General features: G+C 64.8%; 50 protein-coding genes, 1 tRNA gene, 1 pseudogene and 1 riboswitch (1 of these 53 running past the window's edge). Of the genes and pseudogenes, 29 read left to right on the top strand and 23 right to left on the bottom strand.

Translation table 11 applies throughout. The features are described from left to right. From acs to QRN45_RS06185, 3 genes are all read right to left on the bottom strand, one after another. Nucleotides 1-1803 carry the 5' portion of an acetate--CoA ligase gene (gene acs / locus QRN45_RS06195; protein ID WP_284762700.1) on the bottom strand. Its footprint begins 177 nt before the window's first position, so the window shows 1803 of its 1980 coding nt (coding positions 1-1803); the start codon lies at nt 1801-1803; its stop codon lies off the left edge, out of view. 6 nt (nt 1804-1809) lie between these two features. After that, on the bottom strand, nt 1810-2484 hold the full coding sequence (locus tag QRN45_RS06190; protein ID WP_078105473.1) for an acetate uptake transporter: 675 nt from the start codon (nt 2482-2484) through the stop codon (nt 1810-1812). A gap of 141 nt (nt 2485-2625) precedes the next feature. After that, nucleotides 2626-3774, bottom strand: coding sequence for a GGDEF domain-containing protein (locus tag QRN45_RS06185; RefSeq protein ID WP_264637758.1), 1149 nt, complete (start codon nt 3772-3774; stop codon nt 2626-2628). A 175-nt stretch (nt 3775-3949) separates the two neighbouring features. On the opposite strand from QRN45_RS06185, the gene QRN45_RS06180 reads away from it, so the two are divergent. The 14 genes from QRN45_RS06180 (at nt 3950) to hisF (ending at nt 15596) form a co-directional block, all read left to right on the top strand. Then, nucleotides 3950-4831, top strand: a complete 882-nt coding sequence (locus QRN45_RS06180; protein ID WP_284762699.1) for a cytochrome — start codon at nt 3950-3952, stop codon at nt 4829-4831. A gap of 50 nt (nt 4832-4881) precedes the next feature. After that, nucleotides 4882-5448 carry a peptide deformylase gene (gene def / locus QRN45_RS06175; protein ID WP_078105470.1) on the top strand — a complete coding sequence of 189 codons (567 nt, stop codon included), beginning with the start codon at nt 4882-4884 and terminating at the stop codon, nt 5446-5448. Further along, a complete protein-coding gene (gene fmt / locus QRN45_RS06170) occupies nt 5445-6365 on the top strand; it encodes a methionyl-tRNA formyltransferase (RefSeq protein ID WP_284762698.1) in 921 nt (306 codons plus the stop codon). The genes def and fmt overlap by 4 nt, the downstream gene beginning before the upstream one ends. After that, nucleotides 6362-7912 (top strand): RsmB/NOP family class I SAM-dependent RNA methyltransferase, encoded by a 1551-nt coding sequence (locus QRN45_RS06165; protein ID WP_284762697.1) that lies wholly within the window; start codon nt 6362-6364, stop codon nt 7910-7912. The genes fmt and QRN45_RS06165 overlap by 4 nt, the downstream gene beginning before the upstream one ends. Before the next feature lie 93 nt (nt 7913-8005). Continuing rightward, entirely contained in the window at nt 8006-8668 is a 663-nt protein-coding gene (gene rpe / locus QRN45_RS06160) for a ribulose-phosphate 3-epimerase (protein ID WP_284762696.1), read from the top strand. Between the two features lie 79 nt (nt 8669-8747). Continuing rightward, a riboswitch (FMN riboswitch) is annotated at nt 8748-8902 on the top strand. Nucleotides 8903-8986: 84 nt separating this feature from the next. Next, nucleotides 8987-9685, top strand: coding sequence for a nicotinamide riboside transporter PnuC (pnuC, locus tag QRN45_RS06155; RefSeq protein ID WP_284762695.1), 699 nt, complete (start codon nt 8987-8989; stop codon nt 9683-9685). After that, on the top strand, nt 9682-10833 hold the full coding sequence (gene ribD / locus QRN45_RS06150; RefSeq protein ID WP_284762694.1) for a bifunctional diaminohydroxyphosphoribosylaminopyrimidine deaminase/5-amino-6-(5-phosphoribosylamino)uracil reductase RibD: 1152 nt from the start codon (nt 9682-9684) through the stop codon (nt 10831-10833). Before pnuC ends, ribD begins: the two co-directional genes overlap by 4 nt. Beyond that, a complete protein-coding gene (locus QRN45_RS06145) occupies nt 10833-11468 on the top strand; it encodes a riboflavin synthase (RefSeq protein WP_284762693.1) in 636 nt (211 codons plus the stop codon). Before ribD ends, QRN45_RS06145 begins: the two co-directional genes overlap by 1 nt. Then, nucleotides 11465-12160: a 3,4-dihydroxy-2-butanone-4-phosphate synthase gene (ribB, locus tag QRN45_RS06140; RefSeq protein WP_139359513.1), complete on the top strand. Its 696-nt coding sequence runs from the start codon at nt 11465-11467 to the stop codon at nt 12158-12160. Before QRN45_RS06145 ends, ribB begins: the two co-directional genes overlap by 4 nt. Continuing rightward, nucleotides 12157-12858: a GTP cyclohydrolase II gene (gene ribA / locus QRN45_RS06135; protein WP_241708275.1), complete on the top strand. Its 702-nt coding sequence runs from the start codon at nt 12157-12159 to the stop codon at nt 12856-12858. The genes ribB and ribA overlap by 4 nt, the downstream gene beginning before the upstream one ends. 37 nt (nt 12859-12895) lie before the next feature. Then, a complete protein-coding gene (gene ribH, locus QRN45_RS06130; RefSeq protein ID WP_078105461.1) occupies nt 12896-13381 on the top strand; it encodes a 6,7-dimethyl-8-ribityllumazine synthase in 486 nt (161 codons plus the stop codon). Between the two features lie 115 nt (nt 13382-13496). Beyond that, entirely contained in the window at nt 13497-13760 is a 264-nt protein-coding gene (locus QRN45_RS06125; protein WP_078105460.1) for a phosphoribosyl-ATP diphosphatase, read from the top strand. A gap of 175 nt (nt 13761-13935) precedes the next feature. Beyond that, nucleotides 13936-14796, top strand: a complete 861-nt coding sequence (hisG, locus tag QRN45_RS06120; RefSeq protein WP_078105459.1) for an ATP phosphoribosyltransferase — start codon at nt 13936-13938, stop codon at nt 14794-14796. Nucleotides 14797-14819: 23 nt separating this feature from the next. Continuing rightward, nucleotides 14820-15596 (top strand): imidazole glycerol phosphate synthase subunit HisF, encoded by a 777-nt coding sequence (hisF, locus tag QRN45_RS06115; protein ID WP_078105458.1) that lies wholly within the window; start codon nt 14820-14822, stop codon nt 15594-15596. 86 nt (nt 15597-15682) lie between these two features. Here hisF and QRN45_RS06110 read toward each other — a convergent pair whose 3' ends face one another. Continuing rightward, nucleotides 15683-16327: a TIGR03085 family metal-binding protein gene (locus tag QRN45_RS06110; protein WP_078105457.1), complete on the bottom strand. Its 645-nt coding sequence runs from the start codon at nt 16325-16327 to the stop codon at nt 15683-15685. Between the two features lie 89 nt (nt 16328-16416). Between QRN45_RS06110 and hisI the strand changes: the two genes are divergently transcribed. From hisI to pyk, 11 genes are all read left to right on the top strand, one after another. Continuing rightward, complete coding sequence (hisI, locus tag QRN45_RS06105; RefSeq protein WP_284762692.1) at nt 16417-16845, top strand: phosphoribosyl-AMP cyclohydrolase; 429 nt, start codon at nt 16417-16419, stop codon at nt 16843-16845. A 57-nt stretch (nt 16846-16902) separates the two neighbouring features. Beyond that, nucleotides 16903-18483, top strand: a complete 1581-nt coding sequence (locus QRN45_RS06100; RefSeq protein ID WP_078105455.1) for an anthranilate synthase component I — start codon at nt 16903-16905, stop codon at nt 18481-18483. After that, nucleotides 18480-19085, top strand: a complete 606-nt coding sequence (locus QRN45_RS06095) for a Trp biosynthesis-associated membrane protein (protein ID WP_264637770.1) — start codon at nt 18480-18482, stop codon at nt 19083-19085. Before QRN45_RS06100 ends, QRN45_RS06095 begins: the two co-directional genes overlap by 4 nt. Before the next feature lie 88 nt (nt 19086-19173). Continuing rightward, the gene (locus QRN45_RS06090) at nt 19174-19446 is read left to right on the top strand and encodes an HGxxPAAW family protein (RefSeq protein WP_078105454.1); all 273 of its coding nucleotides are present in this window, start codon (nt 19174-19176) and stop codon (nt 19444-19446) included. A gap of 2 nt (nt 19447-19448) precedes the next feature. Next, complete coding sequence (gene trpC / locus QRN45_RS06085) at nt 19449-20267, top strand: indole-3-glycerol phosphate synthase TrpC (RefSeq protein ID WP_284762691.1); 819 nt, start codon at nt 19449-19451, stop codon at nt 20265-20267. Nucleotides 20268-20378: 111 nt separating this feature from the next. Continuing rightward, nucleotides 20379-21761: a tryptophan synthase subunit beta gene (gene trpB / locus QRN45_RS06080; RefSeq protein ID WP_241708271.1), complete on the top strand. Its 1383-nt coding sequence runs from the start codon at nt 20379-20381 to the stop codon at nt 21759-21761. Beyond that, nucleotides 21761-22573: a tryptophan synthase subunit alpha gene (gene trpA / locus QRN45_RS06075; RefSeq protein ID WP_284762690.1), complete on the top strand. Its 813-nt coding sequence runs from the start codon at nt 21761-21763 to the stop codon at nt 22571-22573. The genes trpB and trpA overlap by 1 nt, the downstream gene beginning before the upstream one ends. A 19-nt stretch (nt 22574-22592) precedes the next feature. Then, entirely contained in the window at nt 22593-23831 is a 1239-nt protein-coding gene (gene lgt / locus QRN45_RS06070; protein WP_284762689.1) for a prolipoprotein diacylglyceryl transferase, read from the top strand. A gap of 262 nt (nt 23832-24093) precedes the next feature. Further along, nucleotides 24094-28707, top strand: coding sequence for a glutamate synthase large subunit (gltB, locus tag QRN45_RS06065; RefSeq protein ID WP_284762688.1), 4614 nt, complete (start codon nt 24094-24096; stop codon nt 28705-28707). Beyond that, nucleotides 28700-30157, top strand: a complete 1458-nt coding sequence (locus tag QRN45_RS06060) for a glutamate synthase subunit beta (RefSeq protein WP_078105449.1) — start codon at nt 28700-28702, stop codon at nt 30155-30157. The genes gltB and QRN45_RS06060 overlap by 8 nt, the downstream gene beginning before the upstream one ends. A 57-nt stretch (nt 30158-30214) precedes the next feature. Further along, nucleotides 30215-31714, top strand: coding sequence for a pyruvate kinase (pyk, locus tag QRN45_RS06055; RefSeq protein WP_078105448.1), 1500 nt, complete (start codon nt 30215-30217; stop codon nt 31712-31714). 185 nt (nt 31715-31899) lie between these two features. On the opposite strand, the gene QRN45_RS06050 is transcribed toward pyk, so the two are convergent. Next, the gene (locus QRN45_RS06050; RefSeq protein ID WP_028266834.1) at nt 31900-32505 is read right to left on the bottom strand and encodes an ANTAR domain-containing response regulator; all 606 of its coding nucleotides are present in this window, start codon (nt 32503-32505) and stop codon (nt 31900-31902) included. Between the two features lie 196 nt (nt 32506-32701). Between QRN45_RS06050 and QRN45_RS06045 the strand changes: the two genes are divergently transcribed. Continuing rightward, nucleotides 32702-32783 (top strand) — tRNA-Leu (locus QRN45_RS06045). A gap of 684 nt (nt 32784-33467) precedes the next feature. Here QRN45_RS06045 and QRN45_RS06040 read toward each other — a convergent pair. Together QRN45_RS06040 and QRN45_RS06035 are read right to left on the bottom strand one after the other, a co-directional pair. Further along, on the bottom strand, nt 33468-34364 hold the full coding sequence (locus QRN45_RS06040; RefSeq protein WP_284762687.1) for an SDR family oxidoreductase: 897 nt from the start codon (nt 34362-34364) through the stop codon (nt 33468-33470). Next, the gene (locus tag QRN45_RS06035; protein WP_284762686.1) at nt 34361-35389 is read right to left on the bottom strand and encodes a helix-turn-helix transcriptional regulator; all 1029 of its coding nucleotides are present in this window, start codon (nt 35387-35389) and stop codon (nt 34361-34363) included. Before QRN45_RS06035 ends, QRN45_RS06040 begins: the two co-directional genes overlap by 4 nt. Before the next feature lie 252 nt (nt 35390-35641). On the opposite strand from QRN45_RS06035, the gene QRN45_RS06030 reads away from it, so the two are divergent. Further along, complete coding sequence (locus QRN45_RS06030) at nt 35642-36472, top strand: oxidoreductase (RefSeq protein WP_502870698.1); 831 nt, start codon at nt 35642-35644, stop codon at nt 36470-36472. Nucleotides 36473-37437: 965 nt separating this feature from the next. Here QRN45_RS06030 and QRN45_RS06025 read toward each other — a convergent pair. The 9 genes from QRN45_RS06025 to QRN45_RS05990 all read right to left on the bottom strand — a co-directional run bounded on the left by QRN45_RS06025 (nt 37438) and on the right by QRN45_RS05990 (nt 48966). After that, the gene (locus QRN45_RS06025; RefSeq protein WP_284762685.1) at nt 37438-38262 is read right to left on the bottom strand and encodes a nuclease-related domain-containing protein; all 825 of its coding nucleotides are present in this window, start codon (nt 38260-38262) and stop codon (nt 37438-37440) included. Nucleotides 38263-38372: 110 nt separating this feature from the next. After that, nucleotides 38373-38750, bottom strand: coding sequence for a hypothetical protein (locus tag QRN45_RS20890; RefSeq protein ID WP_502870700.1), 378 nt, complete (start codon nt 38748-38750; stop codon nt 38373-38375). A gap of 81 nt (nt 38751-38831) precedes the next feature. Continuing rightward, the gene (locus tag QRN45_RS06020) at nt 38832-39554 is read right to left on the bottom strand and encodes a nucleotidyl transferase AbiEii/AbiGii toxin family protein (RefSeq protein ID WP_284762684.1); all 723 of its coding nucleotides are present in this window, start codon (nt 39552-39554) and stop codon (nt 38832-38834) included. Then, a complete protein-coding gene (locus QRN45_RS06015) occupies nt 39533-40030 on the bottom strand; it encodes a hypothetical protein (RefSeq protein WP_284762683.1) in 498 nt (165 codons plus the stop codon). The genes QRN45_RS06020 and QRN45_RS06015 overlap by 22 nt, the downstream gene beginning before the upstream one ends. Before the next feature lie 737 nt (nt 40031-40767). Continuing rightward, nucleotides 40768-43071 carry an exo-beta-d-1,3/1,6-glucosidase gene (locus tag QRN45_RS06010; protein ID WP_284762682.1) on the bottom strand — a complete coding sequence of 768 codons (2304 nt, stop codon included), beginning with the start codon at nt 43069-43071 and terminating at the stop codon, nt 40768-40770. A 17-nt stretch (nt 43072-43088) separates the two neighbouring features. Then, nucleotides 43089-45716 carry a family 78 glycoside hydrolase catalytic domain gene (locus QRN45_RS06005; RefSeq protein ID WP_284762681.1) on the bottom strand — a complete coding sequence of 876 codons (2628 nt, stop codon included), beginning with the start codon at nt 45714-45716 and terminating at the stop codon, nt 43089-43091. 114 nt (nt 45717-45830) lie between these two features. Continuing rightward, complete coding sequence (locus tag QRN45_RS06000; RefSeq protein WP_284762680.1) at nt 45831-46661, bottom strand: carbohydrate ABC transporter permease; 831 nt, start codon at nt 46659-46661, stop codon at nt 45831-45833. After that, nucleotides 46658-47587 carry a carbohydrate ABC transporter permease gene (locus tag QRN45_RS05995; RefSeq protein ID WP_284762679.1) on the bottom strand — a complete coding sequence of 310 codons (930 nt, stop codon included), beginning with the start codon at nt 47585-47587 and terminating at the stop codon, nt 46658-46660. The genes QRN45_RS06000 and QRN45_RS05995 overlap by 4 nt, the downstream gene beginning before the upstream one ends. A 62-nt stretch (nt 47588-47649) precedes the next feature. After that, nucleotides 47650-48966, bottom strand: coding sequence for an ABC transporter substrate-binding protein (locus tag QRN45_RS05990; RefSeq protein ID WP_284762678.1), 1317 nt, complete (start codon nt 48964-48966; stop codon nt 47650-47652). Nucleotides 48967-49177: 211 nt separating this feature from the next. Between QRN45_RS05990 and QRN45_RS05985 the strand changes: the two genes are divergently transcribed. Then, a complete protein-coding gene (locus QRN45_RS05985; RefSeq protein WP_284762677.1) occupies nt 49178-50254 on the top strand; it encodes a LacI family DNA-binding transcriptional regulator in 1077 nt (358 codons plus the stop codon). A gap of 96 nt (nt 50255-50350) precedes the next feature. Here QRN45_RS05985 and QRN45_RS05980 read toward each other — a convergent pair whose 3' ends face one another. From QRN45_RS05980 to QRN45_RS05950, 7 genes are all read right to left on the bottom strand, one after another. Further along, nucleotides 50351-50752 carry a (R)-mandelonitrile lyase gene (locus QRN45_RS05980; protein ID WP_284762676.1) on the bottom strand — a complete coding sequence of 134 codons (402 nt, stop codon included), beginning with the start codon at nt 50750-50752 and terminating at the stop codon, nt 50351-50353. An 8-nt stretch (nt 50753-50760) separates the two neighbouring features. Further along, a complete protein-coding gene (locus tag QRN45_RS05975) occupies nt 50761-51093 on the bottom strand; it encodes a carboxymuconolactone decarboxylase family protein (protein WP_284762675.1) in 333 nt (110 codons plus the stop codon). Between the two features lie 142 nt (nt 51094-51235). Next, complete coding sequence (locus tag QRN45_RS05970; protein ID WP_284762674.1) at nt 51236-52273, bottom strand: zinc-dependent alcohol dehydrogenase family protein; 1038 nt, start codon at nt 52271-52273, stop codon at nt 51236-51238. 136 nt (nt 52274-52409) lie between these two features. Then, nucleotides 52410-52751 (bottom strand): nuclear transport factor 2 family protein, encoded by a 342-nt coding sequence (locus tag QRN45_RS05965; protein WP_284762673.1) that lies wholly within the window; start codon nt 52749-52751, stop codon nt 52410-52412. 29 nt (nt 52752-52780) lie between these two features. Further along, nucleotides 52781-53800, bottom strand: a complete 1020-nt coding sequence (locus QRN45_RS05960; protein ID WP_284762672.1) for an aldo/keto reductase — start codon at nt 53798-53800, stop codon at nt 52781-52783. A gap of 159 nt (nt 53801-53959) precedes the next feature. Then, a complete protein-coding gene (locus QRN45_RS05955; RefSeq protein ID WP_284762671.1) occupies nt 53960-54991 on the bottom strand; it encodes a zinc-dependent alcohol dehydrogenase family protein in 1032 nt (343 codons plus the stop codon). Nucleotides 54992-55094: 103 nt separating this feature from the next. Then, a complete protein-coding gene (locus QRN45_RS05950) occupies nt 55095-56546 on the bottom strand; it encodes an MFS transporter (RefSeq protein ID WP_284762670.1) in 1452 nt (483 codons plus the stop codon). 102 nt (nt 56547-56648) lie between these two features. On the opposite strand from QRN45_RS05950, the pseudogene QRN45_RS05945 reads away from it, so the two are divergent. Then, nucleotides 56649-56846 (top strand): annotated as a pseudogene (locus QRN45_RS05945) (helix-turn-helix domain-containing protein); the annotation flags it as partial.

Genomic DNA, 56846 nt, shown 5'->3' with positions numbered 1-56846 from the left:
GGGCCGGGCGATTTTGCCGATTTCCCTGGCAACATGCTCACGCAGCTCCTGCACCACTTCCGGGCCGCCGTCGCCCGCCTCGCTGCGGAGGATGACGAAGGCGACGATCGCTTGCCCCGTGGTTTCGTCGGTGGCGCCGACGACGGCGGCTTCCGCGACTTTCGCATGCGACACCAGTGCCGATTCGATTTCCGTCGTCGAGAGCCGGTGCCCTGCCACGTTCATCACATCGTCGACCCGGCCCAGAAGCCAGATATCTCCGTCTTCGTCCTTCTTCGAACCGTCTCCTGTGAAGTAGAGACCCGGGAACCGTGACCAGTAGGTCTCCACGTACCGCTCGTCGTCGCCCCAGATGGTGCGCAGCATGGAGGGCCACGGCGCCTTCAGCACCAGATAGCCGCCGGAACCGTTGGCAACCGGCGCCCCCGCGTCATCCACGACGTCGGCCACGATCCCGGGCAGGGCTTTCATGGCGGCACCCGGCTTGCCCGCCGTAACTCCAGGGAGCGGACTGATCATGATGGACCCGGTCTCGGTCTGCCACCAGGTGTCCACAACCGGAGTGCGGTTGTGCCCGATGTTCTCCCGGTACCAGATGTACGCTGCCGGGTTGATCGGCTCGCCCACCGTCCCGATCACACGCAGGCTCCCGAGGCTGTACTTTGCCGGTATCTGGGCGCCCCACTTCATGAATGTGCGGATCGCGGTGGGGGCGCAATAGAGAATCGAAACTTTGTACTTGTCGATGATTTCCCACCAGCGGCCTTGGTGCGGGGTATCGGGAGTCCCTTCGTACAGCACGGAGGTGGCGCCATTGGCCAGGGGACCGTACACGATGTAGCTGTGCCCGGTGACCCATCCGATGTCCGCCGCTGTCCAGAAAATGTCGGAGGACGCTTTCAGGTCGAACACAGCCCAATGCGTGTAGGCGCACGCCGTGAGGTAGCCGCCGGTGGTGTGCAGAATGCCCTTGGGCTTGCCGGTTGTCCCCGAGGTGTACATCACGTACAGCGGATGCTCGGCATCGAAAGCTTCGGCCTGGTGGTCAGTGGACGCCAACTCAACCGACTCATGCCACCAGATATCCCTCCCCTGGATCCAGTCGATCTCCTGGCCTGTGCGTCTGACCACGAGGACGTTGCGGACGTCCGGGCAGTCCAGCAGGGCCTCGTCGACGGCGGGCTTCAGCCCGGTTGCCTTGCCGCGGCGGTAGGCGCCGTCGGAGGTGATGACGATCCGCGCGTCGCAGTCGTGGATCCGCGTCCGCAGGGCGTCCGCGGAGAACCCGCCGAAGACGACAGTGTGCGGAGCCCCGATCCGGGCGCAAGCCAGCATCGCCACGATGGTCTCCGGGATCATCGGCATGTAGATGGCCACCCGGTCTCCTGCCGTGACGCCCAAATCAGTCAACGTATTCGCTGCCTGGCGGACCATGTCAGTGAGCTGGGCATAGGTGATGGTGCGGGTATCTCCGCCTTCCCCTTCGAAGTAGTAGGCGATTTTGTCTCCGCGGCCGGCGACGACATGCCGGTCCAGGCAGTTGTAGGCTGCGTTCAGCTTGCCCCCGACGAACCATTTGGCGAATGGCGGGTTGGACCAGTCCAGGACCTCTGACCATTTTTGCGACCAGTCCAGCCGCTCCGCCTGCCTCGCCCAAAAAGCCAGCCTGTCGGCGTCGGCCTCTTCGTAGTCCGACGCCGTGGCGTTGGCTTGGGCGGTAAAGCCGGCTTCCGGGGGGAATCGCCGTTGTTCGTGCAGCAGGTTTGCGAGGGTTTCATCCGGTTCTGTCGGGTAGTCGGCCATCACCGGTCACCGTGGTCCCACGGGAAGCAGGACTCGTTTGAACGTAAAGTTCGCGACCACCGCGAGGGAGCAGTACCAGGCGATGAGCGCAGTCACAATGCCCAGCCAGCCGCCGAGCATCGTCATGGCGGCGGACGCGGCGAAGGCGCCGATGAACAGGGCGATGAAGGTCAGCGTCAGGGCAACGAAAACCGCGAAGACGCCCATGCTGACACGCCACGCGGCAATGGTCATGTAGGCGGTGAAGATGGCCCACGCCAGCAGGTAGAGGCCGACGCCCTTGCCGGCGTCCGCCGGTGGAAGGCCGGCCGCGCTGAACTGGGCCAGGAACCAGAAGGACAGCCAGAACGCCCCGTACGAGCAGAAGGCCGTCGCGCCGAAGACGTTGCGGTTGGCAAATTCCCAGATCCCGGCGCCGAACTGTGCGAGGCCGCCGTAGAAGAGAGCCAACCCAAGGACCACGGGTTCGTCGCCCTTGGCGATCAGGCCGGCATTGACGACGCTCAAGACAAAAGTGGTCAACGCGAATGCGCCCAAACCCAAGGCTGCAGGATCGGCAAACGGGGGACTGGCGCTCGCCTGCGGGGATGCCGCAACACTCTGGGCTGAGAGGGGGTTTCCAGCCCGGTGACCACTATCGGCCGGGGTGGTTCCCGCGGCAGAACTTGATTCGATACTCATGGCACGACTCCTTGGTCAGCACCAGCACCATCACTGGTGTCGCATATCAGGTTACACCTGAGTATGCAAGTCACAATCGAAACCCCGTGTGGTTCAAATCACAGTATCTTGTGATGTAAGTCACATGTGGGAGCTTCGCTGTTATCCGCGGGGCGCTGCCCTGACCACCCTGTTCCTTCCGAGTGACTTGGCTTCGTAGAGGGCCGCGTCTGCAGCGGCAATCATCGCGGTGAGGTCGACGGCGTCGAACCCGGTGGAGGTGACTCCGTAACTCACGGTAGGAATGTGGATGTCCTCGAGGTCTTTGCGTGCCGCCAAGGCACGATTGATGTCGGCCGCGATGCTTTCGGCCCGTTCCTGGCTGGCTCCCGGCAAAAGCAGGATGAACTCTTCGCCCCCGTATCGTCCGACCAGGTCGGTGGATCGTACCGACTCGTTGCACGCAGCCGCGAATGCCTGCAGCGCGGCGTCGCCGGCGGCATGGCCGTACTCATCGTTGATCGCCTTGAAGTGGTCCAGGTCGGCCAGGATCAAGGAAGCGACCGAGCTTGAAGCGTGGAGGCGCTCGAGTTCCTGGGTGGCCAGGTCCATGAAAGTGCCACGGTTGAGAAGCCCGGTCAGGTTGTCGCGGGCAGCGCGCTCACTGAGCCGGTTGATCAGCTGATCGTTGCTGAGGGCGGTCATGCTGAAGGACACGGCAACCAGGAGTACCAGCGTGACGAGGCTGGCAATCGACGGGCCAAAATACATCCGGAAGGTCGGGCCGGTGGGACCTTCGACGAGGTAAACGGCAAGGCGGCAAAAATAGTAGGCGGCAAGGAAACCGGCGGCCAAGGCCATCGACTTGTGCACATGGGAGTAGCTGGAATCCAGGCGCCACAGATCGCGGGACGCCAAAGCGATGCCCAGCGTCATGAACCCCAGATATACCAAGCCTCCGGACCAGGTGTTGTAACCGGGGCTCTCCAACACGGAGGCAAGGGCCGTGACCCCACACGCAGTAGCAAACTGCCATTTGGGGGGCGGCAGCATCCTCAAGGACCGGGCGCCGGTCCACACGCTCAGCGCGCCCGCCACCAACAGGACGTTCCCCGAGGGATTCGCCCAGACTTGATGTGGCGTCCCGTTGAGGAGGAAGGCCAGGTTTCCAGCCAGGAAGCACAGGAGTGCGATGCACCACCACCCGTTGTAGGACGATCGCGTGCGCCTGAAGGATGCATAGAACAAAAGGAGCAGCGTCAGGGCGACAACGCCAAGGGCGACTCGCAGGGTTGTTATATCGAGGACCAAGATTTGCTCCCGTAGCCGAGGACGTGACCAATTATGGCACCGTGAGTCACAGAACCAAGTGCACCATGCGTACGGTCTTGTTAACTAGCGCGCTAAATAGCGCGCCCGGGACGTCTCGTGGTCGGCCACAAAGGCTCCGCGTCTTCTTGTCAGCGGTGTGTGAAAGAGTTTTCCCATGACAGATCCACTGCTTGCCCATGCCACCGAATACGGCCGGATGTATGCCCGGTCCACGTCCGAGGCCTTCTCGGTTCCTTCCATCACCACGGTGATCGGCCAGCAGGCCCATTCCCTGGACGGCTGGTTCGGCTACATGGGTGCCAGCAGCTTGGCGAAAGACCCCGAACTCCCGCAGCACCTTTCCAGTCCTGCCAAGTTGAGGCAGGCGGTCAACAAAGCCGCCAAGGCAGCGGAGGTGTACCGGGACGACGCTGCGCGCCGCGGAGACCGCGTGCACAACTACTGCGAGCAAGTGGCGCTCCGCGCCCTCGGACGCCCGCACCGCGTGAAGGAAACACTCGATGAGCTCGTTTCACACGGAGAGGAAGCGTTCGCGGCCCGCTTCGATGAATGGTGGGAGTTGTACCGGGTGGAACCCATCGCGCCCGAGATCACCGTGTGGAACGCCAGCGTGGGCTACGCCGGAACCCTGGACCTCGTGGCCAAAATCAATGGCAGGGTCTGCCTGATCGACTACAAGACCAAAGGCACCACCCGCGATGGAACGGTGAAGCCCCTCGATGACAAGGTGGTCATGCAGCTTGTCGCGGGAATGAAAGCCGAGGAGAGCCTTGTGGATCCAGTGGCAGGGGAGTGGGAGCCGTGGAAATACGGTGAAAACCCGGTTCTCCTCGCGGTGGCTATCGGCGAGACCGAAGTGCGTCCCCAGCGGGCCAACCCGGACGTCCTCAAACACCATTGGTGGAAGTTCTGCGCCTTGAAGAGAGTGTGGGAGATGTCTGCCGACGTGGCCGCAGCCGGAACGGCGCTGCTCCCTGTGGCTCCGCCGTCGTACCCTGCCGCCACGGCATCCGCAGGCTCAACTAAACTGGCCTAGGCCCCTTTTGACGGGACCGAAGCTTCGCCGATCGTGAGGAAAGACAGCACATGGCCATTTTGAGTATCCGTATCATCGGCGATCCCGTGCTCCGCACAGTTGCTGATCCAGTCACGGAATTCGGGCCTGAGCTCGCCAAACTTGTGTCGGACATGACCGAGACGATGGAAGACGTGGACGGTGCAGGGCTCGCCGCGCCGCAGGTCGGCGTGAGCCAGCGGGTCTTCACCTACCGGATCGGCGGCGTGGAAGGCCACATCATCAACCCCGTGCTCGAGAGCAGCGATGATTTCCAGCCCGACGAAGTGGAAGGCTGCCTCTCCATTCCCGGACTCGCGTTCCCGGTCCGCCGCCGCAGGACCACCCGTGCCACCGGCGTGGACCTGCACGGCAATCCCGTGTCCGTCGAGGCGGAGGGCATGCTTGCCCGCTGCTTCCAGCACGAGACCGACCACCTTGACGGGATCCTGTTCACTGACCGCCTCGAGGGTGAGGACCGGAAAACCGCCCTCCGGGCCATCCGCGCGGCGGACTACCACTCCGTGACCGAACGGACCACCGCCAAGAGGGCCAACACCGTGGGCTCCAGCTTCGGCAGCTTCGGCGCCGCCGAATGAGGGTGCTCTTCGCCGGCACTCCGGCCGTCGCCGTCCCCTCCCTTGACGCGCTGATCGAGGCGGGTTTCGAGGTCGTGGCGGTGCTGACCAGGCCGGATGCCCCGACCGGCCGCAAACGGATCCTGACGCCGTCGCCCGTGGCAGCACGTGCCGCTGAACTCGGCATCGACATCATCCACGCCTCCAAGGTGGACGCCGGGACAACGGAGCGGATCGCTTCATATGAGCCGGACGTCGCCGCAATCGTGGCCTATGGAGGCCTTGTCCCCAAAGCCGCACTCGGTGTGCCGCGCCACGGCTGGATCAACCTCCACTTCTCCCTGCTCCCCGCCTGGCGGGGCGCCGCACCGGTCCAACGCTCAGTCATCGCCGGCGATGACATCACCGGGGCGGCCACCTTCCACCTGGAAGAAGGACTCGACACCGGGCCGGTTTTCGGGACGTTGACGGAAACCGTCCGCCCCGAAGACACGGCGGGCGACTTGCTGGAACGGCTCTCCCGCAGCGGCGCGGTCCTGCTCACCCAGACTCTGTCCGCCGTCGAGTCCGGCAGTGCGGCTCCGGTGCCCCAGCAAGGCGACGTTTCGCTCGCGCCCAAACTGACGCTCGACGACGGCCGGCTCGACTGGAGGCAACCGGCCCTCGCCATCAACCGCAGGGCCCGGGGGGTCACCCCCGAACCGGGAGCGTGGACCATGCTCGACGGGCAGCGGGTCAAGCTGGAACCCGTGGGATTGCGCCCGGACATCCGGGACCTTGCACCCGGCAAGATCCGGATTGACGGCAAGAACGTCCTGGTCGGGACCGGATCCCATGCGGTGCAGCTCGGGCAGATCCAGCCTGCGGGCAAAAAGATGATGCCGTCGGCCGATTGGGCCCGTGGTTTGGCAACACCAGAAAGCGTGGAATTCGAATGAATGAGTCCGGCCGGCGCGGCTCCGACAACAGTGGGAACAGGGACGGCGGTAGCCACGGCAACCGCGGTCCCCGCGGCGAAAGCAGCCGCAACGCCCAAGGCCGCGAACGCAACAGGGGCCCGCAACGCGGTTTCACCACCAACGCACCGTCCCAGCGGACCCGACGCGCGGATCCGGCGCGACTGGTGGCCTTCGAAGTCTTGCGCGCGGTCGCTTCGGAAGACGCGTATGCGAACCTCGTGCTGCCCTCACGGATCCGCCACCACCACCTCGACAAGCGCGACGCCGGATTCGCCACCGAACTGAGCTACGGAGCGCTGCGCGGCCAAGGAATGTACGACGCCGTCCTGGCCGAGTGTGTCGACCGGCCGCTCGACCAACTCGATCCGGCAGTCCTGGATGCATTGCGGCTGGGTGCCCACCAATTGCTCGCCATGCGCGTTCCTGCGCACGCAGCCCTCGACCAGACTGTCGGGCTGGCCCGCGCGGTCATCGGGGCCGGCCCGTCGTCGCTCATCAACGCCGTGCTCCGAAAAGTCACCGCCCGGACGCTCCCGGAGTGGCTCGACCACCTGCTGGAGAACGAGACCGACGAAACCAGGATCGCCTCCATACGCCATGCGCACCCGGAATGGATCGTCAGGGCGCTGCGCCAGTCGCTCGTCATGCATGGCCGTCCCGCGAGTGAAATCACCGAACTGCTCGAAGCCGACAACGCCGCCCCTGTGGTGAACCTCGTGGCGCTTCCCGGCATCGGCAACCTCGATGAAGCCCTGGAGGACGGGGCCACTCCCGGTGAACTCGTGATCGACTCGGCGCTGTCCAGCGGCGGCGACCTGGGGCGCATGTCCTCCATCCGCGAGGGCACCACGCGCGTCCAGGACGTCGGATCGCAGCTGGTAGCCCGCGCCGTCGCGGGTGTGGACCTCGGACAGGCCACCCAAGACGGCGAGAAATGGCTGGACCTGTGTGCCGGTCCAGGCGGCAAGGCCGCGCTGCTGGCAGCCCTCGCCCACCAGGAAGGTGCGACCCTCCTGGCCAACGAACCGGCGGAACACCGGGCCAAGCTGGTCAGCCAAGCCCTCTCTGCGGTTCCCGCGGGCTCCTGGACCGTGAGGGTTGGCGACGGCCGCGACGTCGGCACGGAACAACCGGGGGGCTTCGACCGCGTGCTGGTCGACGTTCCCTGCAGCGGCCTGGGCGCCCTGCGGCGCAGGCCCGAGTCGCGCTGGCGCCGGACCCCCAAGGACCTTGCCGATCTCGGACCGCTGCAGCGTGAATTGCTCCATTCGGCCATCGACGCCGTCAAACCGGGCGGAGTGGTGGCGTACGTGACGTGCTCCCCGCACCCGGCCGAAACCACCGCCGTCGTCAGCGATGTCCTGCGCAAGCGGGACGACTTGGAGCAGATCGACGCCGGTGCGGCCCTGGACGCTGTCAGCCTGAGCGGCAACCTCGGCGCCGGGCACGAGTTGACCGCCCAGCTGTGGCCGCACGTGCATCAAACCGACGCGATGTTCCTGGCGCTGATCCGGAAGAAGCCGTAACCTTCGGCGCCTTTCCCCGGCTGAACGTCCCGCGTACCTAAGCTGGAGAATTGCCACAACCACCAGACCGCCACCAACACTGAGGGAACTGCCTTGACTGAGTGCTGTATCAACCCGAGCATCCTGTCCGCGGACTTCGTGAACCTGGAAGCCGAGCTGAAGAGAATCAGCAACGCCGACGCCGTCCACGTCGATGTCATGGACAACCATTTTGTGCCGAACCTGACGCTCGGCCTTCCGGTGGTGGAGCGGATCCAGGCCGTGAGCCCGGTGCCGCTCGACGCCCACCTGATGATCGCCGACGCCGACCGCTGGGCACCGGCCTACGCCGACGCAGGCGTGGCTTCCGTGACTTTCCACGCGGAAGCGGCGATGGCTCCCATCAAGCTCGCGCGTGAGCTCCGTGCCCGCGGTGCGAAGGCAGGCATGGCCCTCCGTCCGGCCACTCCGGTGGAACCGTACCTGGACATGCTCAGCGAACTGGACATGCTCCTCATCATGACCGTGGAGCCTGGCTTCGGCGGGCAGTCCTTCCTGGACGTGACCCTGCCGAAGATCCGGCGGGCGCGGGCGGCGATCGAGGGCTCGGGTATCGGCGTCGCCATCCAGGTCGACGGCGGCGTGACCGAGGAGACCATTGTCCGGGCAGCAGAAGCCGGTGCGAATGTGTTCGTTGCGGGCTCCGCGGTGTACGGACATGAGGACCCCGCTGCCGCCATTAAGCGGCTCCGGGCGGCAGGCCTCGCGGCAATGTGACAACAATGACGCAATGGCATGCATATTGCACCGGGAATACATCGTCCATGCCTCCAGTTGTGTCAGAATAGCAACACACATACGTGCTCCGGGGTCGGTGTAATTCCGAACCGGCGGTTATAGTCCGCGACCCGCGAGCCATCGCGTTTCCCTCACGGGATTCTCGACGGCGGACGGTTGAACTGGTGGAACTCCAGTACCGACAGTTAAAGTCTGGATGGGAGAAGCACGTACAGTCATGCTTGGGCGTTTCGTGCGCCCGGCATCGCGCTGTCGTACACCCCCGGAGCCATCGCGGCATTCGAGGGAAGGAACGACATGGACTTTCTGCGATGGCTCTTCGAAGCACAGATTCCCGTAGGCGGATCTGTGCTTGTTCTTCGCGAAGTGCTAGGCAACATTTTCGGGCTCACCAGCGCCCTGGGCGGCATGCGCCGCAAAGTCTGGGCATGGCCCATCGGAATCGCGGGCAACCTGCTCCTGCTCACGGTCTTTCTGGGCAACGTCTTCGGCGCCGCCTCGCCGGCAACCCTGTGGGGCCAGGCCGGACGCCAGATGATGTTCATTACGGTCGCCGTCTACGGCTGGTACCGCTGGCGCCGGGGACTCGAAGCAGGCGCGCATGGCCACGCCATCGTGCCCGGCTGGGCAAGCCCCACAGCGCGGGTCGGCATGGTGGCCGCCATGATTGCGGGAACAGCCGCACTCACTCCCGTCTTCGCTTCCATGGGTTCCTACCCCCCTGTGTGGGCGGACGCCTGGACCTTCATGGGTTCACTCCTGGCGACGTATGGCATGGCGCGCGGCTGGACCGAATTCTGGCTGATCTGGGTCGCCGTGGACATTGTGGGCGTTCCCTTGCTTTTCAGCGCGGGCTATTTTGCCAGCGCCTTCATGTACCTCTTTTACGGGTTCTTCACCCTTGCCGGATTCTTCGTCTGGTGGCGCGCAGACCGACGTGAAAGCCGGCCGCTCAGGCCAACGCCCGAGCCGGAAACCGCAGGAGCCCTCTCATGAGCGACGCTATTGAACCGAATTTTTCGGAAGCTGAGTCCGCGGCCATGGACACGGCGCTGCACGTGGCCCTGCGGGGACACCGTGGTGCCAATCCCTTGGTGGGTGCGGTTGTGCTCGGGCCCAACGGAGAACAGCTCATCACGGGTTACCACCGCGGCGCAGGCACGCCACATGCCGAGGCGGATGCGATCGCCAAGGCGAAGGCGAAAGGCCTCGACCTCGCGGGAACAACCATGGTGGTGACCTTGGAGCCTTGCAACCACGTAGGTCGCACAGGACCGTGCACCACTGCGATCATTGACGCCGGCATATCACGGGTGGTTTACGCCGTCGATGATCCCCACGATCCAGCCGCTGGCGGTGCCGGCAGGCTGCGCGCTGCCGGCGTGGATGTGCGGTCCGGGCTCGCCGCGGCCGAGGCTTTGAAGCTGAACCGCGAGTGGTTCAACGCGGTGGACGCCAGGCGCCCCTTCGTCACGCTCCACATTGCCCAGACCCTCGACAGCAGGATCGCGGCCGCCGACGGAACCAGCCAATGGATCTCCAGCCCTGAATCGCTTGCCGACAACCACGGATTGCGGCGCCTGATCGACGCCATACTTGTGGGCACCGAGACCGTCCTGGTGGACAACCCTCGGCTGACGGCGCGGGAGAGTGACGGCGTGGAATCGCCAAGCCAGCCGCTCCGGGCCGTCATGGGGCTGCGGGAGGTCCCGGCCGATGCCGCCGTGCGGGGGCCTGACGGCAAGTTCATCCATTTGCCGACCCGCGACCCGTCAGAGGCCTTGGAGTTGCTGTTCGCCGAAGGCGTCCGGCACGTCATGGTGGAAGGCGGCTCCCGCATCCTGAGCGGCTTCCTCGCCGCCGGCCTGGTGGATGAACTGATCGTCTATCTTGCGCCCACCCTGTTGGGTGCCGGTACGCCTGCCCTCATGGATCTCGGCATCTCCACCCTCGCCGACGCCCAGCACTGGAACTGGGACGACGCCGGTGGCGGCGCGGTCCATGCGCTGGGCCGGGACCTCAGGCTGCATTTGAGGTCCGGACCATCGGACGGAAACAAACCGGCCTGGAGCAAGTCGCACACCGAACACCACGAACCATTTCCGGGCAAGGACGCCTCGGACACCACCACAGGAGGACACTGATGTTTACCGGAATCGTCGCTGAACAAGGCACGGTCCTGTCCGTCGAGCACGACGGCGAGGCCAGCGCCACGCTGCGCCTCACGGCCCCGAGCACCACCGAAGGCCTTGGCTTAGGGTGCTCCATCGCGGTCAATGGCGTGTGCCTCACCGCAACGGACATCGACGGCCGGGAGTTCAGCGTCGACGTCATGGGCGAAACCCTCGTCCGCACCACTATCGGCGAGCTTGCCGCCGGTGATTCGGTGAACCTTGAGCGTTGTGTCCAGGCGGGCGGCCGCTTGGACGGCCACGTCGTGCAGGGCCACGTCGACGGCGTCGGGCAGCTTCTGGAGCGCGAGTCGCTGGGTAACTGGGACCGCCTCCGCTTTGCCGTGCCGGCTCCGCTGGCACGGTACATCGCCGAAAAGGGCTCGATCGCCGTCGACGGCGTTTCACTCACCGTCACTGCCGTCAGCCCGGCCGAAGAAGTGAACCCCTGGTTTGAGGTGGGACTCATTCCCACCACGCTGGACGAAACCGGGCTCGGGGCCAAGGTCACGGGCGGGCGCGTCAACCTTGAGGTGGACGTCCTCGCGAAATACACCGAGCGACTGCTCTCCTTCGGTTCGGCAACCGCCGCTGGGTCTGCCCAGTGAGCGCCGCACACAACGGCAGTACCGCAGTGGTGCGCCAGGGGCTGGACCCGGTGGAGAAGGCCGTCAAGGCCATGGCAGCCGGCCGTCCCGTCATCGTGGTGGACAATGAAGACCGCGAAAACGAAGGCGACATCATCTTCGCCGCCGAACACGCGACGCCTGCCCTCATGGGCTGGACCATCCGCTACAGCTCGGGAGTCATTTGCGTTCCCCTCGAGGAGTCGCGGGCCGATGCCCTGGCGCTGCCGCCCATGGTCCTGGTCAACGAAGACGCCAAAGGCACGGCGTACACGGTGTCCTGTGATGCTGCGCTGGGCGTAAGCACCGGCATTTCCGCCACGGACAGGGCCTTGACCGCCCGGATTCTGGCTGATTCCAGCAGCACTCCGTCCTCGATCACGCGGCCCGGGCATATTTTTCCGCTCCGGGCCGTTAAGGGGGGAGTGCGTGAACGTCCGGGACACACGGAGGCGGCAGTTGATCTCTGCAGGCTTGCGGGGCTCGCCCCGGTGGGCGTGATCGCCGAATTGGTACATGACGATGGTGAAATGATGCGCCTGGACAGCCTCCGGGAGTTCGCTGCCGAGCATGGATGTCCTCTGATTTCGATCGAGGACCTCGTGGCTTATGTTGTAGCGTCGGAGGCGGGGCACCAGGTTGCAATTCCGGCAGGAAACGAGGAACAGCGATGACCACAGCGACAACGCAGGACGGCGGCACGCCCGCGCGCGCAACGCATCCCGTGAGCGGCGGCCCGATTGTCCAGCTACCCACCGCCTTCGGTGAGTTCGTGGCACAGGCGTGGACCGACCTCGCCACCGGGGCAGAGCACCTGGCGGTGAGTTCCCCGAAAGCGCCGCTTGCCGGCAAGCCTCCCCTGGTGCGCCTGCATTCCGAGTGCCTCACAGGCGACGTTTTCGGTTCGTACCGCTGCGATTGCGGCGAACAGCTGGCCTACGCCCTGGAACTCATCCGCGAAGAGGGCGGGACCCTGCTCTACCTTCGTGGACAGGAGGGCCGCGGCATCGGCCTGGCCAACAAGATCAAGGCCTACGCCCTGCAGGAGGCCGGATTCGACACGGTCGAGGCCAACGAGCAGCTGGGGCTCCCCGTGGACGCCCGCTGCTACAAGGCCGCCGCCCAGATCCTCGCCGAAATGGGCCTTCATGAAATCCGGCTCCTGAGCAACAACCCGGACAAGCAGAACCGGCTTGCCGCGGCCGGCGTGAAGGTGGTCGAGATGGTGCCCACCGAGGTCCCGTCCCGGGAAGAAAACCTTCGGTACCTCCAGACCAAGAAGGACCGCATGGACCACCGCCTGACCCTCGGTGACGCTGAACCGGCCGGCACGCACGCAACTGCCGGCACGTTTGACCTCGAACAAGACTGAACTTCACCCTTAAGACTGAACGGATCACCACACACCCATGAGCGGACACGGCGCCCCTACCATCGACCTCACCACCCTCAATCCCGAGGAAACCCACCAGCTGAAACTCGCCATCGTGGCTGCCAGTTGGCACACCCAGATCATGGATGGCCTTCTCGACGGCGCGCTGCGTGCCGCCAAGGAAGCCGGCATCGCCGAGCCCACGGTGCTGCGCGTCCCGGGATCCTTTGAGCTTCCCGTCGCAGCTGCACGGCTCGCGCCGCACTTCGACGCCGTCGTTGCCCTCGGCGTCGTCATCCGCGGAGGCACGCCGCACTTCGACTACGTGTGCCAGGCGGCGACGTCGGGGCTCACCGAAGTAAGCGTCCGCACCGGCGTGCCGGTGGGCTTCGGCGTGCTCACCTGCGACACCGAGCAGCAGGGTCTGGACCGCGCCGGGCTGGACGGCTCGTCCGAGGACAAAGGCCACGAAGCCGTGACCGCTGCGCTCTCCACTGCGCTGACCCTCAAGCAGTACGCCTAACAGCGACGAAAGGGATGTGGGCGTGCCGGCACACGTTGTGCGTTCGCTCACATCCCTTCCGTCATTCAATGACCCGACAGGCGGTCACCGGCCGCGAGCAAGTAGGCTGTAGGGCGTGAAGAATTTCGAGACGCTGTTCGCAGAACTGAGCGAAAAGGCAGCGACCCGTCCGGCAGGCTCCCGCACCGTGGCCGAATTGGACTCCGGAATCCACGGCATCGGCAAGAAGGTCGTGGAGGAAGCCGCCGAAGTCTGGATGGCTGCAGAGTATGAATCCGATGAAGCCGCAGCCGAGGAAATCTCCCAGTTGCTCTACCACCTGCAGGTCCTGATGCTCGCCAAGGGTCTGGGCCTGGAAGACGTTTACAAGCATCTCTAGCCACGTCCGCTCGGTCCGGACCTGAAAAGGTCCTGGCAGAGCCCAGCGTGGCCCCCGCTGACTGCGCCGTCTCTTCCGGGAAGGTCTCTTCCGGGTCCCGTTCCGCGGAAGAAAGGAACAGCGCCGTGAGCACAATGCCTGAAACCTCCCCTTCCACTTCCCAAGAAAGTCCCCCATGCTGCGAGTAGCCGTCCCCAACAAGGGCTCCCTGTCCGAAGCCGCCTCCGCGATGCTGACCGAGGCGGGATACCGCCAGCGCCGCGACACCCGTGAACTGGTCATGGTCGATCCCGACAACGACATTGAGTTCTTCTTCCTCCGCCCCCGCGACATCGCCGTGTATGTAGGCCAGGGCACCCTCGACGTCGGTATCACCGGCCGCGACCTCCTCCTGGACGCGCAGGTCGAAGCAGAAGAGCTGCTTCCCCTTGGCTTTGCCGCGTCCACCTTCCGTTTCGCCGGGCCTGTCGGCGACTTCACCGGCGTCGAGCAGCTTGAAGGCAAGCGCCTCGCCACGAGCTACGACGGCCTCCTGCGCGACTACCTCGCCGAGCGCGGCGTCAAAGCCAAGGTGGTCCGCCTTGACGGCGCCGTCGAGTCTTCCGTGCGCCTCGGCGTCGCCGACGCGATCGCTGACGTCGTCGAAACCGGCAACACGCTCAAGGCTGCCGGAATGGAGATCTTCGGAGAGCCCATCCTCAAGTCCGAAGCCGTCCTGATCCGCCGCACCGGCGAGGGTGGTGCCGCAAACGGCACGGCGAAGGAGATCGAGGTCCTGATCCGGCGCCTGCAGGGCGTTCTCGTCGCCCGTCAGTACGTCCTCATGGACTACGACATCCGCAAGGACCTTGTGGAAGAAGCCGCCACCCTCACCCCGGGCCTCGAATCGCCCACGGTGTCGCCGCTGCGCGACTCGGATTGGGTTGCCGTCCGTTCCATGGTTCCGAAAAAGGAAACCAACCGGATCATGGACGAGCTGTACGACCTCGGCGCCCGCGCCATCCTGGTCAGCAGCATCCACGCCTGCCGCATCTGACACGAGACCATCGAGGAGCAGCAATGGCTGTAGCAGTACGGGTCATCCCTTGTTTGGATGTCGACGCCGGCCGTGTGGTGAAGGGCATCAATTTCGAGGGTCTGCGCGACGCCGGAGACCCCGTGGAGCTTGCGCACCGCTATGACAACGCCGGGGCGGACGAACTCACGTTCCTTGACGTCACGGCGTCGTCGGGCAACCGGGAAACCACGTTCGACGTCGTTCGCCGCACCGCCGAGGAAGTCTTCATCCCGCTGACCGTCGGCGGTGGCGTCCGGGGCGTGGCCGAAGTGGATAAGCTCCTGCGTTTCGGCGCGGACAAGGCCTCCATCAACACGGCCGCCGTCGCACGCCCTGACGTCATCGATGAGATCACCCGCCACTTCGGATCGCAGGTGCTGGTCCTGTCGGTTGACGCGCGGCGGACCAGGCCCGGCTCCGAGCCCACGGCGTCCGGCTTCGAGGTGACCACGCACGGTGGACGCCAAGGGACCGGAATCGACGCCATTGCGTGGGCCAAGGAAGCCGCGGACCGCGGTGTGGGGGAGATCCTCCTGAATTCGATCGACGCCGACGGTACCAAGGACGGCTTCGACCTGGAACTCATCCGCCTGGTCCGTGCGGCCGTCCACATCCCGATCATCGCCTCCGGCGGTGCCGGCAAACCGGCGCATTTCCCGCCGGCTGTTGAAGCAGGTGCCGACGCCGTGTTGGCCGCGTCAGTGTTCCACTTCGGCCCGGATGACATGATCGCCCAGGTCAAAGCCGCGATCCGCGAAGCAGGCTTCCTGGTCCGCTAGCGGGTCCCACCCCAACTGACTCGCAGTTGTTGTCGTTTTGAGCGCTCATAACGACAACAACTGCGAGTCAGTTGGGTTTAAGCGGGTCAGAGGCCGACTTCGGCGGACTGGAGCAGCGCGACGGCGTCCGGCTGGCCTTCGAAGGTGACCAGGGCGTGATGCGTGCGGCCATGGGCATGCATGAGGAGTTCACCAGGTTCGCCCACGATGGCCACGGATACGGGCGCCCGCTTGGCAACGTGTCGGGGGCCGGTGGGCCGTACCAGCACGATCCCGAGGTCCACGCCGCGATAGAGTATGGCGGCTCGCTTGATCAATTCATCCCACAAGGCGTCCGAGTATTCCTCGTCGAGGGCCCGTGGAGCCCAACGGTCACCCGCCCTGCGGATGTCTTCCGTGTGAACGAAATATTCAATGAGGTTGGAGGACTCGTCGAGGGCCTTGATTTTCAGGGGAGACAAGGCGGGCGGCCCTGAACGGAAGGTGTTCACCAGCTCGGCGTAATCTTCCGTGGTCTTGAGCTTGGAGGCCAGCTTGGCCGTGGCTTTGTCCGAGGCCCGGGCGAGGCTCTTGATGAGCAAGCCAATACCGACGGCCGCTTTGCGCTCCCGCAAGTACAAGTGCGCGGCGAGGTCCCTTGTCAGCCACCCTTCGCAGAGCGTGGGGGAGTCAGGTCCGGCCGCCAGGAGTGTTTCGGCCAGTACTTCGCGGGAGGGATCGACGAAATGCATCACTTGTGAAACTAGCACGAGACGCTCTCTGTTGCGCAGTGGAACCGCCGCTGAATTTCGCCTCCACTTGAGGCACTAGACTTGATCTGATGTCTGAGCAGTCAACACCCCCAGCCACGCCCGCTGCCGCTTCCGCCGCGGAGCCCGCCGTCGTGCCCGTTAGTCCGCTCCCGCACGAGCTGGCCGCCTCGCTGAAGCGCGATTCCGCCGGCTTGGTGGCGGCGGTCATCCAGCAGTTCGACACCGACGAAGTGCTGATGCTCGGCTGGATGGACGACGAAGCGTTGCACCGGACCCTGACCACGGGACGCGTCACATTCTTCTCCCGCTCCCGCCAGGAATATTGGCGCAAGGGAGACACCTCCGGGCACGTCCAGTTCGTGAAATCGGTGGCCTTGGACTGCGACGGCGACGCCCTCCTGGTCCGCGTCGACCAAGTCGGTGCGGCCTGCCACACCGGTACGCGCACGTGCTTCGATGGCCGGAGCCTCGCCGCCGTGACCGGCGAGCGGGACTAACCCGCTACACACCATCCACTGAGGCAAGCAGACAAGAAGAGGCGGAGAACACAAACCATGCAGGACCTTGGAATCATCAGCCCGGGCCTGGAGGAGTTCCGCGAACTCGCCGCGCACAGCCGTGTCATCCCGGTCCGGCTGAGGGTACTGGCCGACGCCGAGACCCCCATCGGGCTCTACCGCAAGCTGGCCCAAGGCCAGCCCGGCACCTTCCTCCTGGAGTCGGCAGCTGTCGGCGGGGCATGGTCACGTTATTCCTTCATTGGTTCGCGTTCGCGTGCCACCTTGACAAGCAAGGACGGCCAGGCGCACTGGATCGGCGAGCCTCCTGTCGGCGTGCCCGTGGACGGCAGCCCGGTCGACGCCGTCCGCGACACCATTGCAGCCCTGCAGACCGACCGCTTCCCGGACCTTCCTCCCTTCACCTCCGGCCTTGTGGGCTTCCTTGGCTGGGAAACCGTCCGGCACTGGGAGAAGCTGACCAGCCCCCCGGAGGATGACCTCAACCTGCCGGAACTGGCCCTGAACCTCGTGACGGACATGGCTGTCCACGACAACATGGACGGCACCGTCCTGCTGATTGCCAACGCGATCAATTTCGACAACAGTTCCGAACGGGTCGACGAAGCCTGGCACGACGCCGTCGCCCGGGTGAAGCGCCTGCTGGACCAGATCAGCACGCCCGTGAAGCAGCCTGTATCGGTGTTGCAGTCGGAAGCCCTCGACTTCGCGTCGAGCGTCCAGGAACGCTGGGCCGAGCAGGAGTACCTCGACGCGATCGATCGCGGCAAGGAAGCGATCGTCGACGGCGAGGTCTTCCAGGTGGTCATTTCGCGACGCTTCGAAATGGAGTGCGCCGCGGACCCGCTGGATGTCTACCGCGTGCTGCGAAACACCAACCCGAGCCCTTACATGTACCTCTTCAGCCTCGAAGATCCCGACGGACGCGAGTACACGATCGTCGGCTCCTCTCCCGAGGCCCTCGTGACGGTGACCGGCAACGAGGTCATCACCCACCCGATCGCCGGATCGCGGCCCCGCGGCAAAACCGTGGAAGCCGACAAAGCGCTGGCTACCGAGTTGCTCGCGGACCAGAAGGAACGCGCCGAACACCTCATGCTCGTGGACCTCTCGCGGAACGACCTGTCCAAGGTCTGCGTGGCCGGAACAGTGGACGTTACGCAGTTCATGGAGGTTGAACGCTTCAGCCACATCATGCACCTCGTGTCCACGGTCGTCGGAGAATTGGCGCCCGGGGCGAAGGCATACGACGTCCTCAAGGCGACCTTCCCCGCCGGCACGCTGTCCGGCGCGCCCAAACCGCGCGCACTGCGGCTCCTGGACGAACTCGAACCGCACCGGCGCGGCATCTACGGCGGCGTCGTCGGATACCTGGACTTCGCAGGCGACATGGACATGGCGATCGCCATCCGCTCGGCACTGTTGCGTGAGGGCCGGGCGTATGTCCAGGCCGGCGGCGGCATCGTGGCCGATTCCCACAAGCCTTCCGAAGCGCTGGAGACCGTGAACAAGGCGGCGGCCCCCTTGCGTGCCGTGCACACCGCCGGATCGCTCCACAACATTTCCCCGGACGCCGTTTCCGCGGAATCGATCGTCGACGGGAAGCCCGCGCTGTGACCGTCGACCGCCCTCAGACGGCCACCGCAAAGCCTCCCGTATGGGCACGGAAGGGCAATGTGGTGCTCGCCATGGCCATTTTTGCCCTCGCTGTTTTCGGGACCACCACGCAGACCTGGATCAACGTCCGGCTCGATCCCGCCGCCGCGGCGAATGCCGACCTCCACGTCCAGGGGAGCAAGGCCGCCACAGCGGTGACCGCGCTCGCGCTCGTCGCCCTTGCCGGGGGACTGGCATCGTCCATCGCGGGCAAGGTTTCGCGCTGGATCATTTCAACGATCATCGTGCTCGCCTCGGCGGGCATCCTCATTGCCGCGGTGACCGTCCTGGCAGACCCACTCGGTGCGGCGCAAGGAACCATTGCGGCGACCACAGGCATTTCGGGCGGGCAGGCGGCCGCATCGTCGACTGTCTTCCCGGTACTCGCCGTCGTGGCTGCCGGCCTGCTCGCCCTGTGCGGTGGCCTGCTTCCGCTCGCGGGCCGGCACTGGAAGGCGCGCACCAAGTACGACGTCGCCAGCCGGGCGGCCCTCGCGGGTTCCGGACCGGTCGACGAGATCGACAGCTGGGACAGCCTTTCCCGCGGAGAAGACCCCACCTAAGACCCGACTGTCCGGACATCGGACGATGTCCCGGGTGCAGTCAATAAATGGCAGAATGTAAGCAGTATTCATCCTGAGGAGATTTCACATGAGCAAAACCACAGTGTCCGCGAGCAAGGCCCCTGTGACCGCTGCAAGCCACAGCGACGCCATCGGCCACGGCAACAGCCCGGCCGCGTGGACCTGCGTGATTGTCATGCTGGTAGGGGCCTTGATTTCGTCCATCGCCTTTGTGATCGCCAGCACCCCCATTTTCATCGCCGGCATTGTTGTCATGTTCGCCGGCCTGATCGCCGGCTGGGCCATGCGCAAGGCGGGCTACGGCGTCGACGGCAGCAAGCTGAAGAACGCCGGCCACTGACCGTGACCGTTCTTGATGACATCATCGTCGGTGTCAGGGAGGACATGGAGGCACGCCGCCTTCTTGTTGGCCTTGACGAGCTGAAAGAGCGCGCAGCGGCCACCGCGCCCGCACTGGACGCGTGGGCTGCCTTGGGCGGTCCGTCTGCCAGCCGCGACGAATTGAAGGTCATCGCGGAAATCAAGCGCCGCAGCCCGTCGAAAGGCGATCTCGCGAGCATCGTCGACCCTGCGGCACTTGCGGTGCAGTACGCGGACGGCGGCGCTTCCGTGATCAGCGTCCTCACCGAACAGCGGCGCTTCAACGGGTCCCTCGCTGACCTGGACGCGGTCCGCGCCGCCGTCGACATCCCGTTGCTGCGCAAGGACTTCACGGTTGACGAGTACCAGATCTGGGAAGCCCGCGCCCACGGCGCGGACCTCATCCTGCTGATCGTCGCGGCGCTTTCCGATGCACAGCTGCGCGAATTCAGCGCGTTGAGCCACGAGCTTGGCATGAACGTCCTGGTGGAAACCCACACTCCCGAGGAAATCGAGCGTGCGGCCGCAGCCAAGGCACGGATCATCGGCGTGAACGTCCGCAACCTCAAGACGCTCGACGTCGACCGCACCCTGTTTGGCTCCCTCGCGGGAAGCATTCCCGCGGGAGCAGTTGTCGTGGCTGAATCCGGGGTGCGGAACGCCGAGGACGTCGCGCACTATGCGGGAAACGGTGCCCACGCAATCCTTGTGGGCGAGGCCCTTGTGAGTGACTCCACGCCACACGAGCGGATCAGCGAATTCAAGGCGGCCGGAGCTGCCGCCATCGCAGTCAGGACCTAAGGCAGGCCTGAATCGCGGCCGGGACCCGGACAACAGCAGACACCATGGCTGCCTGCTGTGCCGCGGCTCCCGGAAGAACCCAACTACCAACTGAACAGGACGGTGAGACTGATGGTGGACGCATCAACAGCCAACTCGGATGAGAATGTGGCCGACGCATTCCTACAAGGCGGAACCTCGCTCCGCAACGCCGCTGGGCCATATTTCGGCTCTTACGGTGGACGTTGGATGCCCGAGTCCCTCATCGCCGCCCTGGACGAAGTTGAGGACACGTTCGAGAAAGCCAAGGCCGATCCCGAGTTCCTCGCCCAGCTGAAGGACCTCAACAAGAACTACTCAGGCCGTCCGTCGCTCCTCACGGAGGCCAAGCGGTTCTCGGAGCACGCCGGCGGGGCCCGCATCTTCCTCAAGCGCGAAGACCTGAACCACACCGGGTCGCACAAGATCAACAACGTGCTCGGACAGGCCTTGCTCGCCAAGCGCATGGGCAAGACCCGTGTCATCGCGGAAACCGGCGCGGGCCAGCACGGCGTTGCCAGTGCCACCGCTGCGGCCCTGCTCGGACTCGAGTGCGTCGTCTACATGGGCGCCGAGGATTGCCGCCGCCAGGCGCTCAACGTGGCTCGCATGCAGCTCCTGGGCGCCACCGTGGTTCCCGTGACCAACGGATCACAGACGCTCAAGGACGCCATCAACGACGCCCTCCGCGACTGGGTTTCCAATGTCGACAACACCCACTACCTGCTGGGCACCGCGGCCGGCGCACACCCGTTCCCGGCGATGGTGCGTTTCTTCCACGAGGTCATCGGCGAGGAAGCGCGCGCCCAGATCCTGGAGCAGACCGGCAAGCTGCCCGACGCCGTCTGTGCCTGCATCGGCGGTGGTTCCAATGCCATCGGCATCTTCCACAGCTTCCTGGACGACGCCTCAGTGAAGATCTACGGTTTTGAGGCAGGCGGCGAGGGCGTCGAAACCGGCCGCCACGCCGCAGCCATCACCCTTGGGCGCCCCGGGGTGCTCCATGGTGCCCGGTCCTACCTCATGCAGGACGAGGACGGCCAGACCATCGAGTCCCACTCGATTTCCGCCGGCCTGGACTACCCGAGCGTGGGTCCGGAGCACTCCTACCTCGCCGACATCGGCCGCGTCACGTACGAGCCCATCACGGACACCGAGGCCATGGAAGCGTTCCGCCTGCTTTGCCGGACCGAAGGCATCATCCCCGCCATCGAGTCTTCGCACGCCCTCGCCGGCGCCATCAAGGTGGGCAAGCAGCTCACGGAAGGCAAGGAAAACCCGGCAGACACGATCATCATCGTTAACCTGTCCGGGCGCGGCGACAAGGACGTGGAAACGGCCGCCGAATGGTTCGACATGTTGGATGAGAACGGCAACGTCAAGGGCACCACCCTCTCCACCCGCAAGCCCAAGGGAACGTCCGAACGCAGCAACCTTGAGATCAGCACTGAAGAAGCAAACGGGGGCCGGAACTGATGACTGAGCAGATGAGCAGCAAGTCCGCGGCCGCGATCAACCGCGCGAAGGCACAAGGCCGGGCCGCGTTGATCGGATACCTGCCGGCAGGCTACCCGGACATTCAGTCAAGCATCGACGCCGGCATTGCCATGGCCCGCAACGGCGCGGACCTCATCGAAATCGGCATCCCGTATTCGGACCCCGTCATGGACGGCGCCGTCATCCAGGCTGCGACCACGGAAGCAATCGCCAACGGTTTCCACGTCGCCAGCGTGTTCGACGTCGTCGCGGGCATCACCGCGGCCACCGACGCCGCAGTGCTGGTCATGACGTATTGGAACCCGGTCATGCGCATGGGCGTCGACGAGTTCTCACGCAGGCTGGCCGAGGCCGGGGGAGCAGGGCTCATCACTCCGGACCTCATTCCGGACGAGGCAGCCGAATGGTTCGCTGCATCGGACAAATACGGACTGGACCGGGTCTTCCTTGTAGCGCCTTCGTCCACGCCGGAGCGCCTGGCCATGACGGTGGAGGCAAGCCGCGGCTTCGTCTACGCCGTTTCCATCATGGGTGTCACCGGAGCGCGACAGTCAGTCAGCAGCGCCGCGGAGAAGGTTGTGGCGGACACGCATGCAGCCGGCGCCGAACGTGTTTGTGTCGGACTCGGAGTCTCCACCGCGGACCATGTCCGCGAGATCGCCGCTTACGCGGACGGCGTGATCGTTGGTACCGCGCTGGTTGCCGCGATCCGCGACGGCGGCGTTGACGCTGTCGCGCAACTCACCAAGAACCTCAGTGCCGGCCTCGGCCGGGCCACAGCGCAGGCCTAGAAAAGGAAAAGCGTAGACAATGCAGAGTCTCCTCCACGTCGCGGCAATGGCTCCCATGAGCATTCCGAGCCCCTCATGGTCCGGATTTGATATTCCGCTTCCGTGGGGGACCCTCCGCATCCATGCCTACGCGCTGTGCATTCTCTTGGGCATCATCGTGGGCCTGTGGCTCACCGCCGTGCGCTGGAAGCGTCGCGGCACTCCCGAAGGCAGCCTGTGGGACATCGCCATCTGGGCGATCCCCTTCGGCATTGTGGGCGGCCGGCTTTACCATGTGATCTCATCGCCGGACGCGTACTTCGGACCGGGCTTCAACGGCACCGGCGACCTCTCCCTGATCCCGCAGATCTGGCGGGGCGGCCTGGGCATCTGGGGTGCCGTGGTTCTCGGCGTTGTCGGCGCCTGGCTCGGATGCCGCCGTTCCGGCGTCAAGCTCACTGCCTTCCTCGACGCCGCAGCCCCCGGGCTCCTGCTGGCACAGGCGATCGGACGCTGGGGGAACTGGTTCAACCAGGAACTCTTCGGCGGGCCGACCACGTTGCCGTGGGGCCTCCAAATAGACCCCAACAGCCCCAACTTTCCGGCCGGGATGCCCAGCGACACGCTGTTCCACCCGACGTTCCTCTACGAATCCCTCTGGAACATCATCGGCGTCGTGGTCCTCCTCGTCCTGGACCGCCGCTTCCATTTCCGCCGCGGCAGGCTCTTCTGGCTGTACGCCATCTACTACACGCTCGGCCGCGTCTGGATCGAAGCGTTGCGGATCGACGACGCCGAACAGATCAACCTCTTCGGCATCACCACACGGCTCAACGTGTGGACCAGTATCTTCGTCTTCATCGCGGCGCTCATCATCTTCATCGCGCTGAGCCTGCGCGGCAGGCCCGAGCCGGACACGGCGTACCTTCCCGGCAGGGAGCCCGTCGCGGTGACCGCCGAAGAGGATGAGCCCGCCGTCGGCCACCCACATGCCGGGGACGATGAGCGGACTGCCGACGACGACACGGCTGCCGCCCGGGAGGCGGACAGCCCAATTGTGACCGATACGAAGTCCCATGATGCGGACGGATCTGTCTCAGATACCGGTGCGCATGGTAATCTCCGGAATAACCAAAGCGATCTGGGCCATACTGCTGAGCCAACGGAAACGGCCGAGGAGCCACATGCCGGCGTCACGTCGGATTCCGGCTCAGCGTCCACCGAAACCACCGCCAGCAGTGTCCCTGGATCCGGGCCGGAAGCTGGCAGAACCAAGTAGCCAGCGCTACGGCATCGGGGAACCGGGCTACCGCCCAGAGACCCCCGGCCACAGCGTCGTGGCACCCTTGGCAGTAGCCCGGCAGCACACAGAGGCTCCGCGGTCAAGCTTGGGTCAGGGGCATGCGTAACTGTTCGTTGCGTCTTGCCCGCTGTCCTACAATTTCTAGTAACTAGCGCTTTGTTATGCCCGTCACACGGCTGGCAAGGTGGGGCCAACGTTGTCCCTTCCATTCGCACGATCTCGAGGAAGGACGTCTTCAATGACCCATCTTCATAACCCAAGCTGGTCCGAAGCAGTCGAACCGCAAGGTGCCATCTCGCCCTTCAAACGTTTTGCTGCGCTCCCGGAAGCCCAGGGACTCTACAACCCTGAGCAGGAGAAGGACGCTTGTGGCCTTGCCATCATCGCCACCCTGCGTGGTGAACCCGGCTATGACATCGTGGAAGCGGCCCTGACTGCCCTGCGCAACCTTGAACACCGGGGCGCCGTGGGCGCCGACGAAGGCACGGGCGACGGCGCCGGGCTCCTCATGCAGGTTCCGGACGAATTCTTCCGGGCCGTCACGGAGTTCGAACTCCCGGCACCCGGGCAGTACGTCGTCGGTACCGCCTTCCTTCCGGCTGAAGCCCGCGAAGCCGGAACCGCGAAGGCCGGCATCGAAGCCCTTGCAATAGACGAGGGCCTGACGGTTCTTGGCTGGCGTGAAGTGCCCGTGGTCGGAGACCTGGTCGGTGCCATGGCTCGTGCCTGCATGCCTTACTTCGCGCAGCCGTTCCTCGCCTCCGCGACGGGCGAGGTGCTGGACAGGAATGAACTGGACTCCCGCGCCTGGCGTGTCCGCAAGCGTGCCCAGAACAAGTTCGGCGTGTACTTCCCCTCGCTGTCCTCGCGCACCATCGTGTACAAGGGCATGCTGACCACAGCCCAGCTGGAGCCGTTCTACCCGGATCTCTCGGACAAGCGCTTCAAGACCAAGCTGGCCATCGTGCACTCGCGCTTCTCCACGAACACGTTCCCGTCGTGGCCGCTCGCGCAGCCGTTCCGCACCATCGCCCACAACGGTGAAATCAACACCGTCAAGGGCAACCGGAACTGGATGCGGGCGCGCCAGTCCCAGCTCGCCAACCCGCTGCTGGGCGATTCCCCGGAGGAGCTGTACCCCATCTGCACGCCGGGTGCCTCGGACTCCGCGTCCTTCGACGAAGTTGCAGAGCTGCTCTGGCTTTCCGGACGGCCCATCACGCACTCGATCATGATGATGATCCCCGAGGCATGGGAAAACCACGCCACGATGGATCCTGCCCGCCGCGCCTTCTACGAGTACCACTCGCTGCTCATGGAACCGTGGGACGGTCCCGCAGCAGTGTCCTTCACCGACGGCAACCTCGTGGGGGCGACCCTCGACCGCAACGGCCTGCGCCCCGGCCGCTACTGGATCACCGAAGACGGCCTGATCGTCTTCGCCTCCGAGGTCGGCGTGATCGACGTCGAGGCCGCCAAGGTGGTCAAGAAGGGCCGTGTTTCGCCCGGCAAGATGTTCCTGGTGGACACCGAAGCCGGCCGCATCATCGACGACGCCGAGGTCAAGGCCGAGGTGGCCGCCGCCAACCCTTGGGCTGAATGGGTCAAGGACAACCTGATCGACCTCAACAACCTTCCCGAGCGCGAACATGTGCTGCATACCGCGGCGTCCGTGAACATCCGCCAGCGGACATTCGGTTACACCACCGAGGAATTGAAGATCCTCCTTGGGCCCATGGCCCGTACCGGGGCCGAACCGCTCGGCGCCATGGGTTCCGACACCCCGGTCGCCGTGCTGTCCAAGCGTCCGCGTTTGCTGTTCGACTACTTCGTGCAGTCTTTCGCGCAGGTCACCAATCCGCCCCTGGACGCGATCCGCGAAGAGCTTGTCACCTCGCTGAAGTGCGCCATCGGTCCAAACGGAAACCTGCTCGACCTCGGGCAGGTGCGCCAGCCGCAGATCTCCCTGCCGTTCCCGGTGATCAACAACGACCAGCTCGCCAAGATCGCCAACATCGAGAATGCCGACGGCGACAAGGTCGCCATGAAGGTCCGCGGACTCTACCGCCCGGAGGGCGGAGAAGCATCGCTCCGAAGCCGCTTGACCGAAATCTGCGAGCAGGTTTCCGGTGCGATCAACCGCGGCGTGCAGTACATCGTGCTGTCGGACCGTGACTCGAACGCGCAGTGGGCGCCGATCCCGTCCCTGCTGCTCGTGAGCGCGGTGCACCACCACTTGCTCCGCAGCGCCAACCGCACCAAGACCGCCCTGGTGGTGGAGGCCGGCGACGTCCGCGAAACGCACCACGTGGCAGTGCTGGTGGGCTTCGGCGCTTCCGCCGTCAACCCCTACCTGGCCATGGAGTCCGTGGAGCAGCTCATCAGCACCGGCGAAGTGGTCGGTGTGACCGCTGAAGACGGCGTCTACAACCTCATCAAGGGCCTCGGCAAGGGTGTCTTGAAGATCATGTCCAAAATGGGCATTTCCACGGTGGCCTCCTACACCGGAGCCCAGACTTTCGAAGCACTGGGGCTGTCCCAGGACCTCGTGGACGAATTCTTCTCAGGCACCCACTCGCAATTGGGCGGCGTCGGACTGGACGTCATCGCCGCCGAAGTGTCCGCCCGCCACCAGATGGCCTACCCGGAAGGCGGCATCGAGCTGCCGCACCGTCCGCTGCTCGGCGGCGGCGAATACCAGTGGCGCCGCGACGGCGAACCGCACTTGTTCAACCCGGAGACGGTCTTCCGCCTGCAGCACGCCACGCGCGAACGCCGCTACGACATCTTCAAGTCCTACACCAAGGGAATCGACGACCAGTCCGAGAACCTCATGACCCTGCGTGGGCTCCTGAAGTTCAAGGACAGCCAGCGTCCCGCCGTGCCCCTTGAGGAAGTCGAGCCGGTTTCCAGCATCGTGAAGCGCTTCTCCACCGGAGCGATGAGCTACGGCTCTATCTCCAAGGAAGCCCACGAGACGCTCGCAATTGCCATGAACCGGCTGGGCGCCAAGTCCAACACTGGCGAAGGCGGCGAAGACGTGGACCGCCTGCTGGACCCGGAGCGCCGCTCCGCGATCAAGCAGATTGCCTCCGGCCGTTTCGGCGTGACGAGCCTGTACCTGACCAACGCCGAGGACATCCAGATCAAGATGGCCCAGGGCGCCAAGCCCGGTGAAGGCGGCCAGCTCATGGCGCAGAAGGTCTACCCCTGGGTGGCCCGGACCCGCCACTCCACCCCCGGCGTGGGGCTCATTTCCCCGCCCCCGCACCACGACATCTACTCCATCGAGGACCTCGCGCAGCTCATCTACGACGCCAAACGGGCCAACCCCTCGGCTCGTGTGCACGTCAAGCTGGTGTCCGAGGTCGGGATCGGCACGGTGGCGTCCGGCGTCACCAAGGCGAAGGCCGACGTCGTGCTCGTTTCAGGGCACGACGGCGGAACCGGCGCCTCGCCGCTGAACTCGCTCAAGCACGCCGGTGTCCCGTGGGAGCTCGGCCTTGCCGAGACCCAGCAGACGCTTATGCTCAACGGGCTCCGCGACCGCGTCGTGGTCCAGGTGGACGGCCAGCTCAAGACGGGCCGCGACGTCGTCATCGCTGCGCTGCTGGGTGCCGAGGAGTACGGTTTCGCGACCGCGCCCCTGGTGGTGTCCGGCTGCATCATGATGCGCGTCTGCCACCTCGACACCTGCCCGGTGGGCGTCGCAACCCAGAACCCGGAGCTCCGCTCGCGCTTCACTGGCAAGCCCGAATTCGTGGTCAACTTCTTCGAATTCCTTGCCGAGGAAGTCCGCGAACTGCTTGCCGAACTCGGTTTCCGCAGCCTCGAGGAGGCCATCGGCCATGCCGAGGTCCTGGACACCCGCGAAGCGGTGGACCACTGGAAGGCCGAGGGACTCGACCTCGACCCGATCCTGCACGGCCTTGAGTTCGACGACGACGTTCCCCTGCGGAACCTCACCGGCCAGAACCACGAACTCGACAAGCACTTCGACCAGCGCCTCATCGGCATGGCCGCCGAGGCTTTGAGCGACCGCACGCCGGTGAAGATCGCCGTCGACGTCATCAATACGGACCGTTCAGTGGGCACCATGCTGGGTCACGTCGTCACCAAGACGTTCGGCATCGATGTGCTTGCCACGGACACCATAGACGTCACGCTGAAAGGCACCGCCGGGCAGTCGCTGGGCGCCTTCCTTCCGGCCGGCATCACGTTGCGCATGTTCGGCGACTCCAACGACTACGTCGGCAAGGGCCTCTCGGGTGGACGCATCATCGTCCGCCCCGACCGCACCAACGTTTTCCAAGCGGAACGCAACGTCATCGCAGGCAACGTGATCGGCTACGGCGCCACGAGCGGCGAAATGTTCCTGCGCGGCCAGGTGGGCGAACGCTTCCTGGTCCGCAACTCGGGCGCCACGGCCGTCGTCGAAGGCATCGGTGACCATGGCTGCGAGTACATGACGGGCGGCCAGACGCTGATCATCGGCCGCACCGGCCGCAACTTCGGTGCCGGCATGTCCGGTGGCACCGCCTACGTGCTGGACCTCCAGCCTGCCAGGGTCAACAAGCAGGCCTTGGATTCCGGCGAACTGCAGTTGCTTGAGCTCGACGACGAGGACCGCACCATCGTGCACGGCCTCCTGGTCAAGCATTTGGAAGAAACTGAATCCGTCCTGGCTGGCCGCTTGCTCGAGAACTTCGATGACACCGCTGCCCGCATCACCAAGGTTCTGCCGCGCGACTACGCCGCAGTCCTGCAAACCCGTCTCGATGCCATCGAGGAAGGCCTTGATCCCGATGGCGAAGAAGTATGGTCTCGAATCCTGGAGGTAACCGGTGGCTGATCCACGCGGATTTCTGAAAGTCCGGCAGCGCGAGACGCAGCCACGCCGTCCCGTTCCCGTCCGCATCATGGACTGGAAGGAAGTCTACGAAGCCCAGGACAAGGGCGTGCTCAAGAGCCAGGCAGGCCGCTGCATGGATTGCGGGGTTCCGTTCTGCCACCAGGGCTGCCCGCTGGGAAACCTCATCCCGGAGTGGAACGACCTCACGTGGCGCGGCAAGGGCGAGGAAGCGATCGAGCGCCTGCACGCCACGAACAACTTCCCGGAGTTCACGGGCCGCTTGTGTCCTGCACCGTGCGAAGCATCCTGTGTCCTGGGCATCAACCAGCCTGCCGTGACCATCAAGCAGGTTGAGGTTTCGATCATCGACGACGCCTTCGAAAACGGCTGGGTCCAACCGCTTCCGCCGGCGCGCCTCTCCGGCAAGACGGTCGCCGTCGTCGGCTCCGGCCCGGCGGGACTTGCGGTCGCGCAGCAGCTGACGCGCGTCGGCCACACTGTGGCCGTCTACGAGCGTGACGACAAGATCGGGGGACTGCTGCGCTATGGCATCCCCGACTTCAAGATGGAGAAGGAACAGGTCGACCGCCGCGTCGAGCAGATGAAGGCCGAGGGCACCCGCTTCCGCACGGGTGTGGCGGTCGGAAGCGACGTGACGTGGGAGCAGTTGCGCCGCCGTTACGACTCGGTGGTGATCGCCACCGGTGCCACCGTTCCGCGCGACCTTCCCATCCCGGGCCGCGATCTCGACGGCATCCACTTCGCCATGGATTACCTGGTGCCCGCCAACCGCGTGGTGGCCGGTGAAACCGTGGAAGGCCAGATCGATGCCAAGGGCAAGCACGTCATCATCCTCGGCGGCGGAGACACCGGCGCCGACTGCCTCGGCACGGCACACCGTCATGGCGCCGCGTCCGTCACGACCCTCGCGATCGGCAAGCAGCCGCCGCTCGAGCGTGCCACCCACCAGCCTTGGCCGACGTTTCCCACACTGTTCGAGGTTGCCAGCGCGCACGAAGAGGGAGGCGAACGCACCTACCTCGCCTCGACCGTCGAGTTTGTCGGCGAAAACGGCAAGCTCACAGGGGTCAAGGTGGCCGAGACCGAGTTCGTGGACGGCAAGCGCCTGCCGAAGGCCGGCACGGAGCGCGTCATTCCGGCCGATCTGGTCTTCCTGTCGCTCGGCTTCACGGGCGCGGAACCTGCCGGTATCACCGAACAGGTCAGCGCAGAATTCGACGGCCGCGGCAACGTGGCCCGAGATGGGTACTACATGACCAACACCGAGGGAGTTTTCGTCGCAGGCGACGCCGGCCGCGGGCAGTCCTTGATTGTCTGGGCTATCGCTGAAGGCCGCGCCTGCGCTGCCGCCGTCGACAAGTACCTCATGGGCAGCACCATTCTCCCCGCGCCGGTGGCTCCCACCGACCGGGCTATAGCGGTCCTCTAAGGACCGGCGCACGACGCTTTCCCAACTCCAACTGCAGCACACTACTAGGGTAGGTATATGAGACGCGCAAAAATCGTGGCAACGTTCGGACCGGCAATTTCCAGCTTTGACAACACCCTCGCGGTGCTGGAAGCCGGCGTCGACGTCGCCCGCATGAACATGAGCCACGGCGACTACTCGGTACACGACAACACGTACGAGAATGTCCGCAAGGCTTCCGCCCAGCTCCACAAGCCCGTTGCCATCATGGCCGACTTGCAGGGCCCGAAGATCCGCCTGGGTCGATTTGTCGACGGCCCCCACGAGCTCGCCGTCGGTGACACTTTCACCATCACCACCGAGGATGTCCCCGGTACCAGGGACATCTGCTCCACCACGCTCAAGAGCCTGACCGAAGACGTCAACGTCGGCGATGCATTGCTGATCGACGATGGCAAGGTCGCGCTGCGCGCCATCGAGGTTGACGACGTCAAGGTGGTCGCCACGGTGACCGTCGGCGGCTGGGTCTCCAACAACAAGGGCATCAACCTGCCAGGCGTTGCCGTCAACGTCCCCGCGCTGAGCGAAAAGGACGAGGACGATCTCCGTTGGGCCATGAAGCGCGGTGTCGACCTGGTCGCACTGTCCTTCGTCCGCGATGCCTCCGACATCAAACGCGTGCACGAAATCATGGATGAAGAGGGCCGCCGCGTGCCGGTGATCGCCAAGATCGAGAAGCCGCAGGCAGTGGACCAGCTCCACGAAATCATCGACGCCTTCGACGCCATCATGGTTGCCCGTGGCGACCTCGGCGTGGAACTCCCGCTCGAGGAAGTGCCGATCGTCCAGAAGCGCGCCATCGAACTTGCCCGCCGCTGGGCCAAGCCCGTCATCGTGGCCACCCAGGTCCTTGAATCGATGATCGACAACCCGCGACCGACCCGTGCCGAAGCTTCGGACTGCGCCAACGCAGTGCTCGACGGCGCCGACGCAGTCATGCTCTCCGGCGAGACCAGCGTGGGCAAGTACCCGATCGAGACGGTCAAGACCATGGCCCGCATCATCGAGTCCACTGAAGAGCACGGCCTCGAACGCGTTCCTCCGCTGGGTACCAAGCCCAAGACCCGGGGTGGCGCCATCACGCGTGCCGCCGTCGAAATCGCCGACCAGCTGGACGCAAAGTACATCTGTACTTTCACCCAGTCCGGCGACTCGGCCCGCCGCCTGTCCCGTCTGCGTCCCGTCAAGCCGGTGTTCGCTTTCACCCCCGTGGAGCACGTCTGGAACCAGTTGGCGCTGACGTGGGGCATCCAGCCCGTCCTCGTCCCCATGGTGGGCCACACCGACGCCATGACGGCCCAGGTGGACCGCAGCCTCCTCGAGATGAAGATCGTGGAGAACGGCGATCTCGTGGTCATTGCTGCCGGTTCCCCTCCCGGACAGGCCGGTTCCACGAACTCACTCAAGGTCCACAAGGTGGGAGACCTCGCGGACACGTCCCGCGTGGAAGAAGCCGCAGCCCGCAAGGAAAAGGTCGGACCGTGGCCGGAAAAGAAGAAGGCCAAGTCGAAGGCCTGATCTTTTCGGATTAGCTTTTCGGATCTAGCAGGGGAGGCTCCGCCGTGTGGCGGGGCCTCCTTTGTTTTGTTTTGTTTGGGCTGGGTGGTTCCCCGCCGCGGCGGGTGCTGTTCGTCGTCGGGGGCTGGCCGGAGACGACGAAGGGCACCGCTTCACGTGGAAGCGGCGCCCTTCGCGGGGGAGTGCTAGTTGACCTGGTTGATGATGGTCTCGGCGACCTCGCGCATGCTCAGGCGACGGTCCATGGAGGTCTTCTGGATCCAACGGAACGCTTCCGGCTCCGTGAGGCCCATCTTCGTGGTCAGGAGGCTCTTGGCGCGCTCCACAAGCTTGCGCGTGGCGAACTGCTCCTGAAGGTCGGACACCTCGTTTTCGAGCGCCTTGATCTCTTCGTGGCGGGAAAGGGCGATCTCGATGGCCGGGATCAGGTCTGCCGGGGTGAAGGGCTTGACGACGTAGGCCATGGCGCCGGCGTCGCGTGCGCGCTCCACGAGTTCCTTCTGGCTGAACGCTGTCAGGAGGACCACGGGGGCGATCCTCGCCTTGACGATCTTCTCCGCGGCGGAGATGCCGTCCATGACAGGCATCTTGACGTCCATGAGGACCAGGTCCGGCTTCAGTTCCTCGGCCAGCTGGACAGCCTTCTCACCGTTGTCGGCCTCGCCGACAACGTCGTAGCCTTCGCCCTTCAAGATCTCGATGATGTCCAGGCGGATGAGGGTCTCATCCTCTGCGACAACTACTCGGCGTGCCGGCTGGGATGCGGGCTTGGACTCCGTCTGTTCTGACACGGGATCTCCTTCAAGACGTACGGCGGGTTCTCAACCATCTTAGTTGCACCCGGTCCGTGCGTATGATTTATTGCTCGGCCGAGCCGGTTCTGGAAATTAGCGTATCTGCATGTAGAGTAGTTTCGCGCACTGCAACAGGGAGCGTTGAGTTCTGTGAAGAGCCCGACGTCGGTTAGTCTTGTTTCGGTGTTTCCGCGCCCGAGTGGCGGAATTGGCAGACGCGCCGCACTCAAAATGCGGTATCGAAAGGTGTGTGGGTTCGAGTCCCACCTCGGGCACAGCATTCCCCCTCGTCAGAGGGGGTTTTTGCTTTAACGTGTGTACAAAGCTTGTGGCGTCCCTCTGACGCTGGTTCGCGGGCCGTAGCCTGGCCGCCCCGGTGGCCTGTTCGGTTGTGTGGGTGGCGGGGCAGGGTCCTCGCGGGTGGGCCTTCCGCCTGGTGGAATCTAGGGTATGTGCCGTCCGATCTGGCTGTTTCGGTGGCCGAATGTTGGTCCTCACTCATTCATGGACGAGTGTCGGGGTGACGTCATGACGAAGCCGAATTCTCTTCGACGATCTTCCTCGAATGGCTGCTTCTGCGAGCCGGGCAGTGTCCCCTCATCCTGTTTGTCCGGCCAAAGGGAGTGTGTAGATTGTGAACACTTTTGTGCACGGGCAGCTTTTTGGGCCCTCATTTTGGTCCCTTTCCGTTCCCGCTTCATGCAGTTCTCTGTTGCAGGCGACGTGCCTTTGCGGCCGAGGCCATGGGTGTCGTAGGACGTTCCGGGTTCAGCGGGAATGTCTCAGAAGGTGTCTGTGGCCGGCGCACGATCCGTCGACAGAGTGCAGGTGCGTGGGACCCGGACTCTTCTTCCGGGGCCGGTCCGGGTTGGCTGGTCCGTACGACCTGGCCATCGGCTTAGTGCCGGTTCTGGGCGGACGACGGCGGGGCCTGCCGCCGTCGTCCGCTTGGGTTGGTCTTAGGCGTCGTCGTGTGCGAGGTTGCTGGAGAGTTCGCGGTGAGCGTCGGCTTGGTCCTGGAGGGCCTTGGCGCGCTGTTCGAAGGTTTCCACGGCGTCGGCGCCGGCGGCGAAGCGCAGAGGTGGCTGCTCCAGTTCGGCGAGTTGGATGAGGGCGTCGGCGAGTTTGGCGGGGTCTCCGCCCTGTAGGCCGTTCATGCCCTTCCACGCCGTTACCGTCTGTGCGGTGCGTTCGGCGTAGTCGGCAATGGTGGATTCGGCGTAACTTGTGGATTCCGGGGTGAGCAGTTCGGTGCGGAAGAACCCTGGTTCGACGAGCATGGTGCGGATCCCGAAGGGTGCGACTTCGGGTGCCAGGGATTCGGCCCAGCCCTCGAGGCCGAACTTGGACGCGGCGTATGCGGTCAGGAATTCCCCACCGGCGATGCCAGCGGTCGAGGAGATCGTGATGACCAGGCCCGAGTGCTGGGCGCGCAGGACCGGCAGGGCGGCGCGGGTGACGTTCATGGGCCCGAACATGGTGGTTTCGATCTGTGCCCGGAAGTCTTCCGGGGTGATTTCTTCGAAGAATCCGGCGTAGAAGTTGCCGGCGTTGTTGACGAGCACGTCGATCCGGCCGAAGCGGTCGACGGCGGCCTGCACGGCGGCTGTAGCGTCGGCGGGGTCGGTGACGTCGAGCTTGACGGCCAGAAGGTCCTTGTTCTCGCCGATGGCCTGGCCGACTTTTTCCGGGTTGCGGCCGGTCGCGACGACCGCGTGGCCGGCGGCCAGGGCCGCGTTCGCGATGTCGGTGCCCATGCCGCGGCCCGCTCCGGTGATGAACCAGACTTTTTTGTCGGTCATTTCTTCCTGCTGTGCCGTTCTGGTTTGTTCGGGGCTGGTTTTCTGTTCAGTCATGGTTCTGTCTTTCCCTGGATATGTGTTCCAGGCTGCGCGGGGGAGCGCATGCCGGGGGTGGTGGTTCCACCGGCGGGTCCGCCGGCGGTAGTTGTTTCGGGCGGCGATGCCGCCCAGCTGGCGAGGAACGCCAGGGCGTTTCCGGACGCGGAGCCGGGCTCCGCGGTAAAGGTGAACAGGGTCTGCCCCTCATCACCCGGAAGGTCCAGCGTCTCGAATTGCAAGGACAAGTCCCCGGCGACCGGATGATGGAAGCGCTTGGTCCCGGCGGTGTGGATCCGGACGTCATGCCCGGCCCACAGGCCCGCGAACAGCGCGCTGCGGGTGGTCAGTTCTCCGACCAGCTCGTTCAGCGCCCGGTCGGTGGGATTCCGCCCCGACTCCAGGCGCAACATCGCGACCGTGGTGGCCGCGACCGCGCGCCAGTCCGGGTAGAAGTCACCAGCGCCTGGATCCAGGAAAAGATAGCGCGCCTGGTTCGGCAGCCGGTCGTGCGTCCGTGGTCCCGACTGTCCGGCGGGGCTGAGTTGTGCAGCTGAGTTGAACTGCTCGGCTGAGCTGAACTGTGCTGCTGAGTTGAACATGGGCCCATACAGCGCGCGTCCCAGCAGGTTCGCTGCCAGCACGTCCGAACGGCCGTTCTGCACGAGGGCGACCACTCCGGTCATCCCGTCCAGCAGGCGCAGCACGCCGGGCCGGACCCGTTGCTGGGCTGGCCGGCGTGGAGTCCGGGGCGGCGGCGCGGCGGCCGTCCTTGCCAGGTCCATCAGGTGCGCCCGCTCGGCGTCGTCCAACTGAAGGGCCGATGACACGGCCTCGAGCACAGTGTCAGAGACGCCGCGGATACTGCCGCGTTCTAGCCGGGTGTAGTAATCCGTGCTCACCCCTGCGAGATGCGCCACTTCCTCGCGGCGCAGCCCCGGCACCCGGCGCAGGTTTCTGTATGTGGGGATGCCGGCCTGTTCCGGGGTGATCTTCGCCCGACGCGAGATCAGGAATTCACGGATTTCGTCTCTTCTGTCCACATCCACCACGCTACGCAGCCCCGGCGGCTGGTGGCAGTGTCCATCAGACACCCCCAAACTGGCCCGGATTTCCGGACTTAACACCTTGTCAGTGAGCCTTCGACCCCTTTGGTTCGCAGCGGCTCCGGGCGTCTGGAGATCCAGCGCGCTGCTCGGCGCTGGCGCCGGCTCAGGGACGGAGGGGGTTCAGTCAGTACCTCCCAGCTTCCTTGGGTGAGGTATTTACTGGTATCGGACTCCTAAGGAAAGGACATGACAATGACTACTTGGCTCATTACGGGATGCTCGACGGGTATTGGCCGCGCTCTGGCGGAGGCTGTTATCGCGGCTGGGCATAACGTTGTCGCGACGGCGCGTGACCGCGAAAAGGTCGCAGACCTCGCGGAGGGCAACGATCGGGTTCTGGCTGCGGCACTTGATGTCACGGACCAGGCGCAGGTGAGGTCCGCAGTCGCAGAGGCCGAGAAGACGTTCGGGGGCGTGGACGTCCTGATCAACAATGCCGGTTATGGCTATCGCGCCGCTGTCGAGGAGGGCGATGAGGCGGACATCCGTCTGCTGTTCGACACCCACTTCTTCGGATCGGTCGCGATGATCAAGGCGGTGCTGCCCGGCATGCGTGCCCGCCGCAGCGGGGCCATCGTGAATTTCTCCTCAATCGCGGCGACGTACACCCCGGTCGGTTCCGGCTATTACGCGGCCGTCAAGGCCGCCATCGAGGGTATGACGGGCTCGCTCCGGGGTGAGTTGGAGCCGCTGGGCATTTCCGCGACGGTCGTCGAACCGGGCGGCTTTGCCACTGACTTCGCGGGCAGGTCCCTCACCCAGTCGAGGACTGTCATCGCCGACTACGCCGCGACTGCCGGGACTCGGCGTATCGAGACCGTCGTGAACTCTCCCGCCAAGGGCGATCCGGCCAGGGCCGCGCAGGCGATTATCCGTGCTGTCGAGGCCGAGGACACCCCGGCTTTTCTCTTGCTGGGCAGCGACGCGTTCGAGGCATACCAGAAGATCGTGCAGGCCCGGCTCGACTCGACCTCCAAGTGGGAGGCATTCAGCCGCAGCACCGACTTCGACGCCTGAGAACCTTAGAAACGGGTTTAGCCTGGGACGGGCACTCCCGGTGCCCGTCGAACGCGCCCTTCCGTCCAGCACGAGCGGGAGCATCCACGCGGTAGGCGCACCTCGGCACCTCGGGGATTACCACCACTTGGCTCGCGACAGGCGGCGTTCGGTGCGGTAGGAGGGGTTCAAGTGATGGCCCGGAAGTCCGATGAGCAGTCGGTGTTGGTAGTGTTCCCAGTGATTCCGGGGCCCGGAACCCGGTTCGAGTCCCACCTCGGGCACAGTGTTTCCACAGTCAGAGGGCCTTTTGCCCTCTGACTGTGTGCAAAGCTTCTTTTTAGGTTTTTTCGCCGTTCAGGTCAGCACTTCACTTCACGTCGTCTGTCTCATATGGAACTCGACATAGCCCATCGTTGTTTGGCGTTTCTGGCGACAAGGTGGCCAAAGTCGTTGCCGGCCACGCCAATCCAGTCCTCGGAAGTCAAGTTCAACGACTTGCTTATCCTGGCCGGTACCCACGCAGACGGCAGAGCTAATAGAGAAAGTCGCCGAGCTATATCCAACCCAGCCGAGGAGCCTCGACCACGTGATCTGGCGACACGTTTCGTGTCAGGTCGAAAGATCCTCTGGACGGAAAAGTTGAGCTAACAGAACACCAGCTCTGTAGGGGCTACGCGCGAAGCGTGGGCGCAGGTTTCCGTTCCGGCACTGGTTCAGGCAGCGCAGGCGGCACCTGCCTCGGCGACCCCGCCCGTGGGGCCCGGTGGGGGAGCGACTGCACTGCTCAAGGACGGAGCGCTGTACTACTTCGGCAGTCCGCCGCGGAACGTGCTCGAATCACGGCGGCGTGGCCGTAGGGTACAAATAGCCGCCCCTGTCCGTGAGCACCTTGCGCCAGACACTGGCACAACCCACAGCCGGCGTCAGGCGCCGTCGCGCGTGGGAGCAGAACCCGGACGCTGGGACGCCCGCCGGCCTGGGGTTCAGAAGTGACGCAAAAGGGTGGACAGGATCCAGGGGGCCGCGATCACGACGGCGAGGAACCAGGTTATCCGACGCGTGCGTGCCTTGTTTACCGCCGTCCGGAGGGCGGAGAATTCCCGACGGATCAGGCCAGGATCCGTCATCGCCGGTGGATTCCGGTGCCATGTCTGCGGCTGGGAAGCCGCGGCGGTGAGCATCCCGACCTGTCCGGGGCCAAGGACCCGCGGTCGCTCGGCGAGCCAGGTGAGCAGACGGGTGGCGGTGACGACGGCGGCGCCCTCGGGGCTGGCTTTTATGGTCAGGCTTTTCGGTGCAAGGATGACCACCACACCGGTGACCGGAACCGGCCCGCCCATTTTCCGGCTGAGCAGGTTCGCCGCCCGGGACGCTTCGTGGGCGGCGTTGTAGAGGTGGCGTTGCTTCTTGCCGGCGACCATGAGGGTCCGTCCGGCAACCCAGACGGCCTGGCCCGTATGGTTCTTGGTATTGAGGGTGAACACCCCGGCCGGGCCGATCAGCACGTGGTCGATGTCGGAGGCTCCGGCACCGACAGGCACGGCATGCAGCACGGTCCATTCCGGTCCCAGACGTTCAAGGATACGTCCGACGTTGATCTCTCCCACAGCCCCCTGGTACCAGGACACGGAGTCCGACCCCAGCGGGCTGGCCCCGAAAACACGCCCCAGAAAGGTACGACCGGGAACACTTGCCTGCTCCTGCAGGAGTCTCTCGATGACGGCATGACCGGCGGTCCTGCCCTTGAGATCGGCACGGACTGGCCCGGACTCCCGTGGGACACCCTGCGAAGCCTGGCCACCTTCCAACGGACTTCCCCTTTTCCGTGCGCTGCAGGCCTCCCATTGTTAGGAAGGACGCTAGTCGAATCCTGCCAGAGATCCGTTTCGCCGGCCAGAGACGGAGAAAGGATCTGAACCTAGGACGACTTCTTCGATGACTCCGTTCTGCGCGGAAGCTCGGATGCGGAGGGCGGGACGTAACGAGGGCGAAAGTCATTGCTCGTGGGCGGCTCCGAATCGTCCCACCCGTAAAGAACACATCTGAGGGTCTTCGTCACTCGTCCGATTAGGACGGCCAGAGGGAAGGGGTAACGCAACAGAACGTGGATTTCCGCGTTCCCGTTTTCGTTGGAGAGTGCGCGGATGTATGCGGCTATTTCCGCTGCGATAGGGCCGGCTGCTGCTGGATCCAGAAGTTCACCTGTACGGCTGGCGAGGTGAATACAGAATGTTAGAGAGTCGGCGTTTTCCTCGATGTACCTATCGAAAGCCGCGTTGCTTCTCTGTGCTAGCAGATCGATATTTGGCGCTACTGCTGGTCGTCCGACCTTGCTTGGGGACAGGTTGGACTCCGCGGTGCCTACGCGGACTGGCTCTTAGAGCCGTTCGGGGCCGGGTCTCTGTTGACTGGTGGGCTTGGGGCCGGCGGTGCCACCGGTTCGGACGGGGCTGTGGCTGGCTTTGTGGATTGTTTCGGTGAAGTCCAGGAGGGTGGTGCTGAGGGCGGGGAGTTCGCCGGGGTGGAGGCCGTATTTGGTGAATTCGGTGGTTGGGAGTGTCCGGTGCCTGGCGATGGCGGCGGCGAATGTTGGCAGGTCCAGGGTCGGGTCGCGGCGTTGGCAGAGGGTGATCAGTTGTTGGTGGGTGAAGCGGTGGCTGGTGATGATGGAGTAGGCGTCGAGGTAGTCGCGGGCGTATCCGCGTGAGTAGACGGCGAGCAGTTTGGATGCGACGGAGTCTTTCAGGGAGAGGATGGGTCCGATGTCGATGATGGCGGGTGAGTTCTCCCACCAGTCCAGTCCGAGGTCGATGACGACGGCTTCTTCGTTGTGTCCTACGGTGACGCTGGCGAATTCCTCGTATTGTCGGGTGATCTGGACGGTGTATCCGGCGGCTTCGAGGGCGGTTGTTATTTTCTGTACTGATGCGGCGAAGGTTGCCGGGGTGTGGCGTCGGTGGAGGGCGAAGAGGTCGATGTCGTCCGAGAGGCGGTCGGTGATGCCGTGTTCGATGAGGGCCTGGCCGCCGGCGAGGATGAAGCCGTCGGCTGCCAGGACTTCGAGGGCGATTTTGGCTGCTAGGCGCTGAGAGTGGTCCATGACGGGTGTTCCTTCGCTTCGCGGATGGCGGGGAGCTGGGGGAAGTTGGTTTCCCAGAGCTGTCTGCAGCGTGCGGGCAGGATCATGGTCGGCCACAAGGCGGTCAGCCGTCCTGCGTTGACGATGCTGCAGATTTCCTCGATGGTCCCGGAATTCTGAAGGGTGAGTTGGTACAGCACCGAGCAGCTGCCGTCGTCGTCTACGTTGTAGGTTCTTTCCGGTCCCCAGTCCAGGTGCAGGGGGAGATCCGCGGTTCCGGTGGCTGGGCCGTGCAGGTCGTTGAAAGCGTGCGGGACCAGGTACACGAGGGAGTCGGCGATCGTGTGCCGGTGCTCGGCCGGGGCTGTAACGTACTCGTGGAGCCGGGTGCGGATGAGTTCAGACACCGAAGTGCCTTCCCGCACTGCTTTGCGGTGGGCTTCGTTCCACAGGTCATCGCTGATACGGATCGTGTGCCGTGGTGTCCCTGCCGACATGGCGCGCTCCTTTCAGAGGGCTTGACCTTTACCGCCCAGTCTACGCGGTGTCATGACACCACGAAAGTGGGCCCATGACAAGGCAAGAGACGGGTGATGGGGGTTGCGAGGAAGGCCCAAACGGTGGTGGCTCACCCTGCTGACGAGGCGTCGAATCGCGATCGCCACGGGAAGGTGCCGTAACTGCGAGGCTCTATCCCTCGAGTTGTGAATCATATTGTTGAACGGCCGATGAGGGAAGCTTACGGATTCGGATCTGCGGGTGTTGACAGTGTCAACACATTTGCCTTGGGACTGGCCGGTACTGCCTATGTTTTCTCGACTTCCCAGTGATTCCGGGGCCCGGAACCCGGTTCGAGTCCCACCTCGGGCACAGTGTTTCCGCAGGTCAGGGGGCTTAGGCCCTCTGACCTGTACACAAATCAGTTTTTCAGGCCGTTTTTGTTGGTGGCTGTGGCCGGGCGCCTCATTTCGGTGTGCTGGCGGTAGGTCTGTGTTCTTGCTTCTTCATGGTTTGAGGAGCTCAGGGCGACATGGCTTGCGAGGGCTCTGTGCCCATATGTCGGCGTGGCCGGTCTGATAGCCCAACGGGGAAGTAGCCGCTGCGTGTCTGTCCCGGCTGACTGAAAGTGACCCAATGCTACAGATCAACCATTAGGGCAATCTGTAGCGGTGTAGTCAACCTAACCGCAGGATTCCCCGAATCAACCGTTACCCAGACCTCCAAACGTCGGGTATCAGCCGTTGATCGTGAAGGATGCCCGGATCAGGTCGCGGTCACGTGAGCTGCTGCCGACGAGGAGTTCGAATGAGCCGGGTTCCACGATGCGGCGGCCGCCGGCGTCGACGAGCGTGCAGTCGGAGGCGGGGATTGCGATCCTGACGTCGACGGATTCACCGGGTGCGATCGTTGCCTGGGTGAAGGCTTTGAGTTCCTTCTCGGCCCAGGTGACGCTGGTGACGGTGTCGCTGATGTAGGCCTGGATGGTTTCGGTGGCCGGCCGGCTGCCGGTGTTGCTCAGGGTCACGGTCGCGTGGAGGGTTTCATGGGGGCGGATTCGTGGGTTGTCGAGGCGGAGGTTGGAGTAGCTCACGTTGGTGTAGCTGAGTCCTTCGCCGAATGCGAAGAGCGGTTCCTGGGTGAGGTCGGCGTATCGGGTGCCGTGTTGTCCCCGGATCTGGTTGTAGTAGACGGGGAGTTGTCCGGCGTGGCGGGCGAAGGTGATCGGGAGCCTGCCGGTGGGTTCGATGAGGCCGAGGATGAGTTCGGCGATTGCCTGGCCGCCTTGCATTCCGGGGTTGAACGCTTCGATGATGGCCGCAGCGTTGAGCACGGAGTCGGGCAGGACGGAGGGTTTGGACTGGATGAGGACCACGATCACGGGTGTCCCGGTTTCGATGAGTCTTTCGATGAGTGCGGTCTGGGCGCCTTGGAGTTCCAAGGTGGCGGTGGAGCGTCTTTCGCCGGTGAGCGCGATGGTGTCTCCGACGAAGGCGATGGCCCAGTCGGCGGCGCGCGCTGCGCTCACGGCGTCCTGGATCATTGCTTCATCGATCGCTGCCGGCCGGAACTGTCTGGGTCGCGGCTGACCGTCGGGGAGGGTGTCGCCTTCCGGGTCCGGTGCCAGGGACCCGATGTCGGCGCCGCGGGCGTGGGTGATGGTCCAGATGGCCGGGGCGAAGCGGCGGACTCCGTCGAGCACCGTCGTGACGAGATGGCGGGGGTGGCCGTCGGGCATCCAGCCGACCTGTCCGGAGTTCCCGGCCCAGTCGCCGAGTTGGGCGTGGGGATCGTCGGCGTTGGGTCCCACGACGGCGATCGTGCGGGGGCGTTCCGTGGCTGCGCGGCCGTCAGGCCCGGCGGTGAGTCCGCCGTCGAGCGGGAGGGTGCCGTCGTTGCGGAGGAGCACGAGGGAGCGGCGGGCCATTTCGGTGTTGAGTCTGGTGTGTTCGGGGCATCCGACGACGGCGGCCTGCCGGGCGGGGTCGGGGGAGCGGGGGTCTTCGAAGAGGCCGAGTTCGAATTTCAGTGTGAGGATGCGGCGCACGGCGTTGTCGATGAGGGTTTCGCTCAGCCGGCCGTCGGCGACGGCTTCCTGGGCGGCGGTGAAGAACTGGGGTGTGCTCATGACCAGGTCGTTGCCGGCGTCGACCGCGACGGTGGCGGCTTCGGCATCGGTGGCGAAGACTTTTTGTTCCCAGACCATGCGGCCGACGTTGTCCCAGTCCGTGACGAGCGTTCCGGTGAAGCCCCATTCTTCCTTGAGGACGTCGTTGAGCAGCCAGCGGTTGGCGGTGACGGGGACGCCGTCGATGGCCTGGTAGCCGAGCATGAACGTCCGGCAGCCCGCCTGGACGGCTTTCTCGAACGGTGGCAGGAACCAGGACCGTAGTTTCCGCTGGCTCAGATCGGCCTCGCTGGCGTCCCTGCCGCCCTGGGTTTCGGAGTAGCCCGCAAAATGCTTGGCGGTTGCAAGCACGGCGGTGGGGTCGGTCAGCCCGTCGCCCTGATAGCCGCGGATCATCGCGGTCCCGAGTTCGCCGATGAGGTGCGGGTCTTCTCCGAAGGTTTCGTTGACGCGGCCCCAGCGCAGGTCCCGGCTGATGCACAGCACAGGGGAGAAGGTCCAGTGCAGCCCGGTGGCAGCGATTTCGACGGCGGCGGCCCTGGCCCCGCGTTCGACGAGGTCCGGATCCCAGGTACAGGCCATGCCCAGCTGGGACGGGAAGATGGTGGCGCCGGGCCAGAAGGAATGACCGTGGATGCAGTCATCGGCCATCAGGAGCGGGATTTGCAGGCGGGTCCTGGCGACCAGGGCCCGGGTATCGATCATCGCCTGTGGGGAGGCGTGCAGCAGGGATCCCGCCAGCTTGTCGAGGACGAGTTCTTCGACGTCGCCGCGGGCGTCAAGCTGGAGCATCTGTCCGACTTTCTCAGCGAGCGTCATCCGGGCCAGAAGGTCCTCGACTCTTTCGGGAACGGAAAGGGCCGGGTCCTTGTATGGTGTCGCGGCGTCGAGCGGAATGGTTGGTGAGTTCACGGGCGCGGGTCTGCCTTTCAAAATCGACGTGCGCGAAGCTGGTGGTGGCGGGTTTCCAGGTGTGGGGACACGTTCTCGAGGAGGTAGTCGTGGCTGCCGGAGCCGACGTCCAGTGGCTCGCGTCCGGGCAGTTCGATCCGGGCGGTTGTTCCGGTGGGCACCTGGATCGAATAGCTGTGACCGGCGTCTGTCCGGCGCCAGGCGATGGACGCCGTTCCGTAGGGAGTCTCATGGCGGGCGGAGGCGAAGGTGAGGCCGCCGCCGGGCTGTGGCCGGACGAGGAACCGTCGGTAGCCAGGTTCCAGCGGCGAGAGGCCGGCTACGGTGCGGTGCATCCAGTCGGCCACGGCGCCGAGGGCGTAGTGGTTGAAGGAGGTCATGTCGCCTGGATTGACGGTCCCGTCGGGGAGCATGGAGTCCCATCGTTCCCAGATCGTGGTGCCTCCTTGTGTGACGGCGTAGAGCCAGGACGGGCAGCCCTTTTCAAGAAGGAGGTCGTAAGCGGCGTCGAGTTCGCCGACGGCGGTGAGGGCGTCGGTGACCACGGGCGTGCCGGCGAAGCCGGTGGCGATGCGGTTCCGCGCAGCCCGGACGAGCCGGGCCAGGCGGTGGCCTGCCCGTTCTTGGGTCTTGCCGTCCGGGAAGAGGTCGAACGCGATGGCCAGGGCGTAGGCTGTCTGGGTGTCGCTGGCCATGCGGCCATCGTGGTGGATGTATTCGCGTGCGAAGGCGTTGGCGATGTTCCGCGAGAGCTGCAGGTAGTGCAGTTCATCCTCGGACTTTCCCAGGACGGCCGCGGATTTGGCCAGGTGCAGCGCCGACCAGGCAAAGTACGCTGTGGCGACCAGGTAGGGGTCCGTCATGGCCTGCATGGGCTTTTCGGGCGGGGCACTGGGATCCAGCCAGTCGCCGAGCTGCATCCCGTTGTTCCAGAGGTGATCGCTTCCGGCCAGGCGGTCCACCAGGTCCACCCAGGCTTTGGCGCTTTGGTATTGCTGGGCAAGGATTTCCGGGTCGTTGAAGCGTTGGTACAGGGTCCATGGAGTGAGGACCGCCACGTCTCCCCAGATCGCGCCCGGGCGCACCGGTGTCCAGAAGTTCCCGCCGGGAATGACCGGCACGTACCACGGCACGGTTCCGTCGGGCAGCTGCTCCGCGGCGACGTCTTTGAGCCAGGAGGAGAGCATGCCGGAGCAATCGTAGAGGAAGCTGGCCGTCGGGGCAAAGACCTGAAGGTCGCCGGTCCAGCCGAGGCGCTCGTCGCGCTGGGGGCAGTCGGTGGGGATGTCGACGAAGTTGCCTTTCATGCTCCACAGCACGTTTTCGTGGAGGCGGTTGACGTCGGGGTTCGAGCATTCGAACCAGCCCGTGCGTTCCATGTCGGTGTGGTAGACCCGGGCCACGATGTTTTCGGCCGGGTCGCCGCCGCTCCAGCCGCTGACCTCGGCGTAGCGGAAGCCGTGCAGGGTGAACCGGGGCTCCCATGTTTCCTCGCCGCCGCCGGCCAGGGTGTAGGTGTCTGTTGCTTTCGCGAGCCGTAGCGGGCGGGTGTAGATTTCACCGTCCTGCACGACTTCGGCGTGGCGGAGCGTCATTGTTGAACCTTGTTCGCCGCTGACCGTGATCCGGAGCCGGCCGACGACGTTCTGGCCGAAGTCGAGCAGGAGTTTGCCTGATGGCGACGTCGAGACGCTCACCGGTCGTAGTTCGCCGGTGCAGCGTACTGGCGGTCCTTCGGGAGCGACAAGGGTTCGCGGATCCCGTGGCACTTCCGTTACCGGGTGCCAGCCGTCGTCGTCGAATCCTGGCTGGTTCCAGCCCGCCGGCAGCTGCCGGGCGTCGTAGTTTTCACCCTCGTAGATGCCGGTGAAGAGAATGGGCCCGGCGGCGGCTTTCCAGTTGCTGTCCGTCCCCACGACACTGGTCGATCCGTCGTCGTAGGTGATGTGCAGCTGGGCCAGGAGCGCCACTTTGTCCCCGTAGAGGTTCCGGTGCCCGCCGTCGAATCCGATCCGCCCCCGGTACCACCCGTCGGCAAGCCATGCACCGACTGCGTTGTCACCTTTGTGCAGGTGTCCGGTGACGTCGTAGGTGTAGTACCGGAGTCGACTGCCGTAGACGGTCCAGCCGGGGGACATGGCATCGTTGCCGATCCGGTTGCCGTTGATCTCCACCTCGTACAGGCCGTGGGCTGTCACATGCAACCGGGCCGAGGCCACCGGGCGGGGGAGTGAAAAGCTCCGTCGAAGCAGGGGAGGCCGCCGGTTCGTGTCGGGGTCCTCTTCCCAGCCCGGTGCGATCGCGACGGCGGTCCAGTCTGCAGGATCCAACAGGCCGGTCTCTACCACCGAGGCCGGACTCCATGGGCCGGGGTCCTCCTGGCTCGTGCCCCACAAGCGGACACTGACTTCGGCCCTTTGGGAAGACGCCAGAGGGGAAGCCGGCCACGGCACGAGGACCGATTCCGGTGACTCGATGCGTTCGCTCGTCCACGTGCCGCTTTCGGTCGTCACGGTGAACTGGTAGGCCTGCTGGACCCAGCCGGGCTCGGCGCTGGTCTTCCAGGAGATCCGGGGTGTCCCGGTACCGATTCCGAGTGGTTCCCTCAGGTGTTCGAAGGTCACCGGGTGGGTGAGGGCAGGCATGACTGAGGTCTCCTTGGTCGGGGAGGACGCGGTTTCAGGCGTCCGGGAGGATGGGCTCTGGCTGGTTGGCGGCGGCTGCCGGTCCCGGGGAGGGTCTGCGGTGTGTTGCGGGCGTCAGCCCTTGACGGCCCCGGCGGTCATGCCTGCGACGATTTGCCGGTTGAAGAACAGGTACATGATGAACGGCGGGATCGTGATGAGCAGGATGTTCATGAAGAGCAGGTTGTAGCTGGTGGTGAACTGGCTTTGGAAGTTGAACAACGTGAGCTGGACGGTGGCGTTCGCATCTCCCGGGAGGAAGTACAGCGGGTTCTGGAAGTCGTTGAAGATGTGCACGGACTGGACCACTATCACGGTCACGATCACTGAGCGCAGCAGCGGGAAGATGACCCGGAAGAAGAGCCGTATTGGTCCGCATCCGTCGATGACGGCGGCCTCGTCAAGCTCCCGGGGGATGCTGGCGATGAAGGCCCTGAAGAGCATGATGCAGAAGGACAGGCCGAAGGCGACCTCCACGAGGATCAGCCCGGGGAGGGTCTTGAAGAGGCCCATGCTTTGCAGCACCCAGATCGTGGGGACAACTGCGGGAGGGATGATCAGCCCGGAGAGGATCAGGAAGTTGGCGACCCCGTTCCAGCGGCTGCGCCGGCGTTGCAGGATCCATGCCACCATGGCGGCAAGGATGACCAGGATACTCACGCTGGCCACGGTCAGGATGGTGCTGTTGATGAACGCGGTGACCAGCATGAAGTTGCGCTTGGCCAGGACTTCCTGGAAGTTCTGGAGGAAAGCGAAGTTGCTTGGCCAGGAGAATTCCAGCTTTGCCGATTCCCGGCGGTCTTTCACGGCGGTGAGCACCATGAAGATCAGGGGGACGACGAAAACGACGAAAGTGATGGCGATGGCGATCAGCCCGAGGCCGTATCGCTTGAGTGCGGCGGTCACTGTTCGACCTCCTTGCGGTTCAGGAGCATGGAAAGCGGGACGACGATCGCGGTGACGATGAGGAAGAGGACGACGTTGCCTGCGGTGGAAAGGCCGTAGAAGCCGGCCTGGTACTGCTTGTAGATCACGGACGCGATGACGTCCGAGGTGAAGCCGGGGCCGCCCTGTGTCATGACCCAGATCAGGTCGAAGGACCGCAGTCCGCCGATCAGGGACAGGATGATGACGGTGGCCGTGGCTGGCCGGGCCAGCGGAAGGGTGATGTTCCAGAAGCACTTGAAGGAACTTGCACCGTCAACCTTGGCCGCTTCGAAGTATTCCTGGGGGATGGAGACGATTCCCGCGATGAAAATCACCGCGGCGAGTCCGACCCCTTTCCACACATCGACGAAAGCCACGGACAGGAGTGCCCAGGCGGGGTCGGTGAGCCAGGAAGGTCCCTCGATCCCGATGGCAGCCAGCGCCTTGTTGATCATCCCGGTGGACGGATCCAGGAGAACGGTGAAGACAATGCCGACGCCGATGCTGCTCAGGAGGACGGGGAAGAAGATGATCGACCTGAGGTAGCCGCGGGCGATGATGCGGGAGGTCAGGAAGACACCCAGCAGCATGCCCAGGACAACCTTGAGGACGGCGGTGACAACGCCGTAGATGAAGGTGTTGGTCAACCCCTTCAGCAGTGAGGGTTCATTGAAGAACTGGACGAAGTTGTCCAGGCCGATGAAGGTGAAGCTGTTGAAGTTCCAGCGGGTCAGGCTGAAGAAGAAGGACGCGAACGTCGGCACCAGGAACAACCCGGTGTAGATGACGGCGGCAGGCAGGTAGAACCAGTACGGGTAGGACGATCTCGCCTTGCGGCGTTTGGCCGGTTCCGTGACCTGGCGGCTGCTGGCAGCGGGTGCGGTCGCTGTGGTGTTCAGTGTCATGTCAGTGTCTCCAAGGTCCGTCCGGGCCGGCCTTCCGGCCCGGATGGCGGTTGTTGCTTGGGTTAGTTCCAGCCGGGTAGGTTCAGCTGCTGCGCCTGCTTTTTCACATCGTCGTCGTGGCGTGCTGCCGCGTCCTGCGCGGAGCGGATGCCCGAACCCACTTCCACGGTGATCTGTTGCAGGGACGGTCCCTTCACGGGGGAGAGGAATTCCAGGGCGGGGCTGTTCTTGGCCGGGTCGTTGAAGTAGGTGAGCATGTCCTTCACTGCCGGGGCGATATCGGTGGGGAGCTGGCAGTCTTTGACCAGGTACGGCCCGTTGGGTGCTGCGCCCTTGGCCTGGGACGCGCAACCGGCTTTGCTGGCGAGGAAGGCCTGGAACTTTTTGGCCTCGGCGGGGTGCTGGGTCGTCTTGGGAATGTAGGCGCCGCCGGGAAGCCAGACGGTCAAGGGGTTCTTTGCCGCGTCGTCTCCGGGCAAGGGGAAGAGGCCGATGTCGGCGATGTTCTCCGGATGCGTGGACTTGAGGGCGGCAATCGCGCCGGTCAGGATCGGATACTGGGCGCCTTCACCGCTGGCCAGCTTGTCCAGGCCTTGCTGGTAGGTTGCCGAGGCGTAGTCCTTGTTGAAGAAACCGGCTTTGGCCGCCTCCTCCTGGTGCTCGAAGCCTTTGATCGCGGCCGGGGTCGTGGCGTATTTGGCCTTGTTCGCGGTGTAGTCCGCGGCAAACGTCGGATCGGCCGCGGCAACGTTGGCGAAATCGCCCAGGACGAAGAGCTGGGACGTCCAGGTGGTCTTGTAGGTCTGGATGATCGGATCGATGCCGGCATCCTTGATCTTGCGGCTGTTGGCCATGAACTCGGACCACGTCGTAGGAACCGAGAGGCCAAGCTTCTGGTAGACCTTTTTGTTGTAGAGCACCGCGCCGGCGGATCCGGTGCTGAAGGGAACACCGTAGGCTTCCTTTCCGGCGGAAACCACCGGCAGGAACGACGGGGACACATCCGACATGTAGGGTTCGTTGGTCACCGGGAGCAGGTTCTGTGCCGGCCCGAGCTGCTGGAACAGCGAACCGGAGTTGTAGGCGAAGACATCGGACATGTCTCCGGTGGACAGCCGGGTCTTGACGATGTTGTCGCCGTCGCCGCCCTGTGGACGGGTTTCCACCTCGACTTTGATGTCCGGATTCGCGGCGTTGAAATCGCTCGCCACTTGATCCGCCATGGCTACGGTCGTGTCCGCGTTGTCCACGAGGAACGTCAGTGTGGTCTGGGCCCCTCCCGAGCCCGTAGTGCCCGAGCATCCGGTCAGCGCAAGGGCCAAGGCCGCGGCGCTTCCCGCTAGTACGGCCCAACGCGGCCTGCGAGCAATGGCCACCATCTTTACCTCCTCGTAAAGCACAAACACTCGGTTTGTGAAACGTTACAATCCGCCAGGGGAATCTGCTCCCCGCGGATGATTGATATGGGTTGTAAATCGATTTACGATTAACACTGTAGGGCAAATCACATCGCTTGCCAAGGGATAGCATGAAGACGCCGGTTGATCTGCTCCCCAAGGGGGCGGCGTGGCATTTGGGAGGGAGGGCCTGATGGCTGAGCAAGGGAAGCGGGCGACAATTGCCGACGTCGCCCGGCACGCCGGGGTGTCGCAGGCTGCGGTCTCAAAGGTCCTTAATGATGGATACGGTCTCAGCGACGCGATGCGTGCCAAGGTCGAGGCCGCGATGGAGGCCTTGGGCTATCGCCCTTCCGCAATGGCCCGGGGAATGCGCGGGCGCGGCTACACCCTCGGAGTATTTCTCGTGGACCTGCGCAACACCTTCTTCAGCGTGCTCATTGACGGCATCCGCGATACCGCCGAAGCGCAGGGATACCAGGTCTTCATCGGCCAGGCCAGGTCCGGACTCGACGCCCAGCGACGGTTGATCGAGGCCATGGTGGACCGCCGCATGGACGGCCTGGTCCTCATTGCCCCTTTCGGCCCGGCAGAGTGGCTTGAGGAAGTCGGCAGGACAACACCCACTGTCGTCCTCGGGCGCCATGGTCCTGGCAGGAACTACGACACGGTGGCCAGTGATGACATCGCCGGCAGCGGGCTCATCGTGGACCATCTGGTTTCCCTCGGCCACCGCAAGATCGCCCACCTGAAACACGTCGGGGACGAGAAGAACCAGCCGGGCATGCCGCAGGAAGTCCGGGCCCAGGGCTACATCGAAGCGATGGTCCGGAACGGACTTCAAGACGACATCGACGTTATTGAGGCCAGATGGAGCCGGGAAGGAGGCCAGCGGGCAGCGGAATTGATCCTCGACTACCCGCAGGCACCCACCGCCATCCATGCAGGATCCGACATGCCGGCGCTGGGGGCAATGGAGGTTTTCTCCCGCGCCAACTGGAGTGTTCCGGGCGATATCTCAATAGTGGGCTACGACAACATACCCATGTCATCAATGCATCCGCTCTCCCTGACCACCATCGACCAGGCCGGCACCGAAATGGGGTCTCTGGCCGCAAAACTGCTCCTCGAGCGCATCAAGGGCAGAACCGGGCCCGTATCCACCCTGGTCACGCCCCGGCTGGTGCTTCGATCAACCACTGCCCCGCCACCAGCTCATGGGACCGCGGGGGCGGATCGGCAGAAGGAACTCGGGGGCGTCCCTGAATGAAGGCACGCCCCCGCCATCACCTGAAGGAATAATCAACCGAATTCCATGGGAACGCACCTCTTCGACGTCGGGGGCTGATGAAATTGCCTCCGGTGGTCAGCGGCCGTTGTATTCGTCGTCGGTGATGTGCTCGGCCCACGTGGTGGTCTTGGATGGGTCTTCGCCGTTTTGGAGCATGGCGATGTGTTCCATGAAGCAGCCGGGGGCGGCGGCGTGCCAGTGCTCCTCACCGGGCGGGGTGTAGAGCGTTTGGCCGGGGTGGACCTCGATGATCTTGCCGTCCCGGGTACCGAAACGGCCGACGCCCTGAGTGACGCGGAGATATTGGCCGTGCTCGTGGGAGTGCCAGGCAGTGCGGGCACCGGGCGCGAACCGGACGGTCGCTACGACCATCGTCTGGTCGCTTTCATGTGGCAGTGCGATCGGGTCGAGCCAGACGTCGCCGGCGAACTGGGCGGCCGGGTTCTTGGTGGTCGACACGGGGGGTTCGATGTTCATGGACGTCCTTACTTGTTGTCTGTGAAGAGTTGCTTGGCGACGCCCATCGCAGACATGCCCTTAGGCCAGCCTGCGTAGAACGTAACGTGGGTGATGGCTTCGATGAGCTCCTCCTGGGTCACACCGTTCTCGAGGGCGCGGCCGAGGTGGAATCCCAGTTGCCCGGTATTCCCTCCGGCGGTGAGCACAGCCACGGTGATGAGGCTGCGGTCGCGTGCGCTCAGTTCGGGCCGGTTCCAGACGTCCTCGAAGAGCACGTCGTCGGTGAGTTCGGCGAGCTTGGGGGCGAAGTCACCGAACATCTTCCGGCCACCTCCGATTTGCTTGGGCTGGTCAGTCATATTGTTTTTCCTTCCGTGAGTGAGTCAGTGTCCGGTCGGCATCCTGAGCGTGTATGGCTTTTCGTGCCGTTTGGCCTGCTCGTCGGTGAGTTCAATCCGTGCGTGATTGGCGTGATTGGCGTGATTGGCGCGATGGTGTGTGTTACGGCCGGATGAGGACCTTGAGGGATTCGCGGGAGTCCATGGCGCGGTAACCGTCCGGCACCTCGTCGAGGCTGATGGTGCGGTCGAAGACCTTGCCGGGGTTGACTGTTCCGTCTAGTACACCAGGTAGCAGCGTGTCGATGTAGGCGCGAACGGGGGCTGGTCCGCCGGTGAGGGTGACGTTGGGTCCGAACATGGAGCCGAAGCCGATCGGGGCATCCTCGTACTGCGGCACGCCGACGCGGCTGATGACGCCGCCGGGACGGACTGTGCCGAGTGCTTGGTCGTACGCCGGCCGGTGCCCGACGCACTCGAGCACCGTGTGGGTACCGTCGCCGCCTGCGAGTTCACGCACCCTGGCGATGCCTTCTTCGCCGCGTTCGGCGACGACGTCGGTGGCGCCGTATTCGATGCCCAGATCGGTGCGTCCTTTGTGTCGTCCCATGAGGATGATCTGTTCTGCGCCCAGTTGCTTGGCGGACAGCACGGCCATAAGCCCCACGGCGCCATCACCGATGACTGTGACAGTGGTGCGGGGGTTGACGCCTGCCCTGATGGCTGCATGGTAGCCGGTGCCGTAGACGTCCGACAGGGTCAGCAGTGATGGCAGCAGCTCGCTGTCCTCGCCGACCGGGGCCTTCACCAGGGTGCCGTCGGCGAAGGGGACCCGGACGGCTTCGGCCTGTGCGCCGCCGATCCCGCCGGAGGCCCAGAACCCGCCGTGGCGGCAGGAGGTCTGCAGCCCTTCGCGGCAGAAGTCGCAGGTGACGTCGGACCATGCGAAGGGGGCTATGACAAAGTCGCCCTTCTTCAGGGAGGAAACGTCTTTGCCGGTTTCCTCGACGACGCCGATGAACTCATGACCCATGGGTGATCCTTGATGGGACTTTGGCATGCTGTGATACGGGTGCAGGTCGGAGCCGCAGACGCACGAACGGACAATGCGCACCAGCGCATCGGTCGGGGCCTGCAGGACGGGGTCGGGCACGTTCTCCACGCGCACGTCTCCGGCTGCATACATAAAGGTTGCTCGCATTAGATATCTCTCCGTTTTCTGGCGTTTCTTGAGGATCGGTTATTCCAAGGAGCACAACTGTCTTCGGGCCCTCCGTAGCCATTCCTTTCGTCCGGTGCGTTGCTTGCTTCCGACAAAAGGGCAGTCTGTGTGTGATTCACCATGTTGATGCGACTGTGCGGGCTATGACCCAATCGTCTCCGCGGGGCTCGAACCAGGAGCGCAGCGTCAGGCGCCAGGTGGCCCTGGAACCCCAGATCGTGGCGTCGGTAAGGGTTCTGGCGGTCAGCGCGGGCATGGTCCCCTCGGTGCTGAGGGTGGCCTCGACCGTGTCCATCCGGTGGTACCGCATCTCGCCGGACCCAATCGCCTCAAGCCATTCCGCCTTTGACTGCACGTATCCGGTCATGTGCTTAAGGGTGAAGTCTTCGGCGAGGATGCTGTCCAGTTCGGCCAGGTCTCCGGCCGCCATCGCCTCGCACAGGGATTCATGGAGCATTTTTAGCTCCGCCTCCGCGGTTATGTCTGTCATCGTCGTCGGGCCATAGGTGTGAGTTCGTGGGTTCCGTAGCTGTTGTCGTCGGGGTTGACGGTGACACCGGGTGCGACGAGTTGGTCGATGCGGTCCAGTACGTCTGTGCTCAGGGTGATGTCCGCGGCGGGCAGGTAGGACTCGAGTTGTTCCATGGTGCGTGGTCCGACGATGGCGGCGGTGACGCCGGGGTGGTTGATCACGAACGCGATGGCCAGCTCGATGAGGGTCAGGCCGGTTTGTTCGGCGAGCTGGGCCAAGTCTTCGACGATGTCGAGTTTTCGTTGGTTGGCCGGGCTGCTCATGTCGAACCGGGCGCTAGGGCGGGCTGCAGAGGTGGGTGCGGACGCGGAGTCTTTGCGCCAGCGTCCGGAGAGCCAGCCGCCGCTGAGCGGGCTGTAGGTGAGGGTGCCCATGCCGTGGCGTTGGACCGTGGGGAGGATGTCTTCTTCGATGCCGCGGACCAGGATCGAATACGGCGGCTGTTCGGTGACGAACCGTTCCAGGTTCCGTTCCCGGGATGCCCACTGGGCTTCGACGATCTGGGATCCGGAGTAGGAGGAGGAGCCGATGTAGCGGACTTTGCCTTGGCGGACGAGGTCGGTGAGGGCGCCGAGGGTTTCTTCGACGTCGGTGTCGGGGCTGGGCCGGTGGACTTGGTAGAGGTCGATGTAGTCGGTGTCCAGGCGGCGGAGGGAGTTTTCGACCGCCCGGATGATCCAGCGGCGGGAGCCGCCGCGCTGGTTGGGATCGTCTTCGTTCATGGGCATGAAGAACTTGGTGGCGAGGAACACTTCGTCCCGCCGTCCCGCTAGTGCTTGCCCGAGGATTTCCTCGGATGCTCCGCCGGAGTAGACGTCTGCGGTGTCGATGACGTTGATGCCGGCGTCGAGGGCCCGGTGGATGATGCGGGTGGAGTCGGCGATGTCGTTGTTGCCCCAGGGGCCGAACATCATCGCACCGAGGCATAAGGGGCTGAGGTGCACACCCGTGCGGCCAAGGGATCGGTATTCCATGCTGGTTCCTTCTCTTTGTCTTAGGTTTTTGGGGGTCTCAGGCTTCGGGGATGACCACGGCAAAGCGCTCCGGCCGCCAGTGCGGCCTAGACGGCCGCCGTCGTGTGCTCCGTAGCACTTCGGAAGAGACCCAGACCCCGGGGGGCGGCATTGTTGTCGTTAGGGGCGGATGAGTACTTTGAGCGCTTCGCGGTCGGCCATGGCCTTGTAGCCGGCAGGAACGTCGTCCATGCCGATGGTGCGATCGAAGACCTTGCCGGGGTTGATGGTGCCGTCGAGCACGAGCGGCAGCAGTTCCTCGATGTATGCCCTTGCGGGTGCGACGCCACCGGTGAGTGTGATGTTGCGCATGAACTCGGGGAAGCCGAGCGGTACCTCGGAGAACTGAGGGGCACCGACGCGGCTGATGACGCCGCCGTCACGGACGACGCCGATTGCCATCTCGATCGCCGGTTTGAGGCCGACGGCTTCGAGGACGGCGTGGGTTCCGTCGCCGTTGGTGAGTTCCTTGACCTTGGCGATGCCCTCTTCGCCGCGTTCGGCGACGACGTCGGTCGCACCGAATTCGCGGCCGAGTTCGGTGCGGGCCTCGTGCCGGCCCATGAGGATGATGCGCGAGGCGCCCATGAGCTTGGCGGAGAGAACTGCGCAGAGGCCGACTGCGCCGTCGCCGATCACGGTGACTGTCTCGCCCGGCTGGATTCCGGCCTTCTTGGCCGCGTGGTATCCGGTTGACATGACATCGGAGAGGCTCAGCAGTGACGGGATCAGCTTCTCATCGAAGCCGGAGGGGACGACGACGAGGGTGCCCGCTGCCTGGGGGACCCGGGCGAATTCGCCCTGGCCGCCGTCGTCGTGCCCGCCCCAGTGGGCGCCGTGGCGGCAGGATGTCTGCAGGCCTTCCTTGCAGAAGTCGCAGGTGCCGTCGGAGGCGACGAACGGTGCAATGACAAAATCACCGATCGCCAGGCCGGTCACCCCGGAGCCGAGTTCCTCGACGATGCCGACGAACTCGTGGCCCATGCGGGATCCTTCGGCCGAGTCCGGCCTGGAGGCGTAGGGCCACAGGTCGCTGCCGCAGATGCAGCCGGCGACGATGCGCACGATGGCGTCGGTGGGCTCCTGGATGGTGGGGTTGGGGACGGTTTCGACGCGTACGTCTCCGGCGCCATACATCAGTGTTGCTCGCATGTTGGGATTCCTTACTGGGTAGTCGGCCAGTTTCCAGTCAACACCGGTCACGGACCTTGTGGGAGTGCATGTCAGTACCCCGTTGAAGTGCGGGGTTGATGGGTCAGTGCGTGGTCTCGGCCAGGGCCATGGGCTGCGCCGCTGGAAGTGTTCTGGTGCGGCGGCCTGCGAGGTCGGCGGGCAGGATGAGGGCCGCGGTGACGGCCAGGGCCAGGAGCAGGAGGATGCTGCCGGTGGTGAGTGCGGTGCTGACTTGGGCGGCCAGGTGCGCGACGGCGAAGCCCGCCGCCGGGACGGTGGCTGCGGCGGCGACCGCGATGCCGAGCCCGAGGCAGGTGCCGACCTGGTGGAAGGTGTTCACCAGCCCCGATGCGGCGCCGGCGTCGGACGCTGGGGCTCCTGTGATGCCGAAGGAGGTCAGGGGCGCAAACGCGAGGCCCTGCCCTGCCCCGATGAGGATCATCGGCAGGGCTACCGCGGTCAGGTAGCTGGAGTCGGTGCCGACCCGGCTGAGCCAGAACATCCCGGCGAGGGTGAGCAGTATCCCGGCCAGGAGCGGGACCGAGCCCGGCATCTTGCCCATGAGCCGGGGGATGCTCATCGCGACGGCGAAGTTCACTGCCGTCATGGGCAGGAATCCGAGACCGGCCTGCAGGGGGTCGAAGCCGAGTACTTCCTGCATGAACTGGGTGGTGAAGAAGAAGAAGCCGATCATCGCCCCCAGATACAGGAAGCGGGCGACGTAGGCGCCGGTGCGGCGGCGGCTCCGGAACAGGCGCAGTGGCATGATGGGCTGGGCCGCCGTGCGTTCGATCAGCACGAACGCGACCAGGAGCACGACGCCGGCGCTGACGGCCGTGACCGTAACCGGCGAGTTCCAGCCGGCGTCGGCGGTGTTGATGATGCCGAACACGAGCGCGCCGACACCGAGGGTCGCGCTCAGCGCGCCGAATGCGTCGAAGCGTCCGCGGGCGCGGCCGGTCTCGGGCAGGAACCGGGGAGCGAGGGCGATCATCGCGGCGCCGATGGGTACGTTGACGAAGAACCCGGCCCGCCAGGAGATCCAGTGGGCCAGGGCACCGCCGATGACCAGGCCCAGGCTGGCGCCGATCCCCGCGGTGGCGCCGTACAGGGCCACGGCCCGGGTGCGCTCACGGCCTTCCGGGAAGCTCGCGGTGAGCAGGGAGAGCGAGGCGGGTGCGACGATCGCAGCCCCGATGCCCTGCACGGCGCGTCCGGCGATCGCCCACCAACCCGCCGGTGCCAGTCCGATCAGCAGCGAGGCGATCGAGAACACCACGAGCCCGAAGACGAAAACCCGCCGGCGGCCGAGCAGGTCACCGGCGCGGGCTCCGAGGAGCAGCAGGCCGCCGAAGACCAGCGTGTACGCGTCCTGGACCCAGGAGAGCTCGCCGGTACTCAGCCGCAGCTCTGCCTGCAGGCTGGGCAGGGCCGTGAAGATGACCGAGTTGTCCAGGAGGATCATGAAGTAGCTGACGAGGATGATCGCCAGGATCGCTCCCCGGTGGGAAGCTGTTGCGGGTTCAGGTTTCATGCTTTCCATGCAACCGTGATTCCGTGCGGGGCGGGAGTCATGGCCGTTCCGGGTAACGTCAGTGCCTCCCTCGTGCCGTCGACCGGGCGTAGCGTGGTTGCCATGACACACAGCGAGGACGTGCGGAAGTTCCTGACCTCCCGCCGGGCCAGGATCACCCCGGATGAGGCGGGTCTGCCGGTCTACGGCGGCAACCGGCGGGTTTCCGGGCTGCGCCGGGAGGAAGTGGCGATGCTTGCCGGGATGAGCATCGATTACTACATCCGTCTGGAGCGGGGAAACCTCTCCGGCGCCTCGGAC

This window comes from Arthrobacter sp. efr-133-R2A-63 (assembly GCF_030209795.1).
GTDB classification, from domain to species: Bacteria; Actinomycetota; Actinomycetes; order Actinomycetales; family Micrococcaceae; genus Arthrobacter; species Arthrobacter bambusae_A.
Note: the sequence above shows the minus strand (reverse complement) of the source record. Positions and strands in the feature narration are given on the sequence as shown.

Bases quoted from the DNA above. Each gene is read 5' to 3' on its own strand.
- QRN45_RS06190 (WP_078105473.1), bottom strand. From the start codon at position 2,484: ATGAGTATCGAATCAAGTTCTGCCGCGGGAACCACCCCGGCCGATAGT.
- QRN45_RS06180 (WP_284762699.1), top strand. From the start codon at position 3,950: ATGACAGATCCACTGCTTGCCCATGCCACCGAATACGGCCGGATGTAT.
- def (WP_078105470.1), top strand. From the start codon at position 4,882: ATGGCCATTTTGAGTATCCGTATCATCGGCGATCCCGTGCTCCGCACA.
- fmt (WP_284762698.1), top strand. From the start codon at position 5,445: ATGAGGGTGCTCTTCGCCGGCACTCCGGCCGTCGCCGTCCCCTCCCTT.
- QRN45_RS06165 (WP_284762697.1), top strand. From the start codon at position 6,362: ATGAATGAGTCCGGCCGGCGCGGCTCCGACAACAGTGGGAACAGGGAC.
- pnuC (WP_284762695.1), top strand. From the start codon at position 8,987: ATGGACTTTCTGCGATGGCTCTTCGAAGCACAGATTCCCGTAGGCGGA.
- ribD (WP_284762694.1), top strand. From the start codon at position 9,682: ATGAGCGACGCTATTGAACCGAATTTTTCGGAAGCTGAGTCCGCGGCC.
- QRN45_RS06145 (WP_284762693.1), top strand. From the start codon at position 10,833: ATGTTTACCGGAATCGTCGCTGAACAAGGCACGGTCCTGTCCGTCGAG.
- ribA (WP_241708275.1), top strand. From the start codon at position 12,157: ATGACCACAGCGACAACGCAGGACGGCGGCACGCCCGCGCGCGCAACG.
- ribH (WP_078105461.1), top strand. From the start codon at position 12,896: ATGAGCGGACACGGCGCCCCTACCATCGACCTCACCACCCTCAATCCC.
- hisG (WP_078105459.1), top strand. From the start codon at position 13,936: ATGCTGCGAGTAGCCGTCCCCAACAAGGGCTCCCTGTCCGAAGCCGCC.
- hisF (WP_078105458.1), top strand. From the start codon at position 14,820: ATGGCTGTAGCAGTACGGGTCATCCCTTGTTTGGATGTCGACGCCGGC.
- QRN45_RS06110 (WP_078105457.1), bottom strand. From the start codon at position 16,327: ATGCATTTCGTCGATCCCTCCCGCGAAGTACTGGCCGAAACACTCCTG.
- hisI (WP_284762692.1), top strand. From the start codon at position 16,417: ATGTCTGAGCAGTCAACACCCCCAGCCACGCCCGCTGCCGCTTCCGCC.
- QRN45_RS06100 (WP_078105455.1), top strand. From the start codon at position 16,903: ATGCAGGACCTTGGAATCATCAGCCCGGGCCTGGAGGAGTTCCGCGAA.
- QRN45_RS06090 (WP_078105454.1), top strand. From the start codon at position 19,174: ATGAGCAAAACCACAGTGTCCGCGAGCAAGGCCCCTGTGACCGCTGCA.
- trpB (WP_241708271.1), top strand. From the start codon at position 20,379: ATGGTGGACGCATCAACAGCCAACTCGGATGAGAATGTGGCCGACGCA.
- trpA (WP_284762690.1), top strand. From the start codon at position 21,761: ATGACTGAGCAGATGAGCAGCAAGTCCGCGGCCGCGATCAACCGCGCG.
- lgt (WP_284762689.1), top strand. From the start codon at position 22,593: ATGCAGAGTCTCCTCCACGTCGCGGCAATGGCTCCCATGAGCATTCCG.
- gltB (WP_284762688.1), top strand. From the start codon at position 24,094: ATGACCCATCTTCATAACCCAAGCTGGTCCGAAGCAGTCGAACCGCAA.
- pyk (WP_078105448.1), top strand. From the start codon at position 30,215: ATGAGACGCGCAAAAATCGTGGCAACGTTCGGACCGGCAATTTCCAGC.
- QRN45_RS06040 (WP_284762687.1), bottom strand. From the start codon at position 34,364: ATGACTGAACAGAAAACCAGCCCCGAACAAACCAGAACGGCACAGCAG.
- QRN45_RS06030 (WP_502870698.1), top strand. From the start codon at position 35,642: ATGACAATGACTACTTGGCTCATTACGGGATGCTCGACGGGTATTGGC.
- QRN45_RS06020 (WP_284762684.1), bottom strand. From the start codon at position 39,554: ATGGACCACTCTCAGCGCCTAGCAGCCAAAATCGCCCTCGAAGTCCTG.
- QRN45_RS06015 (WP_284762683.1), bottom strand. From the start codon at position 40,030: ATGTCGGCAGGGACACCACGGCACACGATCCGTATCAGCGATGACCTG.
- QRN45_RS06005 (WP_284762681.1), bottom strand. From the start codon at position 45,716: ATGCCTGCCCTCACCCACCCGGTGACCTTCGAACACCTGAGGGAACCA.
- QRN45_RS05995 (WP_284762679.1), bottom strand. From the start codon at position 47,587: ATGACACTGAACACCACAGCGACCGCACCCGCTGCCAGCAGCCGCCAG.
- QRN45_RS05990 (WP_284762678.1), bottom strand. From the start codon at position 48,966: ATGGTGGCCATTGCTCGCAGGCCGCGTTGGGCCGTACTAGCGGGAAGC.
- QRN45_RS05985 (WP_284762677.1), top strand. From the start codon at position 49,178: ATGGCTGAGCAAGGGAAGCGGGCGACAATTGCCGACGTCGCCCGGCAC.
- QRN45_RS05980 (WP_284762676.1), bottom strand. From the start codon at position 50,752: ATGAACATCGAACCCCCCGTGTCGACCACCAAGAACCCGGCCGCCCAG.
- QRN45_RS05975 (WP_284762675.1), bottom strand. From the start codon at position 51,093: ATGACTGACCAGCCCAAGCAAATCGGAGGTGGCCGGAAGATGTTCGGT.
- QRN45_RS05970 (WP_284762674.1), bottom strand. From the start codon at position 52,273: ATGCGAGCAACCTTTATGTATGCAGCCGGAGACGTGCGCGTGGAGAAC.
- QRN45_RS05965 (WP_284762673.1), bottom strand. From the start codon at position 52,751: ATGCTCCATGAATCCCTGTGCGAGGCGATGGCGGCCGGAGACCTGGCC.
- QRN45_RS05960 (WP_284762672.1), bottom strand. From the start codon at position 53,800: ATGGAATACCGATCCCTTGGCCGCACGGGTGTGCACCTCAGCCCCTTA.
- QRN45_RS05955 (WP_284762671.1), bottom strand. From the start codon at position 54,991: ATGCGAGCAACACTGATGTATGGCGCCGGAGACGTACGCGTCGAAACC.
- QRN45_RS05950 (WP_284762670.1), bottom strand. From the start codon at position 56,546: ATGAAACCTGAACCCGCAACAGCTTCCCACCGGGGAGCGATCCTGGCG.